Below are 44,644 nucleotides of genomic sequence, written 5' to 3'. Positions count from 1 at the left end.
TTGCCTGATGACCATAGCGAGTCGGTCCCACCCCTTCCCATCCCGAACAGGACCGTGAAACGACTCTACGCCGATGATAGTGCGGATTCCCGTGTGAAAGTAGGTAATCGTCAGGCTCCCTAAGCCAAGAACCCCCGCCCGAAAGGCGGGGGTTTTTGCATTTCAGCGGCGGAAATGCATGGGGGAGCGGAGTGGACGGCCTGGCTCGAGTTCCCCCATCGCCTAGCCCAAGTAGAAGCGCTCGCAACTCCCAGCACGCCGATCGGCCAGTATCATCCGCGACCCCTTGGCCTATTGCTGCTATCTCCGATCAACGCTGCGATTTTCTCTCTCCCGCACCTCGGTTGGCACACTCGTACGTGACTAGCTTGCCATCGTCGACAACGAGTGTGGGTCGCCATGCAAATCCCCCCCGCGGACGACGCACCAAACCACCGAAACTGAACCGACCCCCTCCATCGCGTTTCGGCCAAATACCTCAGAAACCGTACGAAATGAACGCTTTATTCGGCGTGTCCACGTAAAATTTGCGAATCCCCATCTCTGCACACAAAACGATGAACGCCGCCATTCAGGTAGCTAGGGCCGTTTGCCCGCATGATTGTCCGGACACGTGCGCAATGCGTGTGACCGTCGAAAACGGCAAGGCGATCAAGGTCACGGGCGATCCCGACCATCCGCCGACACAAGGCGTGTTGTGTACGAAAGTCAGCCGATACGCCGATCGCGTTCATCACCCCGACCGCCTCACCGTCCCGCTCAAGCGCATCGGTGTCAAAGGGGAAGGGCATTTCGTACCCGTCAGCTGGGACGAGGCGTTCGACGAGATCGGCCGTCGTCTCGGTGAAATCGCGGCGCGCGCGCCGGAAGCGATCATGCCGTACAGCTACGCAGGGACGATGGGGCTCGTGCAGGGGGAGGGCATCGCCCAGCGATTCTTCCACAAGCTCGGCGCCTCGCGGCTCGAGCGCACGATCTGCGCGGCGGCCGGTGCAGCGGGGTTGCGTTATACCTATGGCGGCAGTCTCGGCATGCACCTTGAGCATTTCGAGGAAAGCGAGCTGATTCTGATTTGGGGAGCAAACCCGATCGCGTCGAGCCTGCACTTCTGGACGCGCGCGCAGGAAGCGAAGCGCCGAGGCGCACGTCTTGTCGCCATCGATCCGTATCGTTCGCTGACAGCCGAGAAGTGTCATCAGCACGTCGCGTTGAAGCCTGGTACCGACGGCGCGTTCGCACTCGGCATGATGCACGTGCTGATGACCGAAGACCTGCTCGATCACGACTACATCGCCAGCCATACGCTCGGCTTCGACGCGCTCAAGGAGCGGGCGATGTCCTATCCGCCGGAACGCGTTGCGCAGATCTGCGGGATCGATGCGTCGGAACTGATCGACCTTGCACGTTGTTACGGTGCCACCCGCAAGGCATCGATCCGCCTCAACTACGGCATGCAGCGCGTTCGCGGCGGTGGCAACGCCGTACGCGCGATCGCAAGCCTGCCAGCACTGACGGGCGCCTGGCGGGACCGGGCCGGCGGGCTGTTGCTCTCGTCGTCGGAATCCGCGCCGGTCAACCAGGCTGCGCTGCTTCGCCCGGATTTGATGCCGGGCTGGCCGCACAAACTGCCGCGCATCATCAACATGAACGCAATCGGCGACGCGCTGCTGCACCCGGGCGATGCCACCTTCGGGCCGAAGGTCGAAGCGGTGATCGTATACAACTCGAATCCGGTGGCGGTCGCGCCGGATTCATCGAAGGTCGCGGCAGGGTTTGCGCGTGACGATCTGTTCACGGTTGTTCTCGAGCATTTCAAGACAGATACCGTCGATTTCGCCGATATTGTGTTGCCGGCCACCACCCAGCTCGAGCATCTGGACATCCACAAATCGTATGGTCACACCTACGTGATGGCGAACCTGCCGTCGATTCCTCCGGTCGGAGAGGCACGGCCGAATACGGAGATATTCCGCGGCATCGCGCGCAGCATGGGGCTCGACGAACCGGCGCTTTATCACAGCGATGAAGAGGTCGCGCGCGCGGCGCTCCGCTGGGACGATTCGGTGCTCGACAGCGATTGGGACACACTCAAGCGCGATGGCTGGTTGAAGCTCAAGCTGCCGGAGGCGCCGTTTGCGAACGGTGGTTTCCGCACGCCGTCCGGCAAGTGTGAGTTCTACAGCCCCCGACTCGAGCAGATGGGCGCGGATCCCGTGCCCGACTACCTGCCGCCATTCGAGTCGGCCGAGGCCGCGCCAGAGCTCGCCGTGCGCTATCCGCTCGCGATGATCTCGCCGCCTGCTCGCCACTTCCTGAACAGTACGTTCGTGAACGTCGACAGCCTGCGTCATACCGAGGGCGAGCCGCATCTCGACATCCACCCGTCTGACGCCGACGCGCGCGGGATCGCGGAAGGTGACGTCGTTCGCATTTTCAACGACCGCGGATCGATGCAGGCGCTCGCGAGAGTTACCGATCGCGCGCGCGCAGGGCTCGTCGTCGGGCTGTCGATTTGGTGGAAGAAGCTGTCGCCGGACGGCAGGAACGCGAACGAAGTGACGAGCCAGGCACTCACCGATCTCGGCAATTCGGCGACGTTCTACGATTGCCTTGTGGAAGTTGAGCGCATTTGATCCGATATCCCCGTATGATCAGACGAATTTCCATGGAAGTTCGAAGTGGACATCTAACCCTGTTGTCTCGGAACGAGCGAGCCGTTACGATGCGTTTTAGCACGACCATTCGAAAATCAGTGAGGAGACGCGCGGTATGGACAAAATTTGGCTGAAATCGTACCCACCCGGCGTTCCAGCCGAAATTGACGCGTCTTCTTATCCCTCTGTTCCCGACCTGCTCGACGAAAGCTTCCGGCAGTATCGCGACCGCACGGCATTCGTCTGCATGGGCAAGGGCATCACGTACGGCGAACTCGACAAGCTGTCGCGCCAGTTCGGCGCATGGCTGCAATCGCGCGGGCTTGCGCGCGGGGCGCGCGTCGCGATCATGATGCCGAACGTGCTGCAATACCCCGTGGCGATCGCCGCGGTACTGCGCGCGGGCTACACCGTCGTCAACGTCAACCCGCTCTATACGCCGCGCGAGCTCGAGCATCAACTGACGGACAGCGGCGCGGAGGCGATTGTCATCCTCGAGAATTTTGCATCGACGCTGCAGGCCGTCATCGCGAATACGAGCGTCAAGCACGTCGTCGTCGCATCGATGGGCGATCTGCTGGGCATCAAGGGATGGCTCGTCAACTACGTCGTGCGCAACGTGAAAAAGATGGTGCCTGCCTGGCAGCTGCCGTCGTTCACGCGCTTCAAGGCCGCGCTGTCGGAAGGCGCGCGCCAGGCATTCAAGGCGCAGAAGATCGGCCCCGATGACGTCGCGTTCCTGCAATACACGGGCGGTACGACCGGCGTGGCGAAGGGGGCGACGCTGCTGCACCGGAACATCGTGTCGAACGTGCTGCAGGCGGGCGCCTGGCATCATCCGGCTCACGAGAAGTTCCCGGACGTGAAACAGTTCGTGACCGTTGTCGCGCTGCCGCTGTATCACGTGTTCGCGCTGACCGTCTGCGGCTTCCTGACGATGCGTACCGGTGGCATGGGCATCCTGATCCCGAATCCGCGCGACATCGCCGGCATGATCAAGGAGCTGAAGGGCTACCAGATCTCGACGATCCCGGCGGTCAACACGCTGTACAACGCACTGCTGAACCACCCGGAATTCAATCAGCTCGACCTGTCGAAGCTCGTGATCGCCAACGGCGGCGGCATGGCGATCCAGGAAGGTGTCGCGAAACGCTGGTATGAAAAGACCCATACCGCGATTATCGAAGGTTACGGGCTGTCTGAAACGTCGCCGGTGGCGACCTGCAACCCCGTGACGGCGACCGAGTACAGCGGGACGATCGGCTTGCCGCTGCCGTCGACCGAGGTGGCGATTCGCGACGACGCGGGCAACGACGTCGCGCTTGGCGAACCGGGCGAGATCTGCATCCGCGGCCCGCAGGTGATGGCCGGCTACTGGAACCGGCCGGACGAGACCGCGAAGGTCATGTTCGCGGACGGCTTCTTCAAGACGGGCGACGTCGGCGTGATGGACGCGCGAGGTTACGTGAAGATCGTCGACCGGAAGAAGGACATGATCCTCGTGTCGGGCTTCAACGTGTATCCGAACGAAGTCGAGGACGTGGTGGCGTCGCATCCGGGCGTGTTCGAGGTGGCGGCGGTCGGGGTACCCGACGAGCATTCCGGCGAAGCCGTGAAGCTGTTCGTCGTGAAGAAGGACCCGGCGCTCACCGACAAGGACATCCTTGCCTACTGCAAGGAGCGGCTCACCGGCTACAAGCGGCCGAAGCTGGTCGAGTTCCGTACTGAGCTGCCGAAAACGAACGTCGGCAAGATCCTGCGGCGCGAACTGCGCGACGGACGCGCGTAACGGCGCGGTCGATCGAATGGGAAAGCCCGGTTTGTGCCGGGCTTTTTTGTTTGCGGCGCGGCTCCGGCGAGGCGGTTTTCGAGCGACGCGGCTGCCGGAGCGGGCTTGCGGTGGCGGCAGCGCATTTCGATGCCGCAGGGCGGCGCGGCACCCCCGCAACCAGTTTGTCGCAGGCGGGACGATTCGCCACGCTCCGGCTTCGCGGCTGCGCCGACCGGAAAAGAAAAAGGCGCCCGAAGGCGCCTTCAATATGCTGCGGCTTGTCAGGCACGCTGATTAGAACTTGTGACGGATACCGACGCGTGCTGCGACCTGGTTGCTGGTGCTCGAACCTGCGAGACCGTTGATCGCTGCGGTTGCCTGGATCACGTTGCCGTTTGCGTCGAGCACGTTGCCCGATGCGTGCTGGTACACGCCGATCGCGTAGACGTCGGTGCGCTTCGACAGGAAGTAGTCGACACCCAGCGAGCCCTGGTGGTACTTGGCTGCCGAGCTGCCGTTGATCTTGCTGCCTTGCGTGTAGTCGTACGCTGCGCCGAGAATCAACGCCGGGGTCAGCTGATACTTGAAGTTGAGTTCGCCGTTGTTGAACGTCGCGGACTGGTTCACGAACGGGCCTGCCGAGAAGCCCTTGAACTTCGTGTTCGAGTACGTTGCACCGATCGTCGCTGCGCCGAACGTGTAGGCGCCGCCTGCACCGATGACCTGGTACGTGTTCGCGTTGTTCGCGTACGCGCCGTAGATCGGCGACGAGACCGACGAAGACGCCGAGCCGTTGTTGAACATGCCGCCGAACTGGTTCGGCGTACGTGCGTTCAAGTAACCGACGCCCAAGACCAGCGGGCCGTTGTTGTAGCCTGCGCCGAGCGACCAGACCTGGTTCTTCGAGAACTGGCCTGCCTGACCGCCGAAGCTGTACAAGCCGCCGAACGAGAAGCCGCCGTAGGTCGGGCTCGTGAACTTGACTGCGTTGTTCACGCGATACGCGTTGTTGAAGTTGTCGAGGTCACCCGGGTGAGCAGCGATGTAGCCACCCCACTGGTCGCCTGCCTCGAGCGGGCCGACGAAGTCGACGACGGAGTCGTATTGACGACCCAGCGTGACCGTACCGTACTGGCTCGACAAGCCGACGTAAGCCTGACGACCGAACATCAGGCCGCCCTGACCGAGCTTGCCGCTGTTCACGTCGAAACCGTTTTCGAGGGTGAAGATCGCCTTCAGGCCGCCACCGAGGTCTTCGGTACCGCGCAGGCCGAAGCGGCTGCCTTGCATCACGCCGCTGGCCATGCTGTACAGGTGTTTGCCGCCCGCATTGTTGTTGAAGAGCAGGCCTTCATCGATGATGCCGTAAAGCGTCACGCTGCTTTGCGCATGGGCAGCGCCAGCGAACGCGCCCAGCGCGACGAGCGCGAGAAGCGACTTTTTCATTAACGGATCTCCAAAATTCACTGAATTTTTCTGGCGGGGCGGATAGTTATGTTCTGTTGACGGGCCCCATCAACTTCGCAAGAAGTCGCACGTAATGTAGCAAAACCGTTTTTTGCCACAAAGCGAAATGCCGCAGCTCAAGGTCGCCATGTTTCCTTTATGCAACAATGGTTAAAATCACGGGTTAACCGCAATTTCCGCTGAATAATCAAGTCGGTTACGCAGCGGACTCGTGCCCTTGCCGCTCGCGGCAGCACCTGCAGCCAGGAGAACAGGATGGTGTTTGATGAACTGATCAGCGAATTCGATCGCGGCCTGCGATCGCTGACCGGCATTAGCCGGATGAGCCGGCCGGTGCCTGCACCGGCGGAGGCGCCGGCCGTCGAGCTGACGCCTGCGGAGCGTACGCATGCCGCCGGGCTGATGCGCGTGAACCACGTCGGCGAGGTCTGCGCGCAGGCGCTGTACCAGGCGCAGAAGCTCACAGCGCGCACGGCGTCGGCGAAGGCGATGTTCGAGGAGGCCGCACGCGAGGAGGAGGATCACCTCGCGTGGACCGCGCATCGCCTGAAAGAGCTCGACTCGCGCCCGAGCCTGCTGAACCCGCTCTGGTATGCGGGTTCGCTCGCAATCGGCGTGGCGGCCGGCGCGCTCGGCGACAAGGTCAGCCTAGGCTTCATGGCCGAGACCGAACGGCAGGTCGAGAGCCATCTCGAAGGCCACATGTCCGAGTTGCCGGCGGCCGATACCGCGTCGCGCGCGATCGTCGACCAGATGCGTATCGACGAGGTGAAGCACGGCAAGGCCGCGGCCGACGCAGGTGGGATCGAGTTGCCGCTGCCCGCGCGGATGCTGATGCGCGCCGCGTCGAAAGTCATGACGAGCACTGCGTACTATCTGTGAGATTCCCACCGGGGCGATGCGTGACGTCGCCCCGGTTCCCCACCGCTGATACCGCCCGTTTATTCCGCGTTTTCCCGCCCCCGAAAGCCCCGTCCGCACACCCGTCTGGCCCGTCTTTCTCACGTATCACCTTCACAAGTTGCACTAGCTCATTCATTTATAACGGTTTTTAGAATGAAGGGGCGCATGAGCATGTGCGCGTAAGTCCTTGTTCTAACTAACAAAATTCGTCAAAAAAGCGGGCCGCTCCCTTGACCGTGCCACACCCTTCCTCTAAAGTGGGAGACAGTGTGAGAAAGTGTATTTTTGTGTGATTTGGCGGGCTATTCCGGCTAAATTCTCAGCATTGAGCGGGTGCTTCGGTGCCCTGAACGGGAGAGCGGAAAGTGTTCCAAGGGGCGTCGGCGCTGACGCTCGATGCGAAAGGGCGGATGTCGGTGCCGGCTCGCTATCGCGAAGCGCTGCAAGGACAGGCAGAAGGACGGGTGACTGTGACCAAGCACCCGGACGGCTGCCTGTTGCTGTTTCCGCGCCCCGAATGGGAAGTATTCCGCGCCAAGATCGCCGCGCTGCCGATGGACGCGCACTGGTGGCGGCGCATTTTTCTCGGCAATGCGATGGATGTCGATCTCGACAGCGCGGGCCGGATTCTCGTATCGCCCGAGCTGCGCATGGCAGCCGGACTGGAAAAGGAAGTCATGTTGTTGGGAATGGGTAGTCACTTCGAGCTGTGGGATTCGCAAACCTACAACGCGAAGGAGCAGGCAGCGATGGCGCAGGGCATGCCCGACGCGCTGAAGAATTTCACGTTCTGATTGCGGTGACGGAGACGCCCGCGATGGGAAACGAATTGCAGCATCGGACCGTGTTGTTGGACGAAGCGGTCGAATCGCTCGTGACGCGACCGGACGGCATTTATGTCGACGGTACGTTCGGGCGCGGCGGCCATAGCCGCGCGGTGCTCGCGCGGCTGGCGCCGGGCGGGCGGCTGATCGCGTTCGACAAGGATCCGAGGGCGATCGAGACGGCGCAGGGCATCGAGGATGCGCGCTTCTCGATCGTGCATGACAGCTTTGCATCGATGCGTGACGCGCTTGCGGCGCGCGGCGTCGAGAAGGTGTCGGGGGTGTTGCTCGACCTGGGCGTGTCCTCGCCGCAGGTGGACGATCCGGCGCGCGGCTTCAGCTTCCGCGCCGATGGTCCGCTGGACATGCGGATGGATCCGACGCGCGGCGAGTCGGCGGCGGAATGGCTCGCACGGGCTTCGGTGCAGGAATTGACGGAGGTGATACGGGATTATGGGGAAGAACGGTTTGCTTTTCAGATTGCAAAGGCGCTTGTTGCTCGCCGGGCAGAGTCCGACCGTCTTGGGCCTCTCGACACCACGGGCGAGCTTGCCCAAATCGTGGGTCACGTCGTCAAAACCCGTGAGAAGGGCAAGGATCCGGCAACCCGCACCTTTCAGGCTATACGGATTCACGTCAATCAAGAGCTTGCGGACCTGCAAGTCGTACTAGACGCGGCACTGTCGTTGCTGGAGCAAGGGGGGCGGCTGGTGGTCATCAGCTTTCATTCACTCGAGGACCGGATCGTCAAGCGATTCATGCAGGCGCACGCGAGTGCGCCTGCGGTCGATCGTCGCCTGCCGATCCGCGCCGTCGACCTCCCGAGCCCGCCGCTCAAGATCATCAGCCGCCAGTTTCCGAGTGAAGCGGAAGTCGCTGCGAATCCGCGCGCCCGCTCCGCCGTGATGCGCATTGCGGAGCGCGTCACGCCATGAGCCGCTTCAACATCTTCCTGCTGATCATCGTGATGGGTTGCGCGCTGTCGGTCGTCAATTCGACGAACCAGCAGCGCCAGATCTTCATCCAGTTGCAGCGTGCGCAGTCGCAGGAGCGTCAGCTCCAGCAGGACTACGCGCAGCTTCAATATCAGCAGAGCGCGCTGTCGAAGACGTCGCGCATCGAACAGCTCGCGAACGATTCGCTGAAGATGCAGCCGATCACGACCGGCCGCACGCAATACCTGACGCTGCCGCCGGGCGCCGCGAAGGCGATCGATGCGCCGATCCCGGCTTCGGCGGACACGGTCGGCAAGGGCAAGGGGGGCGCGCGATGAAGCCTTCCCAGAAGCGCCAGAACGTGAAGTTCTCGTCGAGCCCCGTGCTGGGCGTGCATCTGCCGATGTGGCGCTCGAAGCTCGTCGTGTTCCTGCTGTTCATGGCGTTCGTCGCGCTGGCCGCGCGCGCGTTCTGGATCCAGGGGCCCGGCAACGCGTTCTATCGGAAGCAGGGCGAAAGCCGCTACCAGCGTACGCTCGACTTGCCGGCGACGCGCGGCAAGATTCTCGACCGTAACGGGCTTGTGCTCGCGACGAGCCTGCCCGTGCGCGCGATCTGGGCGATTCCCGATGCGGTGCCGGACGATCTCGATGCCGACAAGGTCAACCAGCTCGGCAAGCTCCTCGGCATGACGTCGAAGGAACTGCGCGTGAAGCTGTCGGAAGACAAGGGTTTCGTCTACGTCAAGCGCCAGGTGCCGATCGACGTCGCGGACAAGGTCGCCGCGCTCGACATTCCCGGCATCTATCAGCGCAACGAATACAAGCGCTTCTATCCGGAAGGCGAGATCACCGCTCACCTGATCGGCTTCACGAACGTCGAGGACGAAGGGCAGGAGGGCGTCGAGCTGGGTGACCAGAAGCTGCTGTCCGGCACGTCGGGCGTGCGTCGGGTGATCAAGGACCGGATGGGACACATCGTCGAGGACGTCGCCGAGCAGATCCCGCCGCACAACGGCACCGACGTCGACCTGTCGATCGACAGCAAGATCCAGTACATCGCGTACGCGAACCTGAAGGCCGCCGTCGAGAAGTTCAAGGCGAAAGCCGGCGCGGCGATGGTCGTCGACGTGCGCACCGGCGAGGTGCTCGCACTCGTCAACTACCCGACGTACAACCCGAACGACCGCTCGCGCATGACCGGCGAGCAGTTGCGCAACCGGATCATGACCGACGTGTTCGAGCCGGGCTCGATCATGAAGCCGTTTACGGTGTCGCTCGCGCTCGACCTGCACCGCGTGACGCCGAACACGCTCGTCGAGACGGGCAACGGGCATTTCGTGCTCGATGGCGCGCCGATCACCGACGACGCGGGTTTCGGCACGCTGACGGTGGGTGGCGTGATCCAGAAGTCGAGCAACATCGGCGCGACGAAGATCGCGATGACGATGCGGCCCGAGGAAATGTGGAATATGTATACGAGCATCGGCCTCGGCCAGGCGCCGAAGGTCGGGTTCCCGGGCGCGGTGGCCGGCCGCCTGCGTCCGTGGAAGAGCTGGCGCCGCATCGAGCAGGCGACGATGTCGTACGGCTACGGCCTGTCGGTGTCGCTGTTCCAGCTCGCGCGCGCCTACACGGCGATCGCACATGACGGCGAGCTGATGCCCGTGACCATTTTCAAGACCGACCCCAACCAGCCGGTCGTGGGCACGCAGGTGTTCAACCCGACCACCGCGCGCGAAGTGCGCGCGATGCTCGAGACGGTGGTTGCGCCGGGCGGCACGTCGCCTGATGCGGCCGTGCCGGGCTATCGCGTCGGTGGCAAGAGCGGTACCGCGTACAAGCATGAAGGGCACGGCTACACGCGCAAGTACCGCGCGTCGTTCGTCGGGATGGCGCCGATGCCGAATCCGCGCATCGTCGTCGCGGTGTCGGTCGACGAGCCGACCGCCGGCAGCCACTTCGGCGGCCAGGTGTCCGGCCCCGTATTCTCGGCGATCGCCGGCGACACGATGCGTGCGCTGAATGTGCCGCCGAACATGCCGATCAAGCAGCTCGTCGTGTCTGACGATTCGCCGGCAGCACCTGCCGCGACGGGGCCGCAAAAGCTGCCCGCGGGTGGCGGTGCGAAGCATATGATCGTGTCCAGCACGACGCGTAATTCACCAGGAGTTGTTCGATGAGCGCCGCTCGCAGTTCCCATCCGGCGCATCAGCAGATCGCAGCCGCGCTTGCGTGGCTGCGTCAGCATGTGGCCCCCGCAGCGCAACTGCATGCCGACACACGCAGCCTCAAGGCGGGCGACGTGTTTTTTGCGTATGCGGTCGACGGGGCCGACAACCGCGCATTCATTGCCGAAGCCGTCGCGCGCGGTGCGGCCGCCGTGCTGTATCAGCCGGAAGGGCTGGCCGCTGCGCCGGCGGTGCCTGTCGGACTGGCCGTGCCGGCGCTCGACCAACTCGCCGGCGAGATCGCCAGCGGCTGGTACGGCGATCCGAGCGACAACCTGCTCGCGGTGGGGGTGACCGGCACGAACGGCAAGACCTCGTGCACGCAGTGGATCGCCACCGCGCTGACGGCGCTGCACCAGCCGTGCGCGGTGATCGGCACGCTTGGCACCGGAATGCCCGGCCAGCTGGTGCCGACTGGTTTCACGACCCCCGACGCACCGCAACTGCAGCGCAGCCTCGCGCAATTGTGCGACACGGGCGCGAAGGCCGTGGCGATGGAGGTGTCGTCGCACGCGCTGCACCAGGGGCGCGTGAACGGTACGGCTTTCGACATCGCGGTGTTTACGAACCTCACGCAGGATCACCTCGACTATCACGGCACGTTCGACGCGTACGAAGCCGCGAAGGCGAAGCTGTTTGCATGGCGGGGCTTGCGCGCGGCGGTCGTCAACCGTGACGACGCAGCAGGTCGACGCCTGCTCGAGAAGCTGGCTGGTCGCGTGCGTACGATCGCGTACGGGATCGGTGATGCACCGGTGCCGGACGCCGATCGCGAACTGGTCGCGCTCGACGTGCGCGCCACCGCGACCGGCACGGCGTTCCGCCTGCGTTCGTCGTGGGGCGACGCGGACGTCGAGGTCGGCACGCTCGGCACGTTCAACGTCAGCAACCTGCTCGCGGTGCTCGGTTCGCTGCTCGCGGCCGACGTGTCGTTCGACGCGGCGCTCGCCGAGATCGCACGGCTCGAATCCGTCAACGGCCGGATGCAGCGGCTCGGCGGCCGGCTGCAGAACGACGAACCGCTGGTCGTGATCGACTACGCACACACGCCCGATGCGCTCGAAAAGACGCTCGACGCGCTGCGCCCGATCGCTACGGCGCGCGGCGGGCGGCTCGTCTGCATGTTCGGCTGCGGCGGCGATCGCGATGCGACGAAGCGCCCGCTGATGGGCGCGATCGCGGAGCGGCTCGCCGATGAAACCGTCGTCACGAGCGACAACCCGCGTAGCGAGGATCCGCAGCACATCATCGACCAGATCGTCGCAGGCATGACCGTGCCCGATCACGCACGCCGTATCGAGGATCGCGCGAGCGCGATCCTGCAGGCCGTGCGCGGCGCGGCACGCGAGGATGTCGTCGTGCTGGCCGGTAAGGGCCATGAGGCCACGCAGGAAATCATGGGCAAGAAGCGCACGTTCTCCGACCAGGATCACGCGCGGCTCGCGCTGGCAGCGCGCGCGACGCACGGCAAGGGAGGCGCCGAATGACGATGCTCAGTCTCGGCGAAGCCGCTCGCCTGATTCCCGGCGCAACTGTTCACGGCGACGCCGGCGTCACGTTCGACCGCGTGTCGACGGACAGCCGCACGGCCGGCCCCGGCGACCTGTTCGTTGCATTGAGAGGCGAGCGCTTCGATGCGCACGACTTCCTCGGCGATGTCGCCGCGCGCGGTGCCGCCGCGGCGGTGGTCGCGCACGTGCCGGCGGGCGTCACGATGCCGGTGATCGAAGGCGGTGAAACGCGTGCCGCGCTCGGCGCGCTGGCGCATGGCTGGCGCAAACGATTCGCGCTGCCGCTCGTCGCGGTGACGGGCAGCAACGGCAAGACGACCGTCAAGGAAATGATCGCGTCGATCTTCGCGGCGGCGGTCGGCGCCGACGCGCGGCTCGCGACGGCCGGTAACCTGAACAACGATGTCGGCCTGCCGCTGACGCTGCTGCGCCTGTCGGCCGCGCATCGCCTCGCGGTGATCGAGATCGGGATGAATCACCCGGGCGAGACGGAAGTCCTTGCGCGCCTTACGGCGCCGACGGTCGCGCTCGTCAACAACGCGCAGCGCGAGCACCAGGAGTTCATGGCGACGGTCGAAGCCGTCGCGCTCGAGCACGCGGCCGTGATTCACGCGCTGCCGCCGGACGGCGTCGCGGTGTTCCCGGCCGATGACGCATACGCGGGCATCTGGCGCGTTGCGGCAACCGGCAACCGGATCCTCGATTTCGCGCTGCACGATGCCGAACGGCAAAACGACGCGCAGGTCACGGGCCGCCTGCACGGCGGTGAACTCGCGATCGACACGCCCGCGGGCGCCGTCACGGTGCGGCTGCGTGCGCTCGGCGAGCACAACGCGCGCAACGCGCTGGCCGCCACGGCGGCGGCGCTGGGCGCCGGCATCGCGCTGTCGGCGATCAAGCAGGGGCTCGAATCGTTCGAACCGGTCAAGGGCCGGCTGCAGGTGAAACAGGCGATCGCAGGCAGCCTCGCGGGCGCAACGGTCGTCGACGATACGTACAACGCGAATCCCGATTCGATGCGTGCCGCGATCGACGTGCTCGCCGCGCAACCGGCGCCGCGCGTACTGGTGATCGGCGACATGGGCGAGGTCGGCGACGAAGGCCCGGCCTTCCATCGCGAGGTCGGTGCCTACGCGCGCGAGCGCGGGATCGACGCGCTGTTCGCGCTCGGCGACGCGTCGCGCGATGCCTGCACCGCGTACGGCGACACGGCCCGCCATTTCGACGACGTCGGCGCGCTGGTCGGCGCATTGCTCGCGGCGGGTTACGGCGCGCAGGCGACGCTGCTCGTGAAGGGCTCGCGGTACATGAAGATGGAGCGCGTGGTCGACGCGCTGACGAACCAACCCGCAGCGGGCACGACGCCCGCTGCACACTGAGTAGAAGGAAGGAAGCATGCTGCTGGCGCTGGCGCAATGGCTGCAAGGAGACGCAAGCTTTTTGCGCTTGTTCACGTACCTCACGTTCCGTGCGGTGATGGCCACCATCACCGCGCTCGGGATCGGGCTCGTGTGCGGACCGTGGGTGATCCGCAAGCTGACGCAAATGAAGGTCGGTCAGGCCGTGCGCAAGGACGGTCCGCAGACGCACCTGGTCAAGTCCGGCACGCCGACGATGGGCGGCGTGCTGATCCTGATCGGCATCGCGGTCGCGACGCTGCTGTGGGGCGACCTGACCAACCGTTTCATCTGGATCGTGATGCTCGTCACGTTCGGTTTCGGCGTGATCGGCTGGGTCGACGATTACCGCAAGGTCGTCCACAAGGACCCGCGCGGGATGTCGTCGCGCGAGAAGTATTTCTGGCAATCGGTGATCGGGCTGTTCGCGGCCGTCTACCTCGCCTTCAGCGTGTCCGAGGCGAACAACGTGCGCGTGTTCGACCTGTTCATGGCGTGGGTGAGGAGCGGCCTGTCGATGGGGCTGCCGGCACGCGCTGACCTGATGCTGCCGTTCCTGAAGTCGATCAGCTACCCGCTCGGCGTGTGGGGCTTCATCGTGCTGACGTACTTCGTGATCGTCGGCGCGAGCAACGCGGTGAACCTGACCGACGGCCTCGACGGCCTCGTGATCATGCCGGTCGTGCTGGTCGGCGCGTCGCTGGGTGTGTTCGCGTACGTGATGGGCAGCGCGGTCTATTCAAAATACCTGTTGTTCCCGCACATTCCGGGCGCGGGTGAATTGCTGATCTTCTGTTCCGCGATGGGTGGGGCAGGGCTCGCGTTCCTCTGGTACAACACGCACCCTGCGCAGGTGTTCATGGGTGACGTCGGCGCGCTGGCGCTCGGTGGCGCGCTCGGCACGGTCGCGGTGATCGTGCGCCAGGAAATCGTGCTGTTCATCATGGGCGGCATCTTCGTCGCGGAAACGCTGTCGGTGATGCTGCAGGTTTCGTGGTTCAAGTACACGAAAAAGCGCTACGGCGAAGGGCGACGTCTGCTGAAGATGGCGCCGCTGCATCACCATTTCGAATTGTCCGGCTGGAAGGAAACGCAGGTGGTCGTGCGTTTCTGGATCATCACGCTGATGCTGTGCCTGTTCGGTCTGACCACCCTCAAGCTGCGGTAAAGGAAAGGTAACAAGGATGTCTGGCGAGATGTTTGGAGATCGGCAACGGCCGATGGTGCTCGTACTGGGGCTCGGGGAATCGGGTCTCGCGATCGCGCGATGGTGCGCGAGGCACGGGTGCCGGCTGCGTATTGCCGATACCCGCGAGGCGCCGCCGAACCTTGCCGCGCTGCAGGCCGAAGGCATCGATGCGGAATTCGTCGGCGGGGCGTTCACGCCTGCGCTGCTCGACGGCGGTGTCGAGCTCGTCGGGCTGAGCCCCGGGCTGTCGCCGCTCGAACCGGCACTCGCGTCGCTGGTCGCGGCCGCGAACGAACAGGGCGTCGCGGTGTGGGGCGAGCTGGAATTCTTCGTGCAGGCGCTGCGCGCGCTCGGCACGAGCGGCTACCAGCCGAAGGTGCTCGCGATCACGGGCACCAACGGCAAGACCACGACGACGAGCCTCACGGGCCTGCTGTGCCAGCGCTCGGGCAAGAAGGTCGCGGTCGCGGGCAACATCAGCCCTGCGATGCTCGACCGGCTCGCCGGTGCGATCGACGAAACCGCGCTGCCCGACGTGTGGGTGCTCGAACTGTCGAGCTTCCAGCTCGAGACCGCGCGCACGTTCGCGCCCGATGCGGCCGCGATCCTCAACATCACGCAGGACCACCTCGACTGGCACGGCAGCTTCGACGCGTACGCGCAGGCAAAGGGCCGGATCTTCGGCGCAACGACGACGCGCGTGCTGAACCGCGACGATGCGGCGGTGATGAAGTTCGCCCCGACCGCCGGCGCGGCCGACGCGCCGCGCACGGTCACGTTCGGCCTGAACGAACCGGCGCAGGACGGCGACTACGGCCTGTCGCGCGACAACGGCATTGCGTGGCTGGTCGAAGCGGTCGATCGCGATGCACCGGATGAAACCGCGACGACGACTCGTCGTCGCAAGCGCGATGCCGCGCATACGCCGGATATCGCGCAGAAGCGCCTGATGCCGGCCGACGCGCTGCGTATCCGCGGGCTGCACAACGCGGCGAACGCGCTGGCCGCATTCGCGCTCGCACGCGCGATCGACCTGCCGGCCGCGCCGCTGCTGCACGCGCTGCGCGAGTACCGCGGCGAAGCGCATCGTGTCGAAGTGATCGCGACGATCGACGACGTGGACTACGTCGACGACAGCAAGGGCACGAACGTCGGCGCGACGGTTGCCGCGCTCGACGGGCTGGCGCAGAAGATCGTGCTGATCGCGGGCGGCGACGGCAAGGGGCAGGATTTCGCACCGCTGGTCGCGCCGGTCGCGCGCTGGTGCCGCGCGGTGATGCTGATCGGCCGCGACGCACCGGCGATCCGCGACACGCTCGCCGAAACGGGCGTGCCGCTCGCCGACCACACGACGCTCGAAGGGGCCGTGCACGCGGCGGCCGACCTCGCGGAGCCGGGCGATGCGGTGCTGCTGTCGCCTGCCTGCGCGAGCCTCGACATGTTCAGGAACTACGCCCATCGCGCGGATGTGTTCCGCGCGGCGGTCGACGAAATCGCCATCGACAAAGGAGCGACGCCATGAGCTGGTCCGATCGCCTCGTCTCCCGTTTCAACGATCGTCGCGACACCGGCGGCAATGCCGCGGGCGGCCGCGTCGCGTCGGCCACGCGCGCCGCGACGGGCGGCCTCGCGAGCGTCGTCAACGGCGTGCGCCCGAGCCGCTCGCGGATGCTCGACTTCGACTACTCGCTGCTGTGGGTCGCGATCGCGCTGCTCGGGCTCGGCGTCGTGATGGTGTATTCGGCGTCGATCGCGATGCCCGATTCGCCGAAATACGCGTCGTATCACGATTACGCGTTCCTGATGCGCCACTGCATCTCGCTCGCCGTCGCGTTCATCGCAGCGGTGGTCGCGTTCCGCGTGCCGGTGTCGACGTGGGACAAATACGCGCCGCAACTCTTCCTGATCGCGCTCGTCGGCCTCGTGATCGTGCTGATCCCGCACGTCGGCAAGGGCGTGAACGGTGCGCGCCGCTGGATTCCGCTCGGCATCACGAACATGCAGCCGTCGGAAATCATGAAGCTCGCGGTGACGATCTACGCGGCGAATTACACGGTACGTAAGCAGGAATACATGCAGAGCTTCGCCAAGGGCTTCCTGCCGATGGCGTTCGCGGTCGGCCTGGTCGGTGCGCTGCTGCTGCTCGAGCCGGACATGGGCGCGTTCATGGTGGTCGCGGCGATCGCGATGGGCGTGCTGTTCCTCGGCGGCGTGAACGGCAAGCTGTTCGGCGGCCTCGTCGCGACCGCGATCGGCACCTTCACGATGCTGGTGTGGCTGTCGCCGTGGCGTCGCGAGCGGATCTTCGCGTACCTCGATCCGTGGGACGAACGTTACGCGCAGGGCAAGGCGTACCAGCTCACGCACTCGCTGATCGCGTTCGGCCGCGGCGAGTGGTTCGGCGTCGGCCTCGGCGGCAGCGTCGAGAAGCTGAACTACCTGCCGGAAGCGCATACCGACTTCATCCTCGCGGTGATCGGCGAAGAGCTCGGTTTCGTCGGCGTGCTGGTCGTGATCCTGCTGTTCTACTGGATCGTGCGCCGCGCGTTCGAGATCGGCCGCCAAGCGCTCGCGCTCGATCGCACGTTCGCGGGCCTGATGGCGAAGGGCATTGGCATCTGGTTCGGCGCGCAGACCTTCATCAACATGGGCGTGAACCTCGGGCTGCTGCCGACCAAGGGCCTGACTCTGCCGCTCGTGAGCTACGGCGGCTCGGGCATTCTGCTGAACTGCGTCGCGCTCGCGGTGCTGCTGCGGGTGGACTACGAAAATCGCGTACTGATGCGGGGAGGGAAGGTATGACCTCCCCGCGTCAGTACGCGATTTCGGTGAAGGCTAACTTCGTGCGCGAAGCGCGCGAAGTTAAGCGAAGCGGCCGTAGCCAAAACATTCGTTCAGTCTTTCTGATGCGCGGAGGGAAGGTATGACCGCGTCGCAACGCACGCTGATGGTGATGGCAGGCGGCACCGGGGGCCACGTGTTCCCGGGGCTCGCGGTCGCGCACCGGATGGAAGCGGCGGGCTGGCGCGTCGTGTGGCTCGGCAATCCGGCCGGGATGGAAGCGACGCTCGTGCCGAAGCACGGCATTCCGATGGAATACGTGCGATTCGGCGGGCTGCGCGGCAAGGGCCTGAAGACCAAGCTGACGCTGCCGTTCAACCTGCTGCGCGCATGCGGGCAGAGCCTCGCCGCGCTGCGCCGCGTGCGGCCCGACGTCGTGCTCGGGATGGGCGGCTACATCACGTTCCCGGCGGGCGTGATGACCGCGCTGTCGGGCCGTCCGCTCGTGCTGCATGAACAGAATTCGATCGCGGGCCTGACGAACAAGGTGCTCGCGAAATTCGCGAAACGCGTGCTCGTCGCGTTCCCCGGCGCGTTGCCGCACGCGGAATGGACGGGTAACCCGATTCGCGCGGAACTTGCCGGCACGCAAGCGCCCAAAGCACGCTATGCATCGCGCAGCGGCCCGCTGAACGTGCTGGTCGTCGGCGGCAGCCTCGGGGCGACCGCGCTGAATGAAGTCGTGCCGCGCGCGCTGGCGATGCTGGCGCCGGGAGAACGCCCGCGCATCGTGCACCAGGCCGGCGCGAAGCACATCGAAGCATTGAAGGCGAACTACGAAGCGGCCGGGTTCGCGGCCGGCGAAGACGTGCGGCTCGTGCCGTTCATCGACGACATGGCGGCCGCGTATGCGGCGGCGGATCTGGTGATCTGCCGGTCGGGCGCGATGACGGTGTCGGAGATCGCGGCGGTGGGCGTGGCGGCACTGTTCGTGCCGTTCCCGTACGCGGTCGACGATCACCAGACGAGCAACGCCGCGTTCCTCGCCGATGCGGGCGCGGCCGTGCTGGTGCAACAACGCGACCTGTCGGCGGAACTGCTTGCCGACTGGCTGCGCGGCCAGTCGCGGGCATCGCTCGCGGACATGGCGGAACGTTCGCGCGCGCTGGCGAAGCCCGAGGCCACCGACGAAGTCGCGCGCGTGTGCGCGAAGGCGGCAGGCGCGAACCTGGAACAACTTAAATGAAACAACCCCCACGCTCACTTCGTTCGCTTGGGGGGGCGCGGCCCCCCCATAAAGCCTGTCCATCGGGATTTGGGGCGGCCCGGCGGAGGCTGACATGAAACACATCGTCAAACACATTCATTTCGTCGGGATCGGCGGCGCGGGCATGAGCGGCATCGCCGAAGTGCTCGTCAACCTCGGTTACGAGGTCAGCGGCTCGGACCTGTCGCGCAACGCGGTGACCGATCGTCTCCAGGCGCTCGGCGCGCGGATCGCGATCGGCCACGACGCGGCGAACATCGAGGGCGCGAACGCGGTGGTCGTGTCGACGGCCGTGCGTTCGGACAACCCGGAAGTGCTGGCCGCGCGCGCGAAGCGCGTGCCGATCGTGCAGCGTGCGGTGATGCTGGCGGAGCTGATGCGCCTGAAGCAGGGCATCGCGATCGCCGGCACGCACGGCAAGACCACGACGACGAGCCTCGTCGCGAGCGTGCTCGCGGCGGGCGGGCTCGATCCGACCTTCGTGATCGGCGGGCGCCTGATCAGCGCCGGCGCGAACGCACGGCTCGGCACGGGCGACTTCATCGTCGCCGAGGCCGACGAGTCGGACGCGTCGTTCCTGAACCTGTATCCGGTGATCGAAGTCATCACGAACATCGACGCCGACCACATGGACACCTACGGCCACGATTTCGCGCGGCTCAAGCAGGCGTTCATCGAATTCACGCAGCGCCTGCCGTTCTACGGCAGCGCGGTCGTGTGCGTCGACGATCCGAACGTGCGGCAGATCATCCCGTTCATTTCGAAACCGGTCGTGCGCTACGGGCTGTCGCCGGACGCGCAGGTACGCGCGGAAGACATCGATGCACGCGACGGCCGCATGCATTTCACGGTGATCCGCGAAGGGCGCGCGCCGCTCGCGGTCGTGCTGAACATGCCGGGCCTGCACAACGTGCAGAACGCGCTCGCGGCGATCGCGATCGCGACCGATCTCGGTGTGTCGGACGACGCGATCCAGCTGGCGCTCGCGGAATTCAACGGCGTCGGCCGGCGCTTCCAGCGCTACGGCGAAGTGCCGACCGCGGACGGCGGCCAGTACACGCTGATCGACGACTACGGCCATCACCCGGTCGAGATGGCCGCGACGATCGCGGCCGCGCGCGGCGCGTTCCCGGGCCGCCGCCTCGTGCTGGCGTTCCAGCCGCACCGCTACACGCGCACCCGCGACTGCTTCGACGATTTCGTCAACGTGTTGTCGACGGTCGACGCGCTGGTGCTGACCGAAGTCTATGCGGCGGGCGAGGCGGCGATCTCGACCGCCAGCGGCGACGCGCTGTCGCGTGCGTTGCGCGCGGTGGGGAAGGTCGACCCGGTGTTCGTCGCGACGGTCGACGGCGTGCCGGACGCATTGGCGAAGGTCGCGCAGAACGGCGACGTGGTGATCACGATGGGCGCGGGTTCGATCGGCGGCGTGCCGGCGAAGGTTGCGCAGCACACTCAACAGAAGGCATGACATGAGCGGGATTGATCCGAAACGTTTCGGCAAGGTGGCGGTGTTGTTCGGCGGCGAGTCCTCGGAGCGCGAGGTGTCGCTCACGTCGGGCAAGCTCGTGCTGCAGGGCCTGCGCGACGCGGGCATCGACGCGCACCCGTTCGACCCGGCCGAGCGTCCGCTGGCGGCGCTGAAGGATGAAGGGTTCGTGCGCGCGTTCAACGCACTGCACGGCGGCTACGGCGAGAACGGCCAGATCCAGGGCGCGCTCGATTTCTACGGCATTCGCTACACGGGCAGCGGCGTGCTCGGGTCGGCGCTCGGCCTCGACAAGTTCCGCACGAAGCTCGTGTGGCAGCAGACGGGCGTGCCGACGCCGCCGTTCGAGACGGTGCTGCGCGGCGACGACCTCGCGGCGCGGGCGACGGACATCGTCGCGAAGCTCGGCCTGCCGCTGTTCGTGAAGCCGGCGAGCGAAGGCTCGAGCGTGGCGGTGCTGAAGGTGAAGACGGCCGATGCGCTGCCGGCCGCGCTCGCGGAAGCCGCCAAGCATGACCCGATCGTGATCGTCGAGAAGAGCATCGAAGGCGGCGGCGAGTACACCGCCTGCATCGCCGGCGATCTCGATCTGCCGGTGATCAAGATCGTGCCGGCCGGCGAGTTCTACGACTATCACGCGAAGTACGTCGCTGACGACACGCAATACCTGATTCCGTGCGGACTGCCCGCCGACAAGGAAGCGGAGCTCAAGCGCGTCGCGCGCCGGGCGTTCGACGTGCTTGGCTGCACCGACTGGGGGCGCGCGGATTTCATGCTCGACGCCGACGGCAACGCGTACTTCCTGGAAGTGAACACCGCGCCGGGCATGACCGATCATTCGCTGCCGCCGAAGGCCGCGCGCGCGGTCGGCATCAGCTATTCGGAGCTGGTCGTGAAGGTGCTGTCGCTCACGCTCAACGACTGACGCAGGAACGGAACGACGTATGTGGAACAACGTTCGCCAACTCAACCTTGCCGCCAGCGCGTTGTACGCGCTGTTGCTGCTCGTGTTGGCGGCGGCCGGTTGCTACTGGCTGATCCAGCGCCCGACGTTCGCGCTGCGGGAAATCCGGATCGACGGCGACACCGAGCACATCAATTCACCGACGGTGCGCGCAGGCGTGGTCGGCCGGCTGAAGGGCAATTTCTTCACGGTCGATCTCGATGCGGCGCGCGCCGCGTTCGAGCAGATGCCCTGGGTGCGCCATGCGAGCGTGCGCCGGGTATGGCCGAATGCGCTGGCTGTCACGCTCGAGGAGTACAAACCGCTCGGGACCTGGGGCAGCGACCAGCTCGTGAGCGTCGATGGCGAGCTGTTCACCGCGAACCAGGGCGAGCTGGAGCAGGAACTGCCGGCGTTCGACGGCCCGGAGGGCAGTGCGAAGGAGGTCGTCACGCGGTATCGCGACTTCGGGAAATGGTTTGCGCCGCTGAAGGCGGCGCCGGAAGAAGTGACGCTGTCGGCGCGGTACGCGTGGACGGTGAAGCTGTCGAACGGGATGCAGGTCGAGCTGGGCAAGGAACGCAACAGCGAGTCGCTGCATGACCGGAGCCAGCGCCTGGTCGCCGCATGGCCGGCTGTCACGGAGCGCTGGGGCAACGACATCGAGTACGCGGACCTGCGCTATCCGAACGGATTCGCGATTCGCGCGGCAGGCATGCGGTTCCTGACCGATACCGACAAGCGCAAGAAGTAACGAGAGATCACACGCAAGAGCACTTTATGAGCAAAGACTACAAGGATCTGCTGGTTTCCCTCGACATCGGCACGTCGAAGGTGGTGGCCATCGTCGCCGAGCTGAAGGGCGAAGGCCACTATGAGGTGATCGGTCTCGGCCAGAGCGAGTCGAAGGGTCTGAAGAAAGGTGTGGTGGTCAACATCGAGGCCACCGTGCAGTCGATCCAGCGCGCGCTCGAGGAAGCCGAGCTGATGGCCGACTGCAAGATCACCAACGTGTTCACGGGGATCGCGGGCAGCCACATCCGCAGCTTCAACTCGAGCGGGATGGTCGCGATCAAGGACAAGGAAGTCACGCAGACCGACGTCGCGCGCGTGATCGAGACCGCGAAGGCGATCAACATCCCGACCGACCAGCAGGTGCTGCACATCCTCACGCAGGAATTCATCATCGACGGCCAGGAAGACGTGCGTGAGCCGATCGGCATGAGCGGCATCCGGCTGGAAGTGAAAGTGCACATCGTGACGGGCGCGGTGAGTGCCGCGCAGAACATCGTCAAGTGTGTGCGCCGTTGCGGGCTCGAAGTGAACGACCTGATCCTGCAGCCGCTCGCGTCGTCGCTGGCCGTGCTGACGGAAGACGAAAAGGATCTCGGCGTGGTGCTGGTCGACATCGGCGGCGGCACGACGGACATCGCGATCTTCGCCGAAGGCGCGATCCGCCACACCGCGGTGATTCCGATCGCCGGCGACCAGATCACGAGCGACATCGCGATGGCGCTGCGCACGCCGACGCCGGATGCGGAAGACATCAAGGTCGGCTACGGGATCGCGAAGCAGGCGCTCGCTGATCCGGATGAAATGGTCGAAGTGCCGGGCCTCGGCGAACGCGGCCCGCGCACGCTGTCGCGCCAGGCGCTGGCAGCCGTGATCGAGCCGCGCGTCGAGGAGCTGTTCTCGCTCGTGCAGCAGGTCGTGCGCGAATCCGGTTACGAAGAACTCCTGAGCTCCGGCGTGGTCATTACCGGCGGTGCGTCGATGATGCCCGGCATGGTCGAGCTCGGCGAAGACATTTTCCTGAAACCGGTGCGCATCGGCGCGCCGGAGTATGCAGGCGGCCTCTCCGACGTCGTGCGCAATCCGCGCTACTCGACGGCGATGGGGCTGCTCGTCGAAGGCAGTGCCCAGCGCATGCGCGGCCGCAAGGTCGCCGTGCAGTCCGGCAACGCGGGGCAGGTGTTCTCGCGGATGAAGGAGTGGTTCCTGAGCAACTTCTGACGAATCGAACCGAATCGAAATTCGCGCTGGTGCCGGCGGCTGGCGCGCGACAGGGGGTTGCCCGATCTCCTGCCGAATAACGGCCGAGTAGCAGTCATTCTCTTGACGGAGGCAACAATGGAATTCGAAATGCTGGAAACCGAGACCAACGGCACCATCATCAAGGTGGTCGGCGTTGGCGGCGCTGGCGGCAATGCCGTCCAGCACATGATCAACCGCGGCGTGCAGGGCGTCGACTTCATCGTGATGAACACGGATGCGCAGGCGCTGTCGCGTTCGCGTGCATCGTCGGTGATCCAGCTCGGTAACACGGGCCTGGGCGCCGGTGCGAAGCCGGAAATGGGCCGTGCGGCAGCGGAAGAAGCGCGTGAGCGCATCGCCGACGCACTGCGCGGCGCGCACATGGTGTTCATCACGGCCGGCATGGGTGGCGGCACGGGCACGGGCGCGGCACCGGTGGTCGCGCAGATCGCGAAGGAGATGGGCATCCTGACGGTGGGTGTCGTCAGCAAGCCGTTCGAATTCGAAGGCGGCAAGCGCATGCGCGTCGCTGAAGCCGGTTCGCAGCAGCTGGAGGATCACGTCGACTCGCTGATCGTCGTTCTGAACGACAAGCTGTTCGACGTGATGGGCGACGACGCCGAGATGGACAAGTGCTTCCAGTGCGCGGACGACGTGTTGAACAACGCGGTCGCAGGCATCGCTGAAATCATCAATGTCGATGGCCTCGTGAACGTCGACTTCGAAGACGTGAAGACGGTGATGGGTGAGCAGGGCAAGGCGATGATGGGCACGGCGACGGTCGCCGGCGTCGATCGCGCACGCCTCGCGGCGGAACAGGCCGTGGCGAGCCCGCTGCTCGAAGGCGTCGATCTGTCGGGCGCGCGCGGCGTGCTGGTCAACATCACGTCGAGCCGTTCGCTGCGTCTGTCGGAAACGCGCGAAGTGATGAACACGATCAAGAGCTACGCGGCGGAAGATGCGACGGTGATCTTCGGTGCGGTGTACGACGACGCAATGGGCGACGCGCTGCGCGTGACGGTGGTGGCAACGGGTCTGGGCCGTGCGGCGAAGAAGCAGCAATCGGCACCGATGACGCTGCTGCGCACGGGTACGGACAACCAGCCGGTCAGCGCGGTATCGCACGGCTATGCGCCGACGCATCACGTCAGCACGGCAGACTACGGCGCGCTCGACACGCCGGCGGTATGGCGCAATTCGCGCGAAACCGCGGCATCGCACGTGCAGGCGCTGCAGGAGAAGGGTGTCGACACGTACGACATCCCGGCTTTCCTGCGCAAGCAGGCTGACTGACGCAAACACAGGCGAAGCCGCGGCGAATCTGCCGCGGTATCGCCGGCGTGACGGATGCTACGGACCATGACAGGCCGCGTCGGCTGCGACGCCGGGCCGGGAAACGTGCCCTCTCCGCTCGAGCGGGGCGGGATGGACCGTGCTGTCCGCGACACGCTGAAAAACCGTATCGCTATGAGGGACCAGCCATGATTCAAGTGGGCGACGCGCTGCCCGACGCGCAATTGTTCGAGTACATCGACGACGCGCGCGAAGGGTGCACGCTGGGGCCGAATGCCTACAGCGTGCGCGACCAGGTTGCGGGAAAGCGGGTGGTGATCTTCGGATTGCCGGGCGCTTTCACGCCGACCTGCTCGGCGCAGCATGTGCCGGGCTACGTCGAACACGCCGAGCAAGTGCGCGCGGCGGGCATCGACGAGATCTGGTGCGTGTCCGTCAACGACGCATTCGTGATGGGCGCATGGGGACGTGATCTGCACACCGCGGGCAAGGTGCGCATGATGGCGGACGGTAGCGCGGCTTTCACTCATGCGCTGGGGCTGACGCAGGATTTGTCCGCGCGTGGCATGGGAATTCGTTCCCTGCGCTACGCGATGGTGATTGACGGCGGTGTGGTCAAGACGCTGGCCGTCGAGGCGCCGGGCAAATTCGAAGTGAGCGATGCGGCGAGTGTTCTCGCGACGTTGACGTCCTGATCGTACGGTGCGCCGTTGCCTTCCGGCAACGCTGCTCACCGGCCTCAGGGCAGTTGTAACACGGGCCGATGACCGGAAACGCCTCCGTTCCGGGCATCGGCCCGTCCCGTATCGGCGCGGGTAAACGGTCGAAACAGATTGATACGCAGTTTCAAACGACGCTGAATAGGGAATTACGCTATAATCCCCCCTATCGAATATAACTCCTGATTGATATCTTCAATCACGACGAAGAACATCATGCTGAAGCAGCGCACCATCAAATCCATCGTGAAGACCGTGGGTATCGGTGTCCACTCGGGCCGCAAGATCGAGCTGACGCTCCGTCCTGCCGCACCCGGCACGGGCATCGTCTTCTCGCGCGTCGACCTTCCCACGCCCGTCGACATTCCCGCCGCGGCGACGTCGATCGGCGATACGCGGCTCGCGTCGGTGTTGCAGAAGGATGGCGTGCGCGTGTCGACCGTCGAGCACCTGATGTCGGCATGTGCCGGCCTCGGTATCGACAACCTCTATGTCGACGTGACGGCCGAGGAAATCCCGATCATGGACGGCAGCGCGGCGACCTTCGTGTTCCTGATCCAGTCCGCCGGGATCGAGGAGCAGAACGCGCCGAAGCGCTTCGTCAAGGTGAAGAAGACGGTCGAAATCCGTGATGGCGACAAGTTCGCGCGTCTCGATCCGTACTTCGGTTTCAAGCTGAAATTCTCGATCGACTTCCGTCACCCGGCCGTCGACAAGACCGGCCAGGAACTCGAGGTCGATTTCGCGAATACGTCGTACGTGCGCGAGATTGCGCGTGCACGCACGTTCGGTTTCGCACATGAAGCCGAGATGCTGCGCGAGATGGGTCTCGCCCGTGGCGGCAGCATGGAAAACGCGATCGTGCTCGACGAGTACCGCATCCTGAACAACGACGGGCTGCGCTACGACGACGAGTTCGTGAAGCACAAGATGCTCGACGCGATCGGCGACCTGTACGTGATCGGCCATCCGCTGCTGGCGTCGTACACGGCGTACAAGTCGGGCCACGGGCTGAACAACGCGCTGCTGCGCGAACTGCTCGCGAACGAAGATGCGTACGAGATCGTCACGTTCGACGATCCGCAGGCCGCCCCGAAGGGCTTCGCGTTCGACATGCAGACGGCCTTCGCCTGACCTGCGTTCGGCGCAAGCAATAAAAAAGCAGCCTGCGGGCTGCTTTTTTATTGGCTGGGCCGCCTTGCGCTGCCGGCGGCGCGCGCCGTCAGCGCGGCTTCGCGCCATGCCGGGCCGCCATCCGCGCGAGCGCGTCCTGCAGCGGTGACGGTTCGAGATGATCTGCCAGGTCGCGCAACGCGGCCGCCCCGACCGACGTCATCCGCGCCTGCTTCACGTGGGGCGGCTCCGGCGCATCCTTCGGGCGCACGCGTACGCGTAGCGTCGAGACCGGCCAGCCGCGTTTTTGCAGATCGCCGAGCAACCGCGGTTCGACTTGTCGCAGACGAGCGGCCAACGCATTGTGCGCAGCAAAGAGGGTCAGGGTGCCATCCTTCACGAAGCCGGGCTCGATATGGTTCGCCAGATAGTCGGGCAGGAGCGCGGCAAGATCGCGCTGCAGCGACGCGATCTGTTCGACGCCGGCGCGCAGCGCCGCGAACGCGTCGGTGCGGCCGAGCACTTCGGACACGGGTTGCGGGCGATACGGGGCGAGCGGGCCGAAACGCTTGGAAAATCGGTTCATCGAGACATTCTTCGGGCGCGCACGCGCGCGGACGTTGACGCCGATTGTACCCGTGCGGGCCCGTGCACGGGCGGCTTTCGCCCCGATGGTTCGGCGGTCGGCGCGCAGTGTCCGTCCGGCCGAGACACGGGCGCACGCTTCCCCGCGTGCTAAAATTCATCGTTTGAGTCCACTAATTCGCTAAGCCGCCGAGGCTCGGGCGCCGGGGCGCGCAACACGCGCCGGGCGCCGGTGCTGCGACGCAGGATCCGATCCGATGACAACCGGTTTTCTCCAGAAAATTTTTGGCAGCCGCAACCAGCGGCTCGTCAAGCAATACCAAAAGACCGTCACGACGATCAATGCGCTCGAAACGCAGATCGAGAAGCTGACGGACGACCAGTTGCGCGGCAAGACGGACGAATTCCGCCAGCGGGTCGCGGCCGGCGAGTCGCTCGACAAGCTGCTGCCCGAGGCCTTCGCGGTCTGCCGCGAGGCCAGCCGTCGCGTGCTGAAGATGCGGCACTTCGACGTGCAGATGATCGGCGGCATGGTGCTCCACTACGGCAAGATCGCGGAAATGCGCACCGGCGAGGGCAAGACGCTCGTCGCGACGCTGCCCGTGTACCTGAATGCGCTGGCAGGCCGCGGCGTGCACGTGGTGACCGTCAACGATTACCTCGCACAGCGCGACGCCGAATGGATGGCGCGCCTTTACAACTTCCTCGGTCTGTCGGTCGGCATCAACCTGTCCGGCATGGAGCATGACCAGAAGCAGCAGGCCTACGCGGCGGACATCACGTACGGCACGAACAACGAATTCGGCTTCGACTACCTGCGCGACAACATGGTCTACGAGACCGACGCGCGCGTGCAGCGGGCCCTGAATTTCGCGGTCGTCGACGAAGTGGACTCGATCCTCATCGACGAGGCGCGTACGCCGCTGATCATTTCGGGCCAGGCCGAAGATCACACCGAGCTGTACGTGCGGATGAACGCGCTGCCGCCGCTGCTCGAGCGCCAGATCGGCGAAGAGAAGGCTGACGGCACGGGCGTCGAGAAGCCGGGCGACTACACGCTCGACGAAAAGGCGCGCCAGGTGTTCCTGACGGAATCGGGCCACGAGAAGGCCGAGCGCCTGCTCGCCGAATGGGGCCTGATCGGCGAGGGCGAGAGCCTGTACGCACCGCAGAACATTACGCTGATGCACCACGTGTACGCGGCGCTGCGCGCGCACACGCTGTTCCACAAGGATCAGCACTACGTCGTGCAGAACGGCGAAGTGGTCATCGTCGACGAATTCACGGGCCGCCTGATGGCCGGCCGCCGCTGGTCCGATGGCCTGCATCAGGCGGTCGAGGCGAAGGAGCACGTGAAGATCCAGAGCGAGAACCAGACGCTCGCGTCGATCACGTTCCAGAACTACTTCCGGATGTACGCGAAGCTGGCCGGCATGACCGGTACCGCCGACACCGAAGCGTACGAATTCAACGAGATCTACGGCCTCGAAACGGTCGTGATCCCGACCAACCGCCCGCCGAAGCGGATCGACAAGCAGGACCAGATCTACAAGACGGCCAAGGAGCGCTATGACGCGGTGATCCGCGACATCCGCGAATGCCACGAACGCGGTCAGCCGGTGCTGGTCGGCACGACGTCGATCGAGAACTCGGAGCTGCTGTCACACCTGCTGAAGCAGGCCGGTCTGCCGCACGAGGTGCTGAACGCGAAGCAGCACGAGCGCGAAGCGGCCATCGTCGCGGAAGCCGGCCGTCCGAAGCGCGTCACGATCGCAACCAACATGGCCGGCCGCGGTACCGACATCGTGCTCGGCGGCAATGCCGAGAAGCAGGCCGCGTTCATCGAGGCCGACGAAGCGATCCCGGCCGACGAGAAGGCGCGCCGCATCCAGCAGTTGCACGACGAGTGGGAAACGCTGCACGAGCAGGTGAAGGCCGCGGGCGGCCTGCACATCATCGGCACCGAGCGCCACGAATCGCGCCGGATCGACAACCAGCTGCGCGGCCGTGCGGGCCGCCAGGGCGATCCAGGCTCGTCGCGCTTCTACCTGTCGCTCGACGATCCGCTGCTGCGCATTTTCGCGGGCGACCGCGTGCGTTCGATCATGGACCGCCTGAAGATGCCGGAAGGCGAGGCGATCGAGGCCGGGATCGTCACGCGCTCGATCGAGTCCGCGCAGCGCAAGGTCGAAGCGCGCAACTTCGACATCCGCAAGCAGCTGCTCGAATACGACGACGTGTCGAACGACCAGCGCAAGGTGATCTACCAGCAGCGTAACGAACTGCTCGAAGCGCACGACATCACCGAGACGATCACCGCGATGCGTCACGGCGTGATTACCGAAGTCGTCCGCCAGTTCGTGCCGGAAGGCAGCATCGAAGAGCAGTGGGACGTGCCCGAGCTCGAGGAAGTGCTGCGCAACGAATGGCAGCTCGACCTCGCGATCCAGGAAATGGTGAACGAGTCCTCGTCGATCACGGCCGAGGAGATCCTCGACGCGGTGACGACGGCCGCCGACGAGCAGTACGAGGCGAAGGTCGCGATGGTCGGCCGCGAATCGTTCAGCGCGTTCGAGCGCTCGGTGATGCTGCAGACGGTCGACCGTCTGTGGCGGGAGCACCTCGCGGCGCTCGACCACCTGCGCCAGGGCATCCACCTGCGCGGCTATGCGCAGAAGAATCCGAAGCAGGAATACAAGCGCGAAGCGTTCGAACTGTTCGCCGCGATGCTCGAAGCGATCAAGCAGGAAGTCACGCGCGTCGTGATGAACGTGCAGATCCAGTCGCCGGAACAGCTCGAGCAGGCCGCCGAGCAGATCGAGGAGCGTGGCGGTCATCTCGAGAACGTCGAGTACCAGCACGCCGATTACGCGGAAGCCGGTGCGCCGGTGGCCAACGTCGCGGCTGCCGTGGCCGCCACGGCGACAGCCGACATGGTCGGTAGTGCGATGACGCACAGCGGCCCCGGCGGCGAAATGCCGAGGGTCGGCCGCAACGACCCGTGCCCGTGCGGCAGCGGCAAGAAGTACAAGCAATGTCACGGGAAGCTGTCATGATCGACGGCGGTGCGCATCACGCGTGCCGCTTCATTCGCAGCTTCGCGTGAGTGATGTGAGTTGCGGCGGCCCGCGCGTGCAGCCGCTGGTTCTTCCAATCGATGCCGGCGCATGCCGGCATTTTCCATCCGGCAGGTGTGCCCCATGGCTGTCAATTTTCCGTCGATCGATCCCGCCCAACTGCATCCCGTCGCCGGCGTCACGCTCGGCTGGGCGGAAGCGAACATCCGCAAGCCGAATCGCAAGGACGTGCTGGTCATCTCCGTCGACGAAGGCGCGACGGTCGCGGGCGTGTTCACCGAAAACCGTTTCTGCGCAGCGCCGGTCACCGTCTGCCGCGAGCATCTGGCGAAGGTGCGCGCGGGCGGCGCGGGCATTCGCGCGCTCGTCGTGAATACGGGCAATGCGAACGCGGGCACCGGCGAGCCGGGCCTCGTGAACGCACGCGAAACCTGCACGGAACTCGCGCGCCTCGCGGGCATCGAGCCGGCGCAGGTGCTGCCGTTCTCGACCGGCGTGATCCTCGAGCCGCTGCCGATCGATCGCCTGAAGGCCGGCCTGCCGGCCGCGCTCGCGAACCGCAAGGCCGCGAACTGGTTCGACGCCGCGCAAGCGATCATGACGACGGACACGCTGCCGAAGGCCACGTCGCGCCAGGTGACGATCGACGGCCATACGGTCACGCTGACGGGCATCAGCAAGGGCGCGGGCATGATCAAGCCGAACATGGCAACGATGCTCGGCTTCCTGGCGTTCGACGCGAACGTCGCGCAGCCGGTGCTCGACACGCTCGTAAAGGAAGTCGCGGATCGCTCGTTCAACTGCATCACGATCGACGGCGACACGTCGACGAACGACTCGTTCATCCTGATCGCGTCAGGCAAGAGCACGCTGCCGGCGATCACGTCGACCGATTCGCCGGCCTACGCGGCGCTGCGCGATGCGGTGACGGAAGTTGCGCAGGTGCTGTCGCAACTGATCGTGCGCGATGGCGAAGGCGCGACGAAATTCATGACAGTGCAGGTCGAAGGCGGCAAGAACGTCGCGGAATGCCGCCAGATCGCTTATGCGATCGGCCATTCGCCGCTCGTGAAGACGGCGTTCTACGCATCCGACCCCAACCTCGGCCGGATTCTCGCGGCGATTGGCTATGCGGGCGTCGCGGATCTGGACGTCGACAAGATCGACCTCTATCTCGACGACGTGCTCGTCGCGAAGGCGGGCGGCCGCAACCCGGCTTACCAGGAAGAAGACGGCCAGCGTGTGATGAAGCAGAGCGAAATCACGATTCGCGTGCTGCTCGGCCGCGGCGACGCGCAGGCCACCATCTGGACGTGCGACCTGTCGCACGACTACGTGAGCATCAACGCGGATTACCGCTCCTGATCGGGAGCGTTCGAACGACATGGACAAGCTTGAACAGTTTCTGACGCGTGCCGAAGCGCTGCTCGGCCGTCTCGAGGGGATGCTGCCGCCCGCGCCGGCTGCGGTCGACTGGAATGCCGCGCACGCGTTCCGCTGGCGCAAGCGCCAGGGGCGCGGCTATCTGCAGCCGGTGCCGGCCGTGTCGTCGATCACGCTCGGCGACCTGCACAATATCGATCGCCAGAAAGGGCTGATCGAACAGAACACGCGGCAGTTCGTGCAGCAGAAGCCGGCCAACAACGTGCTGCTGACCGGCGCGCGCGGTACCGGCAAATCGTCGCTGATCAAGGCGTGCCTGAACGCGTATGCGAACGACGGCCTGCGCCTGATCGAAGTCGACAAGGACGACCTGCACGATCTCGGCGACATCGTCGACCTGATCTCGCAGCGTCCCGAGCGCTTCATCGTGTTTTGCGACGACCTGTCGTTCGAGGAAGGCGAGTCGGGCTACAAGGCGCTGAAGGTCGCGCTCGACGGCTCGATCGCCGCGCAGTCGGACAACGTGCTGATCTACGCGACGTCGAACCGCCGCCATCTGCTGCCTGAGTACATGAGCGACAACGAGTCGTACAAGCATCTTCCGGATGGCGAGATTCACCCCGGCGAAGTCGTCGAGGAAAAGATCTCGCTCTCGGAGCGCTTCGGCCTGTGGGTCAGCTTCTATCCGTTCAAGCAGGACGACTACCTCGACATCGTCGGGCACTGGCTGCGTCATTTCGGCTGCCCGGATGCGGAAATCGAATCCGCACGCGGCGATGCGCTCGTGTGGGCGCTCGAGCGCGGTTCGCGGTCGGGACGCGTCGCGTGGCAGTTTGCGCGTGACTGGTCGGGCCGCAAGGAGCAGGCATGAGCGCGGGTCCCGCACAAGGCGCGGTGCGCGCGCCCGATGGCCGCAAGGTGACGGAAGTCGCGGTCGGCGTGATGGTGCAGCCGGACGGAAGCTACCTGCTCGCGCAGCGGCTGCAAGGTAAGCCGTATGAAGGCTACTGGGAGTTTCCGGGCGGCAAGCTGGAGGCCGGTGAAAGCGTCGAGGACGCGCTTGCGCGCGAACTGCACGAGGAGCTCGGCATCGAAGTCACGGCCAGCCACCGCTGGCACACGCTCGAGCACGATTATCCGCATGCGTACGTGCGGCTGTATTTCTGCAAGGTGACGGGCTGGACGGGCGAGCCGCACAGCAAGGAAGGGCAGGCGTTCGTGTGGCAGCAACTGCCGGTCGCCGTCGCGCCGCTGTTGCCGGCCGCGCTGCCGGTGCTCGAACTGCTCGAGAAGGAAGCCGCGTCGAACTGACGCCATGATGGCCTGCCGGAAAGGCGGGCCATATCACTAGCAGGCGGTGCGGCGCGCCGCTCAGCTGTCGCGGCGGCCGTCCGTGCCGTCTTCTTCCGACGAGGGGCCCTCGTCGGAGGATCCACCGATCCGGTACTTTTCCGCGGCCCATGCGCCGAGGTCGAGCTGCTTGCAGCGGGCCGAGCAGAACGGGCGGAACTGATTTTCGGGCGTCCAGCGCACTTCGGCGCCACACGACGGGCATTTCACAACGGTAGTCATACGAAAGCGATCCGGCCCGCGGCCGTTACAGATTGCACAGTGTCAGATGGAACGGCACGTCGATATCCACCGCGCGCGGACGCACATCGCCGTCCTGCATGGTGAACCGTACCCACAGCATGTATTTGTTCGCGCTCGCTTCGGGAATGACGCGCAACTCCGGCGGCACGCGCACCTGCATCAGCTGGTAGGTGCGGCCGGACAGCATCTGCTGGTAGCTGCCTTGCATCGCCATGACCTTCGACGCCTGACCCGATTCGCGCGCGAGCCGCAGCACGATCGTCACAGCATCGCGAAGCGGCAGCATCGGCAGGATCCACTTCGCGATGTCCTGACGCCGCTGCTCAGCGGGCCACTGCTGCCATGCGTAGTACGACGGCAGGTCGAACTTGCATGTGCCGCCGGGAATCACCGCACGGCTGCGGATGCTGGCGAGCCACTCGTTGTCGACGAGGTGCTGCCCGGTCTTGCCCTGCATCTGCGCGAGGTTCGCGAGCGTCTGCTCGATTTCGCCGAGCACGGCTTCGAGCGCGTTCTGCTCGATGCCCGGATTGCCGCGAAAGGGGGCGAGCGTCTGGCGCTGACGTTCGAGCTCCTTCATCAGATCCGATTTCAGGTCCGCGCGGCCCGTTACCTCGGCGATTTCGAACAGCGTCGTCAGCGCGACGTGGTGTTCACGCGGGTCCTCCTGAGCCAAAAAGAACGCGAAGCGCTCGAAGAGATCTTCGAGGCGCAACAGCGTGCGAATTCGCTCGTTGAACGGATACTCGTAAAGAATCAAGCGCGCTCGCCTCTTGGGTAGGGATTGAAACAATGCAGGACATTCTAATGCTCACTCTCTACCCTAGCAACGCGCCAATTTCGTACACCATCACGATTGGGCTCGCGGTTCAGCGCGCGGCGGCCGCAAACGCGAGATAGCGTTGGTGCAGTGCATCGACCTGTGCGGCGAGCGTGTCGGGTGTCGTCGCGTCGTTGACGATCACGTCGTCGGCCGCCGCGAGGCGCGCTTCGCGCGTTGCCTGTTTCGCGATGATCGCTTCGACCTGCTCGCGCGTGAAGCCGTTGCGCCGCATCACGCGTGCGATCTGCGTGTCGACCGGGCAATCGACGACGAGTACGCGGTCGCTGCGCGCCTTCCAGTTGCCTGACTCGACGAGCAGCGGCACGACGAACATCACGTACGGGCCCTGCGCTTCGCGGGCTTCGCGATCGGTTTCCGCGCGGATCAGCGGATGCGTGATCGCTTCAAGGCGCCGGAGCGCGGCGTCGTCGCTGAAGATCAGCGTGCGCATCTTCGCACGGTCGAGCGAGCCGTCGGCGGCAACGAAGCCGCGGCCGAATGCCTGTTCGATCGCGGGCATCGCGAGGCCGCCCGGTGCGGTGATGCGATGGGCGATCAGATCGGTATCGACCAGTGACGCGCCGCGGGCGCCGAACATGTCGGCGACGGTCGTCTTGCCGCTGCCGATGCCGCCGGTGAGTCCAATTGCGAACATGTCAGCCTCCGAGCGCCGAATAAAACGGGGTGCCGAAAAACAGCGTCGCGGCGCCGCCTGCCGCGAGGAACGGGCCGAACGGAATCGGCTCCTCGAAGCGCATGCGGCCGCGCCAGGTCGCGATGAGCCCGACGATCGCGCCCGTCACCGCGGCGAACAGCACGACCTGCGGCAATGCGGCCCAGCCCATCCATGCGCCGAGCGCGGCGAGCAGCTTGAGGTCGCCAAAACCGATGCCCTCGATGCCGCGCAGCCATTTGAACAGCCAGTAGATCGCCCACAGGAACAGGTAGCCGGCCATGGCCCCGATCACCGCCGAGCGCAGCGACGTGAACGTGCCGCCGAGGTTCAGCGCGATCCCGGCCCAGAGGAGCGGCAGCGTCATCGAGTCGGGCAGGTAGCCCGTCCGGATATCGATCGCGCTCATCGCGAGCAGCGCAGCGCACAGCGCGAACGCGGCAAGCGCGGCGACGGTCGGGCCGAATACCGCGAGCGAGCCGGCGGCGAGCAGCGCGCACGCGAGCTCGACGAGCGGATATACGATGCCGATCCCGTGGCCGCAGCGCCGGCAGCGCCCGCGCAGCATCAGAAAGCTGACGAGCGGGATGTTTTCCCATGCGCGCAGCACGTGGCCGCAATGCGGGCAGGCGCTGCGCGGGCGCCACAAATCGTAGCGCGGCGGGTAGCCGTCGTCGGGCGGGGCGCTCGCGTTGCCGGTCGCTTCATCGATTTCGGCCTGCCACGCACGCTGCATCATCACGGGCAGCCGGTGGACGACCACGTTCAGGAAGCTGCCGACGCAAAGGCCGACGACGACCGCGAACGCATACTGCAGCGCGGGCGGCAGCATCGCCAGCGCGAGCAGCGTGCTCTCGGGCGAATCGGTAACGGAATACAGGGGCGCTGGCGTCATGAGGCTCACGGATGGGACTAAAAGGCGACAGAATCGGTTGCGATGCTACACCACGTTGCCGAGCTGAAGGATGGGCAGGTACATCGCGATCACGAGGCCGCCGACGAGTGCGCCCAGTACGATCACGATCAGCGGTTCGCCGAGCGCGGCGAGTGCATCGAGACGCGCGTCGAGCTGGCGTTCGCACAGCGCCGCGATGTCGGCGAGCATCGCGTCGAGCGCACCCGTCTCCTCGGCGACGGCAATCGGCTGCACGACGTCGTCCGGGAAGCAGCCGGCCGACTGCATGGCGTCCGCGAGGCGTGCGCCGCGTAGCACGCGGGCCGCGATGTGCGCAGTGGCGTGCTCGAACACCGGATGGCCGGCGGTGCGCTCGAGTGTGGCGAAGGCGTCGGCGAGCGGCACACCGGCGCCGAGCAGCGTCGCCAGCGAGCGGCACCAGCGTGCGGCCGCATACCGGCTGAGCGCGCTACCCGCGAGCGGCGCGTGCAGCAGCCGCCGAGCGACAGCGTGGCGCAGCGGTGCCGACCGCCGCAGCGCGTGATGCGCGGCCAGCCCGGCTGCCGCGGCAATGGAAAGGAGCCCACCGCCCCATGCCGATAGCGCGGAAGACAGCGCGAGCAGCGCGCGGGTCGGCGCCGGCAGTGCGGCGCCGAACCCGTCGAAGATCTGACGGAACGTCGGTACCACCCACACCATCAACGCGGCCGAGATCGCGAGCCCGAACAGGATGACGGCCGCCGGGTACGCGAGCGCGGCCCGCAGCTTGCGCCACTGCGCGTCGGTGCGCTCGCGGTGTTCCGCGACCCGCGTCAGCACGATGCCGAGCGAGCCGGACGCTTCGCCGACCTCGATCAGCTGGCGATACAGCGTGCCGAACTGGGATGGATAGCGTGCGAGTGCATCGGCGAAGCGACGGCCGCCGCCGATCTCGCGGGCGAGACCTGCGGCGATGCGCGGTAGGCCATCGTGTGGCCGCGTACGCGCGAGCATCTCGAGCGACGGCGCGAGCGGCAACCCGGCCTGGAGCAGGCTCGCGAGCTGGCGCGTGAAGCGCGTGACGTCCCGCGCGTTGGCCGTGGGCGGTCGGGCCGCTCCGCGGACATCGAGCGACAGTACGGCGATGCCGTCGCGTGCGAGCGCGGCACGTGCGCTCGCGGCGTCGAATGCGATGACGGTCCCGCGGCGCGACGTGCCGTCGCGACGGCGGCCACGCCACGCGAAGCGGGTTTCGCGCGGCGGCGTGTGCATGCTCATGCGGCAGGTGTCGCGGCGAGGGCTTCCGCGATGCTCGTCGTGCCGTCACGGACGCGCGCGAGCGCCGCGTCGCGCAGACTGCGCACGCCTTCGGCCGCCGCGCATTGCGCGAGTTCGCCAACACTCGCCCGTGCGACGATGCGTTCCGCCAGCCCGGACGATACCGGCATCGTCTGATGCAGGCCGACGCGGCCGCGATAGCCGATGCCGTGACAGGCCGGACAGCCTCGTGCAACGAACGGCCGCCATCCGGTTGCGAGGGCAGCCGGGTCGCAGCCGGCTTCGCGCAGGACGGGCACCGGTGCGTCCGAGTGCACGCGGCAGGCGGTGCACAGCCGCCGGACGAGGCGCTGCGCGGTGACGAGGTGCAACGCGGCCGCGAGGTTGTACGGTGCGACGCCGATGTCGAGCAGCCGCGCGACGGCGGCCGGCGCGTCGTTCGTGTGCAGCGTCGACAGCACGAGATGGCCGGTCTGCGCGGCCTTGATCGCGACGTCGGCCGTCTCCGCATCGCGAATCTCGCCGACCATGATGATGTCCGGATCCTGCCGCAAGAGCGCGCGCAGTGCAGTCGCGAACGTGAGCCCGGCCTTTTCGGCGACACCGACCTGGCTGATGCCGTCGAGCTGGATCTCGGCGGGATCCTCGACCGTGCAGACGTTGTGCGCGTCGCGATCGAGCATCTGCAGCGCGCAGTAGAGCGACAGCGTCTTGCCGCTGCCGGTCGGACCCGTGACGAGTACGAGACCATGCGGGGCGCGTATCGCGGCCTCCATCGCGGCCGCCTGCTGCGTGTCGAAGCCGAGGCGGGCAAGGGTGAGGTCGATCGGCATGGTTTCGAGCCGCCGCAGCACCAGCTTTTCACCGAACAACGTGGGCAGCGAACTGACCCGGTAGTCGCCGCGCGTACCGCCGTCGATCACGATGCGCAGCCTGCCGTCCTGCGGGAGCCGTCGTTCGGCGATGTCCATGCGCGCGAGCACCTTGATCCGTGTGACGAGCGCGTCGCGCAGATGAAGGGGCGGCCGTGCATGTTCGTGCAGCACGCCGTCGATGCGCAGGCGGATGCGCCAGCCGGCTTCGAATGGTTCGACGTGAATGTCGGATGCATCGCGTACGCGCGCCGCATGAAGCGTGTCCGTCAGCAGCCGCACGGCCGGCGCGTCGTCGAGCTGGGCCGCGTCGAGCGCGCGCGGTGCGGTGGCGGGCGACGCATCGGCGTGGGCGGGCGGCTGCGTGCGCAGCGGCGCCCCTGGAGGAGGGAAATGCATGTGAGCCGGCACGCTGGCCGCCTGTTGACCGTGACCAGCAGATGGTCGCGCGTCACGGGCGGCGCCGGCAGTCAGCCGTTCGGCTAGCGCGACGTGGCGCGTGCGGTGCGCGAGCTGCGCGGCTTGAAGAGCTTGACGGTGCGCACGGCCTGATCGTCGCTGCGCATCACCTCGAGCATGACGTCACCGATTTTCAGGCACACGTCGTCTTCCGGAATTTCCTCGAGGATTTCGAGCACCAGGCCGTTCAGCGTCTTCGGCCCGTCGGTCGGCAGCTTCAGATGCAGCCAGCGATTCAGTTCGCGCAGCGGCATGCTCGCCGAAACGATGCATTCGCCGTTCTCGTCCCAGCCGCCCTTGCGCTCGCTGCGCGGCAGTGACGTCGTGAATTCGCCGATCAGTTCCTCGATGATGTCTTCGGGCGTCACGAGCCCTTCGAGCTCGCCGTATTCGTTGACGACGAGCGCGGTCCGCTGCCGGGTTTCCTGGAAAAACTGGAGCTGCTGGACCACCGGCGTGCCGGACGGCACGTAGTACGGCTCGGCGAGCAGCGCGCGCAGCGTCTCGCGGTCGAATTCCTGGTTGTGCAGCGCGGTCAGCGTCTTGCGGACGTGCAACACGCCGAGCACCTTGTCGATGTCGCCTTCGTAGACGACGAGCCGGTTGTGATAGCAGGTCTCGAGCTGGTGCAGGACGTCGTCGAGCGGCGCGTAGAAATTGAGCGACTCGATCTGGCGGCGCGGCACCATCACGTCGTCGACCGTGATGTTCTCGAGGTCGAACAGGTTGAGCAGGATGCTGCGGTGCTTGGTCGGCATGAAACTGCTCGACTCGAGCACGATGGCCCGCAGCTCGTCGGCCGACATTCGCTGGTCGCGACCCTTCTTCGTGTTGATGCGCAGCACCCACAGCACGCCGTTCGCGAGGGCGTTGACGAACCAGACGACGGGCTTGAACACGCGCATCAGCGGCGCGATCACGAGGCTCGCGGGCAGCGCGATGCGTTCGGGGAACGTCGCGCCGACGATCTTCGGCGCGATTTCGGCGAACACGATGATCAGGAACGCGACGATGCCGGTCGCGATCGACAGCGCGAGGTTGTTGCGACCGAACGTATGCAGCGCGAGCGACGTCGTCAGGACCGGGATGATCGTGTTGAACAGGTTGTTGCCGATCAGGATCACGCTGAGCAGCAGGTCAGTGCGCGTGAGCAGGCCTTGCGTGGTTTTCGCGCCGAGTGCGCCCTGGCTGGCGAGATGCTTCAGCCGATGGCGGTTGAGCGCCATCATCGCGGTCTCGGAAATCGAAAAGAAGCTGGAACAGAGGAGAAGCAGGAAGACGGCGCCGATTTGCGCCCATAAGGGAATTTGGTCCACGCGTTGGAAGGGCAGTGAAGGACTGGGATGGGAGAAATATAGCAGAGGCCGGCGACTGCGATGTGTCGTGCGCGACACGAGGGGCCTGCGGCGGCCGGGTAAAAAAAAACCGTGCACGAAGTGCACGGTTTTTTAAAAATCTGGTCGGGGTGAGAGGATTCGAACCTCCGGCCTCTACGTCCCGAACGTAGCGCTCTACCAGGCTAAGCTACACCCCGATTTTTGCTCTTTGGACTTCGCTGCTTTCGTTAAGAATCGCTGCGTCGTCACAAGCAAGAACGTAACTATAACGATGTTTTTTCTAAAAGGGAATACTTTGATGAAGAAAATTTTCGAGGCAAGGCATCGCTTCGCGTTCGCGGCGTGTTTACGACTGCCGCGACGTCGAGTATGAGCACAACCCGAGCAGGCTTTCCTTATAGATCGAGTCCGGGAACGCGGCAATCGCCGCGGCTGCCGCCTGCGCTTCCTGGCGTGCGCATTCGAGCGTGTGATCCAGTGCGCCCGAGCGCGTGATTGCTTCGAAGATCGTGTCGAAGCGATCGGTGCCGCCCTGTTCGATCGCTTCGCGTGCCAGCGCCGACTGTTCGGGCGTGCCGCGTTCGATCAGATAGATGAGCGGCAGCGTCGGCTTGCCTTCGCGAAGGTCGTCGCCGGCATTCTTGCCCATTGCCTCGGCGGTGCCCGCGTAGTCGAGCCAGTCGTCCATGATCTGGAATGCAGTGCCGATCCGGCGGCCGTATTCGGCGGCGGCCGCCTCGGTCGGCGCATCGGCGCCCGCGAGTACCGCGCCCAGACGTGCCGAGGCCTCGAACAGCTTGGCCGTCTTGTAACGGATCACCTGCATGTAGCGTGTTTCGTCGACGTCCGCGTCGTGCATGTTGAGGAGCTGCAGCACCTCGCCTTCGGAAATGATCGTCGTCGCTTCCGACAGGATCTCCATCACGCGCATCTTGCCGACGCCGACCATCATCTCGAACGAGCGCGAATAGAGGTAGTCGCCGACCAGCACGCTCGCCGCGTTACCGAACAGCGCATTGGCGGTCTGGCGGCCGCGGCGCAGCTCGGATTCGTCGACGACGTCGTCATGCAGCAGCGTGGCCGTGTGGATGAACTCGACGACGGCGGCCAGCACGTGCCGCTGGTGCGACGTCTCGCCGAGCGCGCCGGCGACGAGCAGCAGCAATGCCGGACGCAGCCGCTTGCCGCCCGCGCCGATGATGTACTCGGCGATCTGGTTGATCAGCAGCACATCGGACGCGAGGCTTTGCCGGATAACGCGATTCACCTGCTCCATGTCACTGGTGATCGGAGCGAGCAGATGGGCGGCGCTGAGGGTGGGGGAGGCGGTGGACGACGACATGATGATGGAATTGGGTGATGCCGCGGATTATAAGTCGAATCCGCGATATGCCGGTCTGTCAGACGTACCAGCGGCGCGATTTTGGCCGTCCGGTAGAGGCCTGCGCGCGGCAATCGTCGATCGGCTTTGACTTGGGTGCTAACCCCATGTATAATCACGTGTTTTCCGCGCGTGGTGTGCGGAAAAATTGGATCCAGAGTGAGGTTCTCAATGTACGCGGTCATAAAAACCGGCGGCAAGCAGTACAAGGTTGCCGTTGGCGAAAAACTCAAAGTAGAACAGATACCGGCTGACATTGACGCTGAAATCACGCTCGACCAGGTTCTCGCAGTGGGCGAAGGCGAATCGATTAAGTTCGGTACGCCGCTGGTCAGTGGGGCTTCCGTCAAGGCCACCGTTGTGTCGCACGGTCGTCATGCCAAGGTCACCATCTTCAAGATGCGTCGCCGGAAGCACTACCAAAAGCACGGCGGCCACCGCCAGAACTACACTGAGCTGCGCATCGACGCGATCAACGCGTAAGCGCCTCGGTAAAGGAGCAATCAGATGGCACACAAAAAGGCAGGCGGCTCTTCCCGGAACGGCCGCGACTCCGAGTCGAAACGTCTCGGCGTGAAAGTGTACGGCGGCCAGGCAATCAATGCCGGCGGCATCATCGTGCGTCAGCGCGGTACGCGCATGCACGCAGGCGAGAACGTCGGCATGGGCAAGGATCACACCCTGTTCGCGCTGGTCGACGGTCACGTCAAGTTCGCGACGAAGGGCGCGGACAAGAAGCATCTGGTCATCGTTGTCCCGGCGGCTGCCTAAGTTCAGGCACCCACGGGCTTCGTAGCCGAAAGGCCCCGCAGTCTTCGCGGGGCCTTTTTTTATTTGGCCGCCGGGCGCGTGTGCGTTTGGGCGGCCATCGCGCAACCGGCGTACGATCGGCCGAACGGCAGATTGTTCAAGCGCGCCGGCGCGCGGCACAATAGCGGAAATACTGGGCGGAGTGACGAATGAAGTTCATTGACGAAGCACGAATCGAAGTCATCGCCGGAGACGGAGGCGATGGCAGTGCGTCGATGCGCCGCGAGAAATTCGTCCCGTTCGGCGGGCCGGACGGCGGCGACGGCGGCCGGGGCGGTAGCGTATACGCGATCGCCGACCGCAACATCAACACGCTGATCGACTACCGCTACGCGAAGAAGCACCTGGCGCGCAACGGCGAAAACGGGCGCGGATCGGATTGCTACGGCAAGGGCGGCGACGATGTCACGCTGCGCATGCCGGTCGGCACGATGATCAGCGACATGGATACCGGCGAGCTGATCGCCGACCTGACCGAGCACGACCAGCAGGTCATGCTTGCACAGGGCGGCGCCGGCGGGCTCGGCAACCTGCATTTCAAGTCGAGCACGAACCGCGCGCCGCGCCAGAAGACGGACGGCAAGCCCGGCGAGCGTCGCATGCTGAAGCTCGAGCTGAAGGTGCTCGCCGATGTCGGTCTGCTCGGCATGCCGAACGCAGGCAAGTCGACGTTCATCTCGTCGGTGTCGAACGCGCGGCCGAAGATTGCCGACTACCCGTTCACGACGCTTGCGCCGAATCTCGGCGTGGTGCGCGTCGGCCCGAGCAAGAGCTTCGTGATCGCCGACATCCCGGGGTTGATCGAGGGCGCCGCCGAAGGCGCGGGCCTCGGCCATCAGTTCCTGCGCCACCTGCAGCGCACCGGCGTGCTGCTGCATCTGGTCGATCTCGCGCCGTTCGACGAAAGCGTCGATCCAGTGGCGGAAGCGACGGCGATCGTCGGCGAGCTGCGCAAGTACGACGAAGCGCTCTACGAGAAGCCGCGCTGGCTCGTGCTCAACAAGCTCGACATGGTGCCGGAAGACGAGCGCAAGGCGCGGGTCGCGGATTTCCTCGAGCGCTTCGAGTGGGACGGCCCCGTGTTCGAGATCTCGGCACTGACCGGCCAGGGTTGTGAAGCGCTGTGCTACGCGATCTACGACTACCTCTCCGAACATTCGGACGCGCATCGCGCCGCGGAGGCGGAAGATCTCGCGGCAGACGTGCGTTTCCGCGATGCGCCGCCTGCCAAGGGCGATGCAGCGCCGGGCGACGACGCCTGAGCGATTCCGGAACGCGCCGGGCGTGCCGCCCGGCGCCGGCGTTCAATCGCGCCCGGTCGGAAAGGCAGCAGATACAGGAGACAGTGCAGGATGCGTTCGATCATCGCGGATTCGAAGCGATTGGTGGTGAAGGTGGGCTCCAGCCTCGTGACCAACGACGGCAAGGGGCTCGATCATGCGGCAATCGGCCGTTGGGCGGCCCAGATTGCCGCACTGCGCGCGCAGGGCAAGGAAGTCGTGCTCGTCAGTTCGGGCGCGATTGCCGAAGGGATGCAGCGGCTCGGCTGGAGCAAGCGACCGCGGGAAATCGACGAGTTGCAGGCTGCCGCCGCAGTCGGCCAGATGGGGCTCGCGCAGGTCTATGAAAGCCGCTTCACCGAGCACGACATCCGCACCGCGCAGATCCTGCTGACGCATGCCGACCTGGCGGACCGCGAGCGTTACCTGAATGCGCGTTCGACGATGCTGACGCTGTTGCGGCTTGGCGTCGTGCCGATCATCAACGAGAACGACACGGTCGTCACCGACGAAATCAAGTTCGGCGACAACGACACGCTCGGCGCGCTCGTTGCAAACCTGATCGAAGGCGATGCCCTGATCATCCTGACCGACCAGTCGGGGCTGTTCACGGCCGATCCGCGCAAGGACCCGAACGCGACGCTCGTTGCGGAAGCCAATGCAGGTGCGCCGGAACTCGAGGCGATGGCCGGCGGCGCGGGCTCCAGCCTCGGCCGTGGCGGGATGCTGACGAAGATCCTCGCGGCGAAGCGCGCGGCGCACAGCGGCGCGAACACCGTGATCGCGAGCGGCCGGGAGGCCGACGTGCTCGTGCGTCTGGCGGCCGGTGAGGCGATCGGCACGCAACTGATCGCACGTACCGCGCGGATGGCGGCGCGCAAGCAGTGGATGGCCGACCATCTTCAGGTGCGCGGCCATGTCGTGATCGACGCAGGCGCGGTCGAGAAGCTGACGGCCGGCGGCAAGAGCCTGCTGCCGATCGGCGTGATCGACGTGCAGGGCGCGTTCGCGCGCGGCGAAGTCATCGCGTGCGTCGGCCCCGACGGACGCGAAGTGGCGCGTGGGCTCACGAACTACAGCAGTGCGGAGACGAAACTGATTCACCGCAAGCCGAGCGGCGAGATCGAATCCGTGCTCGGCTACATGCTCGAGCCCGAATTGATCCATCGCGACAACCTGGTGCTGGTGTGACCATTCGTGCCGGTTCCGGCCGTCAAGCGAAAAAGCCCGCGTGATTGAACTGCACCCCAGAAGTTGGACACTGATCCAGCCTTTGGGGTGTTTTTCATGGCGAAGTACGACGAGCGGTTTCGACTGCAGGTAGTTCAGGAGTATCTGGGAGGAGAGACGAGCACACGCATGCTTGCAACTCGTCACGGGGTTGGACGCACGGTCATCCGGCGCTGGGTGGCGAGCTATCGGGAGCACGGCGCGGCCGGGCTGAAAAGGAAAGTCGCTCAGTACGACGCCCGGTTCAAGCTATCGGTGCTACAGCGCATGCAGCGCGACGGGCTGTCGTATGGCCAAACGGCAGCGTTATTCGACATTCGAAGCGCTGGGCACGTGTCAACCTGGGCGCGCCTGTATCATGAGGGCGGTTTCGATGCACTGTCCCCTCGTCGACGAGGGCGCCCCCGAAAGATGGCCACTTCACTTCCGCCCAAACCCACTGAAGCCGGTTCGCCGGATGAACGCTCGC

Annotated in this window: 39 protein-coding genes, 1 tRNA gene and 1 rRNA gene; 30 read left to right on the top strand and 11 right to left on the bottom strand. The window is 65.6% G+C overall.

What is annotated here, in order from left to right; all coding sequences use genetic code 11:
- Window positions 1–3: 3 nt before the first annotated feature.
- The 3 genes from rrf (at window position 4) to G3N96_RS20010 (ending at window position 4,443) form a co-directional block, all read left to right on the top strand.
- A 5S ribosomal RNA gene (rrf, locus tag G3N96_RS20020) occupies window positions 4–116 on the top strand.
- A 441-nt stretch (window positions 117–557) separates the two neighbouring features.
- Window positions 558–2,633: a molybdopterin oxidoreductase family protein gene (locus tag G3N96_RS20015; RefSeq protein ID WP_206138220.1), complete on the top strand. Its 2,076-nt coding sequence runs from the start codon at window positions 558–560 to the stop codon at window positions 2,631–2,633.
- A gap of 136 nt (window positions 2,634–2,769) precedes the next feature.
- On the top strand, window positions 2,770–4,443 hold the full coding sequence (locus G3N96_RS20010) for a long-chain fatty acid--CoA ligase (protein ID WP_206138219.1): 1,674 nt from the start codon (window positions 2,770–2,772) through the stop codon (window positions 4,441–4,443).
- A gap of 276 nt (window positions 4,444–4,719) precedes the next feature.
- Here the strand turns inward: G3N96_RS20010 and G3N96_RS20005 are convergent, their stop codons facing one another.
- On the bottom strand, window positions 4,720–5,871 hold the full coding sequence (locus G3N96_RS20005) for a porin (RefSeq protein ID WP_124576444.1): 1,152 nt from the start codon (window positions 5,869–5,871) through the stop codon (window positions 4,720–4,722).
- Between the two features lie 276 nt (window positions 5,872–6,147).
- Here G3N96_RS20005 and coq7 point away from each other — a divergent pair, with 276 nt between their 5' ends.
- The 18 genes from coq7 to lpxC all read left to right on the top strand — a co-directional run bounded on the left by coq7 (window position 6,148) and on the right by lpxC (window position 26,541).
- Complete coding sequence (coq7, locus tag G3N96_RS20000) at window positions 6,148–6,774, top strand: 2-polyprenyl-3-methyl-6-methoxy-1,4-benzoquinone monooxygenase (RefSeq protein WP_027788457.1); 627 nt, start codon at window positions 6,148–6,150, stop codon at window positions 6,772–6,774.
- A 386-nt stretch (window positions 6,775–7,160) separates the two neighbouring features.
- Complete coding sequence (gene mraZ / locus G3N96_RS19995) at window positions 7,161–7,589, top strand: division/cell wall cluster transcriptional repressor MraZ (RefSeq protein WP_006487094.1); 429 nt, start codon at window positions 7,161–7,163, stop codon at window positions 7,587–7,589.
- A 23-nt stretch (window positions 7,590–7,612) separates the two neighbouring features.
- A complete protein-coding gene (gene rsmH, locus G3N96_RS19990) occupies window positions 7,613–8,554 on the top strand; it encodes a 16S rRNA (cytosine(1402)-N(4))-methyltransferase RsmH (protein WP_011350832.1) in 942 nt (313 codons plus the stop codon).
- The gene (ftsL, locus tag G3N96_RS19985) at window positions 8,551–8,892 is read left to right on the top strand and encodes a cell division protein FtsL (protein WP_069255674.1); all 342 of its coding nucleotides are present in this window, start codon (window positions 8,551–8,553) and stop codon (window positions 8,890–8,892) included. The genes rsmH and ftsL overlap by 4 nt, the downstream gene beginning before the upstream one ends.
- Window positions 8,889–10,736 (top strand): penicillin-binding protein 2, encoded by a 1,848-nt coding sequence (locus G3N96_RS19980; RefSeq protein WP_206138218.1) that lies wholly within the window; start codon window positions 8,889–8,891, stop codon window positions 10,734–10,736. The genes ftsL and G3N96_RS19980 overlap by 4 nt, the downstream gene beginning before the upstream one ends.
- Window positions 10,733–12,271 carry a UDP-N-acetylmuramoyl-L-alanyl-D-glutamate--2,6-diaminopimelate ligase gene (locus G3N96_RS19975; protein WP_206138217.1) on the top strand — a complete coding sequence of 513 codons (1,539 nt, stop codon included), beginning with the start codon at window positions 10,733–10,735 and terminating at the stop codon, window positions 12,269–12,271. Before G3N96_RS19980 ends, G3N96_RS19975 begins: the two co-directional genes overlap by 4 nt.
- Window positions 12,268–13,674, top strand: a complete 1,407-nt coding sequence (gene murF, locus G3N96_RS19970; RefSeq protein WP_206138216.1) for a UDP-N-acetylmuramoyl-tripeptide--D-alanyl-D-alanine ligase — start codon at window positions 12,268–12,270, stop codon at window positions 13,672–13,674. The genes G3N96_RS19975 and murF overlap by 4 nt, the downstream gene beginning before the upstream one ends.
- Window positions 13,675–13,690: 16 nt before the next feature.
- A complete protein-coding gene (gene mraY / locus G3N96_RS19965; RefSeq protein WP_006477019.1) occupies window positions 13,691–14,860 on the top strand; it encodes a phospho-N-acetylmuramoyl-pentapeptide-transferase in 1,170 nt (389 codons plus the stop codon).
- A gap of 28 nt (window positions 14,861–14,888) precedes the next feature.
- A complete protein-coding gene (gene murD, locus G3N96_RS19960) occupies window positions 14,889–16,403 on the top strand; it encodes a UDP-N-acetylmuramoyl-L-alanine--D-glutamate ligase (protein ID WP_206138215.1) in 1,515 nt (504 codons plus the stop codon).
- Complete coding sequence (ftsW, locus tag G3N96_RS19955) at window positions 16,400–17,683, top strand: putative lipid II flippase FtsW (RefSeq protein WP_206138214.1); 1,284 nt, start codon at window positions 16,400–16,402, stop codon at window positions 17,681–17,683. Before murD ends, ftsW begins: the two co-directional genes overlap by 4 nt.
- A 121-nt stretch (window positions 17,684–17,804) precedes the next feature.
- Complete coding sequence (murG, locus tag G3N96_RS19950; protein ID WP_206138213.1) at window positions 17,805–18,908, top strand: undecaprenyldiphospho-muramoylpentapeptide beta-N-acetylglucosaminyltransferase; 1,104 nt, start codon at window positions 17,805–17,807, stop codon at window positions 18,906–18,908.
- A 94-nt stretch (window positions 18,909–19,002) separates the two neighbouring features.
- Window positions 19,003–20,400 (top strand): UDP-N-acetylmuramate--L-alanine ligase, encoded by a 1,398-nt coding sequence (gene murC, locus G3N96_RS19945; protein WP_206138212.1) that lies wholly within the window; start codon window positions 19,003–19,005, stop codon window positions 20,398–20,400.
- A gap of 1 nt (window position 20,401) precedes the next feature.
- Window positions 20,402–21,343 carry a D-alanine--D-alanine ligase gene (locus tag G3N96_RS19940; protein WP_089424424.1) on the top strand — a complete coding sequence of 314 codons (942 nt, stop codon included), beginning with the start codon at window positions 20,402–20,404 and terminating at the stop codon, window positions 21,341–21,343.
- A gap of 19 nt (window positions 21,344–21,362) precedes the next feature.
- Window positions 21,363–22,115, top strand: a complete 753-nt coding sequence (locus tag G3N96_RS19935) for a cell division protein FtsQ/DivIB (protein WP_011350842.1) — start codon at window positions 21,363–21,365, stop codon at window positions 22,113–22,115.
- Between the two features lie 26 nt (window positions 22,116–22,141).
- The gene (gene ftsA / locus G3N96_RS19930) at window positions 22,142–23,374 is read left to right on the top strand and encodes a cell division protein FtsA (RefSeq protein ID WP_006487138.1); all 1,233 of its coding nucleotides are present in this window, start codon (window positions 22,142–22,144) and stop codon (window positions 23,372–23,374) included.
- A gap of 117 nt (window positions 23,375–23,491) precedes the next feature.
- Complete coding sequence (ftsZ, locus tag G3N96_RS19925) at window positions 23,492–24,688, top strand: cell division protein FtsZ (protein WP_011350843.1); 1,197 nt, start codon at window positions 23,492–23,494, stop codon at window positions 24,686–24,688.
- Between the two features lie 188 nt (window positions 24,689–24,876).
- Window positions 24,877–25,383 (top strand): peroxiredoxin, encoded by a 507-nt coding sequence (locus G3N96_RS19920; RefSeq protein WP_206138211.1) that lies wholly within the window; start codon window positions 24,877–24,879, stop codon window positions 25,381–25,383.
- A gap of 240 nt (window positions 25,384–25,623) precedes the next feature.
- The gene (gene lpxC / locus G3N96_RS19915; protein WP_011350845.1) at window positions 25,624–26,541 is read left to right on the top strand and encodes a UDP-3-O-acyl-N-acetylglucosamine deacetylase; all 918 of its coding nucleotides are present in this window, start codon (window positions 25,624–25,626) and stop codon (window positions 26,539–26,541) included.
- 88 nt (window positions 26,542–26,629) lie between these two features.
- On the opposite strand, the gene G3N96_RS19910 is transcribed toward lpxC, so the two are convergent.
- Window positions 26,630–27,106 (bottom strand): DUF721 domain-containing protein, encoded by a 477-nt coding sequence (locus tag G3N96_RS19910; RefSeq protein WP_043191463.1) that lies wholly within the window; start codon window positions 27,104–27,106, stop codon window positions 26,630–26,632.
- 256 nt (window positions 27,107–27,362) lie between these two features.
- On the opposite strand from G3N96_RS19910, the gene secA reads away from it, so the two are divergent.
- The 4 genes from secA to G3N96_RS19890 all read left to right on the top strand — a co-directional run bounded on the left by secA (window position 27,363) and on the right by G3N96_RS19890 (window position 32,876).
- The gene (secA, locus tag G3N96_RS19905) at window positions 27,363–30,161 is read left to right on the top strand and encodes a preprotein translocase subunit SecA (RefSeq protein WP_124576453.1); all 2,799 of its coding nucleotides are present in this window, start codon (window positions 27,363–27,365) and stop codon (window positions 30,159–30,161) included.
- Window positions 30,162–30,305: 144 nt separating this feature from the next.
- The gene (gene argJ / locus G3N96_RS19900) at window positions 30,306–31,547 is read left to right on the top strand and encodes a bifunctional glutamate N-acetyltransferase/amino-acid acetyltransferase ArgJ (RefSeq protein ID WP_089472107.1); all 1,242 of its coding nucleotides are present in this window, start codon (window positions 30,306–30,308) and stop codon (window positions 31,545–31,547) included.
- 19 nt (window positions 31,548–31,566) lie between these two features.
- Window positions 31,567–32,436, top strand: coding sequence for an ATP-binding protein (locus G3N96_RS19895; RefSeq protein WP_089439171.1), 870 nt, complete (start codon window positions 31,567–31,569; stop codon window positions 32,434–32,436).
- Window positions 32,433–32,876: an NUDIX domain-containing protein gene (locus tag G3N96_RS19890; RefSeq protein WP_124576454.1), complete on the top strand. Its 444-nt coding sequence runs from the start codon at window positions 32,433–32,435 to the stop codon at window positions 32,874–32,876. The genes G3N96_RS19895 and G3N96_RS19890 overlap by 4 nt, the downstream gene beginning before the upstream one ends.
- Before the next feature lie 60 nt (window positions 32,877–32,936).
- Here the strand turns inward: G3N96_RS19890 and G3N96_RS19885 are convergent, their stop codons facing one another.
- The 9 genes from G3N96_RS19885 to G3N96_RS19845 all read right to left on the bottom strand — a co-directional run bounded on the left by G3N96_RS19885 (window position 32,937) and on the right by G3N96_RS19845 (window position 40,816).
- Window positions 32,937–33,137 (bottom strand): DNA gyrase inhibitor YacG, encoded by a 201-nt coding sequence (locus G3N96_RS19885; protein ID WP_027788444.1) that lies wholly within the window; start codon window positions 33,135–33,137, stop codon window positions 32,937–32,939.
- A 25-nt stretch (window positions 33,138–33,162) separates the two neighbouring features.
- A complete protein-coding gene (zapD, locus tag G3N96_RS19880) occupies window positions 33,163–33,918 on the bottom strand; it encodes a cell division protein ZapD (RefSeq protein WP_039353119.1) in 756 nt (251 codons plus the stop codon).
- A gap of 109 nt (window positions 33,919–34,027) precedes the next feature.
- Complete coding sequence (gene coaE, locus G3N96_RS19875) at window positions 34,028–34,636, bottom strand: dephospho-CoA kinase (protein WP_124576455.1); 609 nt, start codon at window positions 34,634–34,636, stop codon at window positions 34,028–34,030.
- A 1-nt stretch (window position 34,637) separates the two neighbouring features.
- A complete protein-coding gene (locus tag G3N96_RS19870) occupies window positions 34,638–35,549 on the bottom strand; it encodes an A24 family peptidase (RefSeq protein ID WP_124576456.1) in 912 nt (303 codons plus the stop codon).
- A gap of 45 nt (window positions 35,550–35,594) precedes the next feature.
- Entirely contained in the window at window positions 35,595–36,806 is a 1,212-nt protein-coding gene (locus tag G3N96_RS19865) for a type II secretion system F family protein (protein ID WP_206138210.1), read from the bottom strand.
- Window positions 36,803–38,077 (bottom strand): ATPase, T2SS/T4P/T4SS family, encoded by a 1,275-nt coding sequence (locus G3N96_RS19860; protein ID WP_206138209.1) that lies wholly within the window; start codon window positions 38,075–38,077, stop codon window positions 36,803–36,805. The genes G3N96_RS19865 and G3N96_RS19860 overlap by 4 nt, the downstream gene beginning before the upstream one ends.
- Window positions 38,078–38,160: 83 nt before the next feature.
- Window positions 38,161–39,453, bottom strand: coding sequence for an HlyC/CorC family transporter (locus tag G3N96_RS19855; protein WP_206138208.1), 1,293 nt, complete (start codon window positions 39,451–39,453; stop codon window positions 38,161–38,163).
- Window positions 39,454–39,594: 141 nt separating this feature from the next.
- Window positions 39,595–39,671: transfer RNA gene (locus tag G3N96_RS19850), tRNA-Pro, on the bottom strand.
- A gap of 149 nt (window positions 39,672–39,820) precedes the next feature.
- The gene (locus G3N96_RS19845) at window positions 39,821–40,816 is read right to left on the bottom strand and encodes a polyprenyl synthetase family protein (RefSeq protein WP_011544516.1); all 996 of its coding nucleotides are present in this window, start codon (window positions 40,814–40,816) and stop codon (window positions 39,821–39,823) included.
- 210 nt (window positions 40,817–41,026) lie between these two features.
- Here G3N96_RS19845 and rplU point away from each other — a divergent pair, with 210 nt between their 5' ends.
- The 5 genes from rplU to G3N96_RS19820 all read left to right on the top strand — a co-directional run.
- Complete coding sequence (gene rplU / locus G3N96_RS19840; RefSeq protein ID WP_006025184.1) at window positions 41,027–41,338, top strand: 50S ribosomal protein L21; 312 nt, start codon at window positions 41,027–41,029, stop codon at window positions 41,336–41,338.
- 24 nt (window positions 41,339–41,362) lie between these two features.
- On the top strand, window positions 41,363–41,626 hold the full coding sequence (gene rpmA / locus G3N96_RS19835) for a 50S ribosomal protein L27 (protein WP_006476999.1): 264 nt from the start codon (window positions 41,363–41,365) through the stop codon (window positions 41,624–41,626).
- Between the two features lie 188 nt (window positions 41,627–41,814).
- Window positions 41,815–42,927 carry a GTPase ObgE gene (gene obgE / locus G3N96_RS19830; protein WP_089455548.1) on the top strand — a complete coding sequence of 371 codons (1,113 nt, stop codon included), beginning with the start codon at window positions 41,815–41,817 and terminating at the stop codon, window positions 42,925–42,927.
- A gap of 90 nt (window positions 42,928–43,017) precedes the next feature.
- Complete coding sequence (proB, locus tag G3N96_RS19825; RefSeq protein ID WP_039353092.1) at window positions 43,018–44,136, top strand: glutamate 5-kinase; 1,119 nt, start codon at window positions 43,018–43,020, stop codon at window positions 44,134–44,136.
- A 96-nt stretch (window positions 44,137–44,232) separates the two neighbouring features.
- Window positions 44,233–44,644: helix-turn-helix domain-containing protein (locus G3N96_RS19820; protein WP_206138207.1), on the top strand; the 412-nt coding region annotated here is incomplete at its 3' end.

Source organism: Burkholderia sp. Se-20373 (assembly GCF_017104705.1).
In the GTDB taxonomy this organism is placed as follows: Bacteria; Pseudomonadota; Gammaproteobacteria; order Burkholderiales; family Burkholderiaceae; genus Burkholderia.
Note: the sequence above shows the minus strand (reverse complement) of the source record. Positions and strands in the feature narration are given on the sequence as shown.

Bases quoted from the DNA above. Each gene is read 5' to 3' on its own strand.
- murC (WP_206138212.1), top strand. From the start codon at position 19,003: ATGAAACACATCGTCAAACACATTCATTTCGTCGGGATCGGCGGCGCG.
- G3N96_RS19980 (WP_206138218.1), top strand. From the start codon at position 8,889: ATGAAGCCTTCCCAGAAGCGCCAGAACGTGAAGTTCTCGTCGAGCCCC.
- rsmH (WP_011350832.1), top strand. From the start codon at position 7,613: ATGGGAAACGAATTGCAGCATCGGACCGTGTTGTTGGACGAAGCGGTC.
- ftsZ (WP_011350843.1), top strand. From the start codon at position 23,492: ATGGAATTCGAAATGCTGGAAACCGAGACCAACGGCACCATCATCAAG.
- coaE (WP_124576455.1), bottom strand. From the start codon at position 34,636: ATGTTCGCAATTGGACTCACCGGCGGCATCGGCAGCGGCAAGACGACC.
- proB (WP_039353092.1), top strand. From the start codon at position 43,018: ATGCGTTCGATCATCGCGGATTCGAAGCGATTGGTGGTGAAGGTGGGC.
- ftsA (WP_006487138.1), top strand. From the start codon at position 22,142: ATGAGCAAAGACTACAAGGATCTGCTGGTTTCCCTCGACATCGGCACG.
- murD (WP_206138215.1), top strand. From the start codon at position 14,889: ATGTTTGGAGATCGGCAACGGCCGATGGTGCTCGTACTGGGGCTCGGG.
- G3N96_RS19845 (WP_011544516.1), bottom strand. From the start codon at position 40,816: ATGTCGTCGTCCACCGCCTCCCCCACCCTCAGCGCCGCCCATCTGCTC.
- G3N96_RS19890 (WP_124576454.1), top strand. From the start codon at position 32,433: ATGAGCGCGGGTCCCGCACAAGGCGCGGTGCGCGCGCCCGATGGCCGC.
- coq7 (WP_027788457.1), top strand. From the start codon at position 6,148: ATGGTGTTTGATGAACTGATCAGCGAATTCGATCGCGGCCTGCGATCG.
- ftsL (WP_069255674.1), top strand. From the start codon at position 8,551: ATGAGCCGCTTCAACATCTTCCTGCTGATCATCGTGATGGGTTGCGCG.
- G3N96_RS19975 (WP_206138217.1), top strand. From the start codon at position 10,733: ATGAGCGCCGCTCGCAGTTCCCATCCGGCGCATCAGCAGATCGCAGCC.
- G3N96_RS20005 (WP_124576444.1), bottom strand. From the start codon at position 5,871: ATGAAAAAGTCGCTTCTCGCGCTCGTCGCGCTGGGCGCGTTCGCTGGC.
- argJ (WP_089472107.1), top strand. From the start codon at position 30,306: ATGGCTGTCAATTTTCCGTCGATCGATCCCGCCCAACTGCATCCCGTC.
- G3N96_RS19910 (WP_043191463.1), bottom strand. From the start codon at position 27,106: ATGAACCGATTTTCCAAGCGTTTCGGCCCGCTCGCCCCGTATCGCCCG.
- rpmA (WP_006476999.1), top strand. From the start codon at position 41,363: ATGGCACACAAAAAGGCAGGCGGCTCTTCCCGGAACGGCCGCGACTCC.
- G3N96_RS19895 (WP_089439171.1), top strand. From the start codon at position 31,567: ATGGACAAGCTTGAACAGTTTCTGACGCGTGCCGAAGCGCTGCTCGGC.
- G3N96_RS19865 (WP_206138210.1), bottom strand. From the start codon at position 36,806: ATGAGCATGCACACGCCGCCGCGCGAAACCCGCTTCGCGTGGCGTGGC.
- obgE (WP_089455548.1), top strand. From the start codon at position 41,815: ATGAAGTTCATTGACGAAGCACGAATCGAAGTCATCGCCGGAGACGGA.
- ftsW (WP_206138214.1), top strand. From the start codon at position 16,400: ATGAGCTGGTCCGATCGCCTCGTCTCCCGTTTCAACGATCGTCGCGAC.
- secA (WP_124576453.1), top strand. From the start codon at position 27,363: ATGACAACCGGTTTTCTCCAGAAAATTTTTGGCAGCCGCAACCAGCGG.
- murG (WP_206138213.1), top strand. From the start codon at position 17,805: ATGACCGCGTCGCAACGCACGCTGATGGTGATGGCAGGCGGCACCGGG.
- G3N96_RS19860 (WP_206138209.1), bottom strand. From the start codon at position 38,077: ATGCATTTCCCTCCTCCAGGGGCGCCGCTGCGCACGCAGCCGCCCGCC.
- G3N96_RS20010 (WP_206138219.1), top strand. From the start codon at position 2,770: ATGGACAAAATTTGGCTGAAATCGTACCCACCCGGCGTTCCAGCCGAA.
- G3N96_RS20015 (WP_206138220.1), top strand. From the start codon at position 558: ATGAACGCCGCCATTCAGGTAGCTAGGGCCGTTTGCCCGCATGATTGT.
- G3N96_RS19870 (WP_124576456.1), bottom strand. From the start codon at position 35,549: ATGACGCCAGCGCCCCTGTATTCCGTTACCGATTCGCCCGAGAGCACG.
- murF (WP_206138216.1), top strand. From the start codon at position 12,268: ATGACGATGCTCAGTCTCGGCGAAGCCGCTCGCCTGATTCCCGGCGCA.
- G3N96_RS19940 (WP_089424424.1), top strand. From the start codon at position 20,402: ATGAGCGGGATTGATCCGAAACGTTTCGGCAAGGTGGCGGTGTTGTTC.
- G3N96_RS19935 (WP_011350842.1), top strand. From the start codon at position 21,363: ATGTGGAACAACGTTCGCCAACTCAACCTTGCCGCCAGCGCGTTGTAC.
- G3N96_RS19920 (WP_206138211.1), top strand. From the start codon at position 24,877: ATGATTCAAGTGGGCGACGCGCTGCCCGACGCGCAATTGTTCGAGTAC.
- G3N96_RS19885 (WP_027788444.1), bottom strand. From the start codon at position 33,137: ATGACTACCGTTGTGAAATGCCCGTCGTGTGGCGCCGAAGTGCGCTGG.
- lpxC (WP_011350845.1), top strand. From the start codon at position 25,624: ATGCTGAAGCAGCGCACCATCAAATCCATCGTGAAGACCGTGGGTATC.
- mraY (WP_006477019.1), top strand. From the start codon at position 13,691: ATGCTGCTGGCGCTGGCGCAATGGCTGCAAGGAGACGCAAGCTTTTTG.
- rplU (WP_006025184.1), top strand. From the start codon at position 41,027: ATGTACGCGGTCATAAAAACCGGCGGCAAGCAGTACAAGGTTGCCGTT.